Source organism: Sphingorhabdus sp. Alg239-R122, assembly GCF_900537065.1.
Taxonomy (GTDB): domain Bacteria; phylum Pseudomonadota; class Alphaproteobacteria; order Sphingomonadales; family Sphingomonadaceae; genus Alg239-R122.
Genome location: NZ_UNRC01000012.1, coordinates 1 through 56703 on the forward strand (window position 1 = coordinate 1; position 56703 = coordinate 56703).

Below are 56703 nucleotides of genomic sequence, written 5' to 3' on the forward strand. Positions count from 1 at the left end.
CCCCGTATTGGACATGATGATGCTGGCAACCCGGTCCTGATTGTCAGCAATTGCGCGCAATCCAATGATGCCGCCCCAGTCGTGCAGGATAAAATGTGCGTTCTTTAGACCGAGTTTTTCAAATAGCGCTTCCTTCACCCATTCTTCATGACGAACGACTGTGTAATCGCTCATTTGGGTGGGTTTGTCTGAACGCCCCATCCCGATGAGATCTATGGCGATCGCGCGATAGCCCGCTTGGGCCAGAACCGGGATTAACTTGCGCCACATGAAGCCCCAAGTCGGATTGCCATGGACCATCACAACAGGCTGTCCGTCGCTGGGGCCCTCATCGACATAGTGCATCCTTAGACTTCCACCCTCGGTATCAGACACATCGACATAGTTGGGCCGAAACGGATAATCCGCAAGATTATCAAAGCATTTGTCAGGTGTGCGTAAGAATTCCATCAGATTCAGCTAACCTTGAGCAGCAGCTTGCCGTGGTTTTTGCCTTCAAAGATCATATCGAAAGCATCTGGGAAGTTCTCTACTCCCTCCAATATATGTTCGCGAAACTTGATCCGCCCGTCTTTCCATGCCGGAACAAGCCAACCCAGCGCTTCCGGGACGCGGTGCATGTAATCACGCATTGTAAAGCCGCGCATAGTCAAGCTGTGCGTCACAACAGTCATAAAATTGGCCGGGCCGGTGGCTCCAGCGAAGTCGTCATATTGGGAAATACCGCCGCATACGACAATGCGTCCTTGATAATTCATCTGGTTCAATACGGCGCTCAGTATGTCACCGCCGACATTGTCAAAATAAAGGTCAATGCCATTCGTGCAATTTGCGTGGAGCGCGGCTTCCACATCATCGCGCTTATAATCAATGGCACCATCCAGACCGAGTTCATCGGTCAGATAGCTGCATTTGTCGGGACCACCGGCAATGCCGATAACATGTGCACCCGCCAGTTTAGCCGCTTGTGCTGCGATGCTACCGACAGCGCCCGATGCCGCCGAAACAACAACTGTCTCACCGTCTTTGGGTTGGCCGATATCGGTCATGCCAAAATAGCCGGTGTAGCCAGTCATGCCGAGCCCTGAGAGAAACAAATGCGGAGGAACGCCGGGCAGGCCGATTTTGCGCAGGTTCTCCTCTTTAAAAACGCCATGTGTCTGCACTCCGGTAAATCCAGTAACCTGATCGCCGACAGCAAGTCCTTCTGCCCGAGACTCTATGACTTCACCGACGCCAAAGGCGCGCATCACACCGGCTGGTTTCACTGGCGGCATATAGCTGCGCTTATTGGTAATCCAGCCGCGCATACCAGGATCAACGGAAATATGATCAAGCCGAACCAACGCCTCGCCATCTTCAACAGGACGAATGGGGTCATGGGTGGTTCGCCAAATATCGCGAACTGACCCGGCACCGGGATAGTCTGACATTCGAATTTGCGTTGCTTTCATATGCCTATCATTCCGCTTTCCAGCGACCCGTCCCTATATTGACACTATGTGTGCTATAATACTTCAAATCCCACATTTGGCAATTGCTTTTTGGCATTAATAGTGCCAATTAGTCTGTCGCAAAAAGGGGGCATTCTGTGAAGAAGATTGGATTGGTTCTGTTAGGGCTTATTGCGTTGGTATTTGCGATCCTGTTCGGATTTCAAAAAACCATTGGCGGCTTGCTCTTTGAGCGTGGCATCGAGCAGAATGTCGGACGTGATGCAATTGCCGAACTCGAAGATGGCCTGCATGTCGGCCTGTGTGGAACCGGTTCTCCAATGCCCAATCCTGATCGCGCTGGGCCTTGCAATGTGATCATTGCTGGCGACCAGATCTACCTGGTTGATATCGGAGAAGGCGGGAATGAAGTTCTCAATCTGATGGGGATCAATTCGGCCAAACTCGACGGCCTGTTGCTTACGCATTTCCATTCTGATCATATTGACGGCCTGGGCCCTCTGATGCTGTTTCATTGGACCAGAGGTGCGAACAGGACTCCTTTGCCGGTTCATGGCCCAAAAGGCGTAGAAGCCATCATTGACGGGTTCAATGCAGCCTATGCGATCGACGACACATATCGGATCGCCCATCATGGCGAGGAAGTGGTCCCACCATCAGGCGGTGGCGCAATAGCTCTTCCCTTTGAAATGACCGGTTCGCAGCAAATCATACTGAAGAAGGGTGGCTTAACGATTACGGCCTTTCAAGTTGATCATGCGCCAATCGAACCCGCGCTGGGCTACCGCTTTGACTATAAAGGCCGTGCCGTCTGCATCAGCGGCGATACGTCCAAGTCCGCCAATCTTGAAAAGGTCTGCGCCGGCGCAGACATCATTGTCCACGATGCCCTGCAACCGGCAATGGTCGAGGAAATGCGCGAGGCGTTGGAAGCGCGGGGCAACCCACTTGCGGCCAAGATCATGCACGACATTCAGGATTATCATGCATCGCCAGAAGAAGCTGCAGAAAGCGCGCAAACTGCTGGTGCGAAGATGTTGGTGCTATCGCATCTTGTCCCACCGCTTCCTCTGGAATATCTTTATCCAAAATTCCTCGGTGATGCGCCTAAGCGGTTCGATGGTGACCTGATTGTAGCCAAAGATGGAATGCTCTTTAGTTTGCCGCCCGAGAGTAAAGCAATCGAACAATTCAGACTCATGTAGGAGGCCTATTATGTACACCATCCATGGAGCACTTGGCTCTCCCTATTCGATGAAAATGCGCGCGCTGATGCGCTATCGTCGAATAACCCATATCTGGCAGCATGGCGCCCATGCCCAACAGCTGGCAGCTGAGAAGGTGAAAGCACCTGTCATTCCAGTGATAGAATATCCCGATGGCAGCTTTCACAATGACTCTACACCAGTCCTTTATGACCTGGAGGAGAGACATAGAGAACGCAGCGTTGTGCCGCCCGATCCGGCGCAGGCTTTCATCGCGCATCTACTCGAAGACTTTGCCGATGAATGGCTGACCAAGGCCATGTTTGGCTATCGCTGGCTGGAAGAAGTGGATCAGATACAGATGAGCCGCTGGCTCTCCTTTGATGCCATGAAAGGTGGCAGACTGGAACAGAACCAGGGCATGGCCGAGCATTTTCGCGGGCGGCAAGTCGGACGGATGGGAATGGTCGGCTGCACAAGAGAGAATTTTCCACTGATTGAAGCCTCAACGCGGCGGGTGCTGCAAGCACTGGAAAACCATGTGGCGAACGAGCACTGGCTGTTTGGTTCACGTCCGTCGCTGGCTGAGTTCGGCATTTATGGTCAGATCTCGCAACTGGGCGTTGATCCGACCGCACAGGAAATGATGCGTAAGGATTTTCCTTATGCGTTTCGGTGGCTGCTTCACATTGATGATGCATCTGGAACCGAAGGTGAATGGGGTGAAGCCGATGCGCCGTTCAAACCGATAGTCAAGAATTTACTGGCCGAAGTTGGACGCGTCTATGGACCATTCCTGCTCGCGAATGCCAAAGCTGCGGAATTGGGCGAGAAGACCTTCCGCATCGAAGTCGATGGCATGTCCTATGAACAGGGCACCTTCAAATATCAGGTCAAATGCCTCACTGATTTGCGCAGTCGCTATACCGCGCTTGATACAAATGCGCGCGCCAGGGTTGATCAGATACTCGAGGAAAATAACTGTCTGGAGTTTTTGCAATGAAGCAGATCATGAGCCGCCTCTTTCCCGCACAATTTGACAATGCCTTTCCCGGAAACCCGATTGCGCTTTGGGTGTTTTACCTGTTCACCGTGGTAACCCTATGGCGCAGCCAGCATCATACATTTGCAGCGGATGGCGGCGCGCAAAGCATCGCTACTATTCCCCTCGACAGCTATTCTGATGGAGCAGCTGCAACCATTATTGCGATCTTTGCCCAATGGGGCTTGGTGCAATTGTTGCTGGGCCTGCTGATGCTGCTGGCGGCGGTCCGTTATAAATCCATGATACCATTTTTGTGGTTGATTGTGCTGATGGAATGGGTCGGACGCGGATTGATCGGCCAGTTCAAACCTGTTGAGACAATTGGCACCGCGCCTGGACAAATCGGCAATTTGGTGTTTCCGATTATCACGCTGGTGATGCTGATCCTTTCGCTCATCCCGCGAAAAGATGTGGCAGATGGTTAAAACGAGCCCGGCTTTGTTTTGATATTGAGCTGACCCGCGAGTCCAGCTGTGCGATGGACTGTGATCTCTTGATATTCCGGCGACGTAATCATCGTCCTCATCGCTTCAAGCGAGGGATATTCAGCCAGAGCAATCATATCCCAATTTTCCTCTACTTCGCCGAGCATCAGGCCAGTCACGGGACCGGCATAATGTGGTTTCCCGCCGACTTCGGCGAGGCATTTTGTCACCGCAGCACTATATAGAGCATAGGCCTCTGCCCCGCTAAGACTGGTTTCGCGACCGTCGGGATATTCCGCCTTGTCCTTGAACTTGAGCAGGTTGACCATGACGAAGGGGCCATCTTCCTTGCCACCGAAAAATTCCTGCATGCGTTCAGCTGAGGGGATGACTTGATTGACCACTTTCATGCGCGCGCTCCCAAAATTATATTGGCATTCTGTATGCCATTATAATTTTGCAGTCAATCTTCCCGGGATTTGGGCGCAGGCCGATTGTTATCGACAAGCCGGAACCCAATATGATTTGTGCCAAGCCCGCGTTCCTGAAACTGCCGAGCGGCGGGACGGTAACGCGCGCAATAGTTGGCAGCACAGAGAAATGACCCGCCTTTGATCACTTTCACGCCTTCACCGGCATCGGCGCGCGCGCCGTCCGCCGTGGTCCACTCCCAGACATTACCAAGCATGTCGTAAAGGCCGTGGCCATTTGGTTTGAAACAACCTGCAGGCGCCCGCGTATCAAATCCATCCTCGGCCAAATCTTTGGCAGGAAAGGCGCCCTGATAGTAGTTCGCCGACGGCTTGCCATTTTCATCTCTGGGTTCTGCCAGCACTGCCTGTCCGCCACGAGCAGCATATTCCCACTGTTCTTCGCTAGGCAGTTCTTTACCCGCCCACTTGGCGTAGGCCAGGGCATCATCAAAAGCGATCTGGACTACCGGTACCTGGTCTTTACCCTGAATATCTTCATCAGGTCCCGATGGATGACGCCACTCGGCCCCGACAACCCATCGCCACCAGCGCGGATCATCACGGCTGGGCACATTGAAAACGGCTGAACCGGGCGCCATCATTTCTGGCGGCGCGCCTGGAACCTTTGGCGGATTACGTTCGGCTAACGTTTTATATCCAGTGGCGTCTACAAACGCTTCGAATTGCGCGTTGGTCACCTCATGCGCATCCATCCAGAAGCCATCTACATCAACGGTCTTGGGAGGACCTTCTTCGCGATAGCGCGGGTTTTCACCCATGACGAAGCTGCCGCCCGGAATCCAGACCATCCCGGATTTGGCTGCTCCTACACATTTGGCATCTGTGGTGGCGGGAATGGTATGCTCCTGTTGCTGGGAACAGCCAGCGAGCAGCATCGCGCAAAGCATCAAGGCACGCACGAAATCAGTCTTCAATCTGATTGAGTATATCACGCAACAGTTGTTGCATCACTTCGACGGTTTTCTTGTTCGATAGCCCCTCATCCTGCCGAAACAGTCGCCAGGTGTCGAAGCTGGTCGCGAGCAGGATCGCCCGCACACGGTTACTGTCGTTCTTAACGTGATCGGGCAATATCCTGTCACGCGCTTTCCTCTCTGAATTGAGCAACTGCCGGTAATTCTCCATCAGTGTGGGCGACTGAAATCGCTGGATACTGGTCGATATTCTGAAAGGGGCTGTTTTCTCCCAAACTTTAACGCGGCGTTCGATCATTTCAAAAAGCTGCTCGCGCCAGTCCTCTGAATCATAGGGGTAGTAAAGTTTGGGGCTGTAGGCATCCCATAGAATCGTATTCATCTCCCTATAGATCGACTCTTTGTCGTCGAAATGCCGGAATACAGAGCGAAGGCCAACGCCGGCTTTTTTAGCGACCCGCGCCGCACTGGGGTCAGTATCGCCCTCTACGATCAAATCCATCATTGCCTTGATGATTTTTCCGCGGCTCGACCGACTGCGTTCGCGGCGGCCATCGGGATGGGGACCATCACCCTCGATCGCCTTACTTACTGCCGCATTCTTTTTTGCCATGTGTTTCACCCGAATTTTTCAAATACTATGACATTGATCATGCTGAATCTCTAGCCCTTATCCGCGCGTTTGCGAATCTCTGCTGCGATCAGCCACAGCCGGTCCTGTCCCCAAACGGCCAAATCCGGTTCGCCATCCGGGCCGGATAGGCGATAGCTGGGGACTCCCCACAAGCCCATACCTTCGATCATCTCGTGCTGATTTTGTTCAACCATCGCTTTCCATCCTTCGCCGCCCAGATGCCGTGACGCTTCGTTCCAATCAAGCCCTGCCGCCTCGACAGCCCGCCTCATGCCTTTTTTGCTGTGTAGCGCGACGCCCTTTCTGAAAGCATGGTCCAACAAGGATGACATCAGCGTTTCATCCTTACCCTGCCCCATCGCCCAAGGAAGCAGCGAATAGGCCTGCCGCGTCGGCTCGCCAATCGGCGTCATTACCGGTCCGAAATTCACGCCCAGAAATTGCCCTTCACGCCACGTGTCAAACATGATGTACATGCCCTTGGCCCGCGTTGCCGGAACCCCGCGCATGATCATCGGTAGCACCGGCTTGTGATGGAACCGGATACCACATTCATTTTTCATGGCGATGGTGCGGTCATAAATAATCGATGTGTAAGGCGAGTTGAGGGAGGGATAGAAATCGAGCGTCAGTCCGCTGGCGTCAACGCCGCTGACGTCAATCTCGGGACGCGGGCAGATGAAAGGCAGTTCGGGCGCTTTGCAAGCACCCAGATCGCGCAAACGTTGCTCCAGATGGAACAGTCGGTCCACGCCCCAATACCATTCGCCAGCATAATAGAATGTGGCACCGGAATAGTGGCCGAGTTCGGCAAGACGCGCGCTGCCTTTATCGAGCGCCGCAATGCTGCTCCCGTCAGTACTCCGACTGCCAGCCGCTCCCTCCCACAATTGGGCGCTTGCATCTGCAAGGGCAGCTACAAATTTATCGTCTGCCAGCTCGGATAATGCTTGCGCCGTCACGCTCTGGTCTTCGGGATCGGGGCAAATCGGCGCATCTTTCGGAAACTCCAACCCATAATGCGGTGCAATCAATTCCGCATCGCGGCGCGCCCATTGGGCAAGCTTTTCCGCTTCCGGCTGGTTCTTGCCACCCGACGCGCGGATTAAATGCGGCTTTATCACGACGTTGTAACGCTCGGCAAAAGTCGCCAGCACCTGCGCCGTTAAATGCGAATAGGGGTCATCCAGCTGGTGAAAATATTCCACGATATGTGGATCGCCGCCACGCTGCCGCTTCTTTTCTGCTTTTACGCGGCGTTTGTTGATCTGCCTGAGGTCAGTAACCTTATCAAACTGCCGCCGCATCAAATGGCGCAGCCAGCCCGGGGGATCAACCATCAGGCGGGGATTGGGGTTTTTGTCAGGCTCCAGCATTGGCTTCCTGTATGCGATTTTGCCGCCAATCGATCAATTTCCATCTGGCAAATCCCAATATCAGAAAAAGCATCCCCAGCGTAAACCTCACTTGTGCAAAGGTGATTGTGGGCCGCGTGATAAATACTTCGGTATGCGTCAATGATGCGGTCTTATATTTGTTCCCCTCGACCATCCGCTCGTCCCGGAGCATATCGAGCAGGTCTCTCAAGGAACGGTATCGCACCACAGCAACCCGGTCGATCCGCTCGCCATATTTGCCCAGCATCAACCCTGCTCGCTCGCTGAGAAACACAGGATGACCGCCGCGTTCGAGCAATAGGGGTATCACTATCTCTGCATAGCGGGCTTCGGCTTCCGCAGCCTTAGCACCCTTGTTCCGGGTTTCGAGGTTGACCGCGTAAAATTCCCTACCATCGTCATTAGGGAGCATCGCAAGGAGATTGCGGCTCATGCTGCCTTCGGGCGTATCTTCCAGTTTGACACCATGAACCTGCTCGATCTGCGCGAGCATTTTTTTGCCTTCTTCCTCCGAGATTGGATCGCCATTGCCGCCATACCAGATCCAGAACGAACCATAGAGGAGCGCTAGCAATGTCGCCCAGATGAATTTCGGTTTCGACATGGCGCTTTCCCGTTCAGTTCGGCCAATAGACCAATTCATCGCCTTCTTCATATGCCTCGGCGAGTGTCTTGTCGATCATCGCAGGCATCAGCGTCGCGGAAGGATAGAGCAGTTTGCGCCCCTTGTGATGATTTTGAAGCAGTGCGAGCAAACGTTTTGCTTCAGCAGGTTTCTGCTTGACGAGATTGGCCTGCTCTGTCGGATCATCCGCGAGGTTATAGAGCCAGCTCTTACCCTGCGTCTGGTCAATCTGGAATTTCCATTTCCCAGCGCGCACCGCCCAATAGGACCCACTCTGCCAGAAGATCGCCTCATCCTTGCGCTCAAGCGGCCCGGTTCCCGTCGCAACCGGCAACAAATCAACGCCATCAATTTTTCTATCGGGCAATGCCGCACCGGTGGCTGTAGCGATGGTCTTGAATATGTCGATATGGGTAACTGGTTTTCCCACTTTACGTCCGGCTGGTAAGCTGGCCGGCCAACGCATCATGAAGGGCACACGAACCCCACCCTCGAACAAAGACAGCTTCCAGCCGCGATAGGGAGCGTTGACTTTGGGCAGGCCAATATAGCCTGCGCCGCCATTGTCGCTTGAGAAAATCACCATGGTATTATCAGCAAGCCCTTGTTCTTCCAGCTTGTCGAGAACCTGGCCAACACTGCGATCAAGCGCACGAATCATCGCTGCATATACCCGAAGCCGGTGCGGCTTTATGTCGCCAACAGCTTCATAATCTTCCCGCGTCGCCTGCAATGGAGTGTGCGGTGCCCAGTGGCCCATATAAAGAAAAAAGGGCCGGTTGCGGTTCGCCTCAATCGCTTCAAGCGCTTCCTCTGTCCACCAGTCGGTCAGATAGCCTCCAGGTCTGAACAGCGGCGACCGGTTAAAGGACCCGGCAAACCGCTGGGACGCCCACAGGAAGCGATCAATTGGATCAAAATCGAGCTGCGCATTCACGACGTCGGGGCTGTCTTCGGGCAGATATAGCCCCTCGCTCATGGTCAGGCTTTCATCAAAACCCTGTCCAAGCGCATCGATCTCGGGGCTGACGCCCAAATGCCATTTGCCAATATGAATATTGTGATAGCCCTTTTCGGCCAACATCTCTGCAACGGTCACTTCTTCGGCGGGCAGGCCTTGATCTTCATAGGCTGGTCGCTGGTTATCTGCATCTGAATCAAATTTGCCGGGCGGAAGGTCGGGGCGAATATCAGCCGAAACGGAATTGACAACGCGCCCCATCCCGGCCGGGGTTGGCGTGAATTCAAAACCCGTGCTGGTAGGATAACGTCCGGTCATCAGCATCGCGCGCGAAGGCGAACAGGTCGCATTGCCCGCATAGCCTTGTGTGAAATTGACACCCTCTGCCGCGATGCGGTCGATATTGGGAGTTAGCACAAGACCATTCGCTACGCCTCCTCCAAAGGTCGAGATGTCGTTGATGCCGAGGTCATCCGCCAGAATTAGGACGATATTGGGCGGGCGCTCACCGGCGGCAACCTCTACATTTTCGGGTCCCTGCTGCCATTCAATTTCAGGTGTCTGCGCGGCAATGCCGGGTTGGTGGCGGTTTTTCACGCCCCACAGGATGAGGTCGGTGCGGAAGACGTAGGCCACCGCTCCCATCAAGACAGCCAAAGCCAATATGCCGCCAACGATCTTTTGCCACTTTTTCACGTCATCATATCCTTAAAAACGAAAAGGGGCGACGACAATGCCGCCACCCCAGTTATTTTTGATCTCCTGGGAGGAGAGAGGAGGAAGGAAATCAAAATTTACCCCTTAATGTAAGGCCATACATACGCGGCTCTTGCGGGAATGCAGAACGTGAGCCGCTGCGCAGAGCTGTGTTGAATGTGACCCCGCGCGTGACCTCATCGGTCAGGTTGGTGACCCACGCCTCAAGTGCCCATGCGCCATCGACATCTTTGACACCGGCACGCAGATTAATTTTCGTTGTGCCATCCTGAACATCAAAGGGCAGGAGAGACGTCAAACCAAGCTGAGCCGCAGTGGCCGGGACAGCGCTTGCCTGCGTCGACGTTCGGCGGTCACTTTCCATACGTGCCTGCCCATTAAAGAAAATATCGATGCTATCGGTTATCGAAATTTCATAGTTGGCACCAAAAATGGCGACAAACTCCGGAGCGTTAGTCAGGCTGTTACCGCACAGGTTGCGTATCGCCAGCGCGTCCGTCACTGCAGCGCAATCATTGGGATAGCGCGCGTCGGTATAAGCCAATGAGGTTGTGAAGGTCAGGCCGTCAGTGGGCCGGATAGTGCCTTCAAACTCGAAGCCGGAGCTGATGACTTTGGGCACATTGAAGGTCTGGAACCGTGTTCCGGTGAATTCCAAAACCTGGAAATCGGTAAATTCCTCATAGAAAACTGCTATGTTTGCAGTCACCGCGCCATCGATAAAGCGACCCTTTAAGCCCAGCTCATAGGCATCGACCTCTTCGGAAGCGAAGGCAGGAGAAGCGCCGCCTACTGCCGCTGTGACGTCGAGATTGAGACCACCCGACTTATACCCATGAGTAAAGCTGGCATAAGCGTTGACATTGCCGAAATCATAGCCGAGCTTGGCGGTATAGATCAGCTCCTCATCGCTGAAGTCTTCGTTGAATGTACGCGGTAAAGGTAGTCCGGCAGATTGCGGCAAATCAGCAGGGGCCGTCAGCGGGAAGCACCCAAGCCCCAAAATTGGCCCGACAACATTGGGCGGGATAAGCCCCATGCCAGCCCGCGCAGCAATCGAGGAGCATACCGGGTTGGTGTTGGATGCCTGGTTGTAAAAGCCGGTCTTGCTTTCATCCGAATAGCGCAAGCCCAGGGTCAAATCGAAACTATCGGTGATCGAAAACACATTATGGGTGAAGACAGAAAAGCTCTCGCTATCCTGCCCGAGCAAATTGTTGGTTGCCGTTGTCGATGGATCGAAACCGCCAGAGAATACAGTCAGCGGGTTTGCGCCAAACATACCCATGGTGGGGCCAAACAAGGTTGCGCCTACCAATTCTCCATAGTCGGCACCGAGGCTCAGATTGGCGTCCTGACGGATCGTTTCATCGGAGTAGTATACGCCAACCAGCCAATTGAGACTTCCTGCAAACGCATCACCTTGCAAGCGTAGCTCATGCGTCATAGTCTCAATGGTGGTTCGGTTGCTATCTACATTGAAGGCATCCAGCGCCGAGAAGTCGGAATCGAACGCTTCGACAGTGTCATATTCGCGATAGGATCCAATATAGATCAGATCGACAGCGTCGCCGAGGGGGACTTCAACCTCACCTGTCACGCCCCAATTTTCAACGTTGGCAGATGGAACCCGGCTTAATGTTACGATCCGGTTGTCGAGCGCATGTTCTGCAGTGGCAACGTCGAAGGGATTTGTCGCTACATCCGGTGAAGCCATACCACCCCGCAGGCCAAGACCTACCAGCCCAAAAAGGCCAGCGCTTTCAATTGGCGAGCGCAGTAATTCAATCGCGCCGCAGCACGAGGATTGGTCCTTTGCATAATCGACAATCAAGCGACCCTTGATGCCGCCATCACTTTCAAAGCCAAGCTGGCCGCGCAGCAGATATCGGTCGATATCATTGGTCTCGCCAAACTTATTTCCAGTGCCATCGACGACATCCAAATATCCATCACGTTTCCGGTATGCGCCCGTCACACGCAGAGCCAGCGTATCCTGAACAAGCGGGACATTGATCGCACCTTGAACGCTGATCAGATTGTTACTGCCATAAGATGCGTTTGCGAAGCCGCCAAACTCATTAACATCAGGGCGGTTGTTGATGATATTGAGTGCGCCAGCAGAGGTATTGCGTCCGAACAATGTGCCTTGCGGCCCACGAAGAACCTCTACCCTTTCAACATCGACGAATTCGGAAAGCGCAACGCCGGGGCGTGATTGATATGCACCATCAATAAAAACGCCGACTGCGCTTTCGAAACCGATGTTATTCGATGTTGTGCCCACTCCGCGTATACGAAGGACGACACCGTTGGATGCTGCCTGAGCGCTTGATACATTAAAGCTGGGCGCAACGCTGCCAATATCGGTGACGTTGGCTACATTCTGCGCTTCAAGCTGAACTGGGCCAACTGCTGTCACCGCAATCGGAATATCCTGCACATCTTGAGCACGGCGGGTTGCGGTTACGATGATGACGTCATCGTCAACTGTTTTCGCACTATCCTGCTCTTGTGCAACTGCAGGCATAGCCATTGCGCTGCTGCATAGTCCGGCAATCATCAGCTTATTTGCAAATTTCCCTGAAAATCCCATCGCCACCTCTCCCGTTTACATTATTATGACATCTTTAGTGCCATATCAAGTTGGCACGTATAGTGTCAATATAATCAACCTGTCAATATGCTTGAGCAAGCGTGCTTCGCGAACCAAAAACAGTCATCAGGAATTTCAGGGGGCATCGGAATGTCAGGCAAGTTTACTTTTGGCGTCTAATGTCCGCTTCCGGGGTCAAGCAAATACCATCGAAAGGTCCGAAACTGGGGCGCAAAGCGGAAATACTTTTTGGTGTCGAGAGTCTTGTGGAACGCGCAGGATAAATTTTGGGTGACCATGGGCACACGGCCGATTCAATCGAGAGCAAAACATTTAACTTCCAAAAGCACGTTAGCCGGAAAGGAATGTGGTAACGAATGAGGTAACAAAAACCTCTGATTTCTATATAATATAAATATATCAATAGTATAATATTAATAAATGGCGGACACGGAGGGATTCGAACCCTCGAAGCCCCGTAAAGAGCTTGCCTCCTTAGCAGGGAGGTGGTTTCAGCCGCTCACCCACGTGTCCATTCCATGCGTGCGATATGCCTTGGGAAAGGCAGGCCGAAACGCGCTATAGCGGGGGGCATGCGGGCAATCAATGGTTTTGCGCGAAAAATCTCCTGATATGCGCTATCTGCGGGTTTGCGGCCCGTATTCATGTGTACCGCATCCTATATGCGCTGCTGGGCGTAAAATCGACTCGAGTCATCGCCTGTTCATTGAGTGCGCCGGATATATGCAGGATAACATTGCAGTTGTAAAAAGGCGGAGCAGGTCATGAAGAAAAACGTTTTGGGCACAGTGCTGGGTATATTTGCAGGGCTTTCATTGACAATCGGCAGTGCGACAGCGCAGGTGGAAACCGTCGATCCCAATGACGCCATTGACGCTGACCTGGCGACACAGGCCGAAACAGCTGCTCCACCAGCAACCGAAGAAGCAGGCATTCCTTATGAAGAAAATGTAACGGTTGAACCTACAGAGGAAACCACCGCTTCAGAAGATGTCACCACCGACGCCGATAATGGCGTTCCTGCCGACCCATCCGACCCATCACAACAGGCCGAAGATAACGCCACCTATCAGAAAGACGATCTGATTGGTGCAGCCGAAGGCGTCTTCGGCAAAGGTGCCGAGGGACTGGCCATGATGATTGAGGATATCCTCAAGAAACAGGGCGAACCCAACGGCTATATTGTCGGACGTGAGGCCGGCGGCGCATTCATAGTCGGCCTGCGCTATGGATCAGGTACTTTGTTCCACAAGATTGAAGGCGAACGTAAAGTCTACTGGACCGGCCCTTCGTTGGGCCTGGATGCAGGTGCCAATGCGGCAAACAGCTTTACACTGGTCTACAACCTTTATGATAGCGAAGACCTGTATAAGCGATTTGGCGCGGGCGAAGGCGCGGCCTATCTGGTCGGTGGCTTCACGGCCAGCTACCTACGCCGTGGTGATGTGGTTCTGATCCCTGTACGATTGGGTGTTGGTGTGCGGCTGGGCGCTAACGTCGGTTACCGTAAATTCAGCAAGAAACAACGCTGGTTACCTTTTTAAAATATAGGCTCATGTAATTTTATTACGCGCCTACTTTTTAAGGCCCATTCAGTAAATATAAGGCTTGTCCACAGCGGCATATAGCGGCAATAGGCGTGTGAAATTCACGCGTATGATGCAACAATGCTCATGCGATAAGGGGAACAAGCCGAAATCATGCTGGAAAACCTGTCTGAACAGCCCGCCGATGCATTGCTGGCACTTATCAAACTCTATGCGGCAGACACCAACCCGGACAAGATTGACCTGGGCGTCGGTGTGTACCGCGATGCGGATGGCGGCACTCCTGTATTCGCGGCGATAAAAGCTGCAGAAAAAAGGCTGATCGAAACACAGGACAGCAAAAGCTATCTCGGACCTGAAGGAGATATGGGTTTTGTAAACGGACTGGTTCCGTATATTTTCGGCGATATGGCCGTTGCCGACCGGCTGGACGGGGTGCAGACACCCGGCGGCACCGGCGCAGTACGCCTTGCATGCGATCTGTTAATGGCATCGGGTACAAAGAAAATCTGGATGGGTACACCCAGCTGGCCCAACCATGCGCAGATATTCAAGGCGATCAACATGGAAGTCGGCGCGTTCGAACATATTGATATTTCCACACAGACACTGAATTTTGAAGGCGTCATGAATGCCATTGCGCAAGCGGCGGCAGGCGATGCGCTGTTGCTGCATGGATGCTGCCACAACCCTACAGGTGCAGATTATAGCGCCGAGCAGTGGCAACAGATTGCAGATGCCGTTACTGCAAAAGGTGTGTTTCCTCTGCTTGATCTTGCCTATCACGGACTGGGTCATGGTTTTGAGGAAGACAGTGTCGGTGTCCGCACCATTATCAAGACCGTGCCCGAAGCGCTGCTTGCCTATAGCTGTGACAAAAATTTCGGCATGTACCGAGAGCGCGTCGGTGCGCTCTATGTGATTGCGCCGAATAGTTCTAGCCTGCCCAAAATCATGTCAAACGTCTATGCATTGGCCCGTGCCAACTGGTCAATGCCGCCTGACCATGGCGGCGCCGCGGTGCGGGTTATATTGGAAGACGCGGACCTTACGCAAATGTGGCTGGATGAAGTGGCCAGCATGCGCGCGCGCATGCGCCGGGTACGCGACATGCTGGCAAGCCATGGCAAGGTCGGAGCCGTCGATTTTACCGCTATTGCCGGACAAAACGGCCTGTTCGGCATGCTACCGCTCACCAAAGAGCAGATCATGATGCTGCGCAGCGAACACAGCATCTACATGGCGGGGTCAGGCCGGATCAATATTGCAGGGCTGACCCGGCACAATATTGAGAAATTCGCCGAAGCCGTGCGCGTCGTCCAGAAATAGGCCGATGGGCTGGCAGCAAAGCACAAATTTTGTCGTGGTTAGCCGCGCACCTGCTGCATACGCATCAAATATCGGGCGAGTACGTCGATTTCCAGATTGACGGCACGGCCGGTTTCCAGCTCTCCCAAAGTGGTGACATCGGCGGTATGCGGAATGATATTGAGAGTGAAATCCGCACCCTTGTCCGGAATGTCAGTGACCCCATTCACTGTGAGCGACACGCCATCCACCGTAATCGACCCTTTGGCAGCAATATAGGGAGCAAGATCGGAACCGGTCCGGATAGTCACGCAGCGCGAATCACCTTCCGGCTCAACCGAAACCACTTCACCCACGCCATCGACATGACCTGTGACAATATGTCCGCCCAGTTCATCACCGACTTTCAGCGCGCGTTCCAGGTTCAGGCGCCTTCCCCCGGCAAACTGTCCCTGCGCGGTACAGGATACTGTTTCGGCGGAAATATCCACAGCAAACCAGTCACCCCCCTTTGCCACAACGGTCAGGCACACACCCGAACACGCAATCGATGCGCCAATATCAACACCAGCCATGTCATAGCCGCAGCTGATAGTCGCCCGTGTGTCGCCACGTTGCTCGATACTCTTGATCTCGCCGATATCGGTAATAATTCCGGTGAACATAGAATCTGCTTTCTTGTTTTAGTATTTTCTCTTTGGTTCGCTCTCACGCATAAGTCAGTGCCTGCTTATGTTCGAAAGGATATCATTTACGCTCATAGCTTTCCATCACATCATCGCCCAGAGCGCGCATGTCGGTGCGCTGCCATTGGCCATGTGCATCCGCAAGTTCCTCCAAGCCTATATCGCCAAGGCATGGTTTCCCGCCGCCAATCAGAACTGGCGCACGGTAAATGAGCAGTCTGTCAACAAGTCCAGCTTTCAGGAATGAAGCCGCCGCGCCAGCGCCGCCTTCTACCATCAACCACTGCACATCCTGCAAGCCGCCTATGTCATCGGGGCTTTGGATCACCTGCCATCCTTCAGGTGCGGTACCGCGGGTCAGCACCATACGCTGCGGCGACCTGTCCTCCAACCCGGACAACCTAACGCCAAGCCGCGGACTATCGCTGCGCAGCGTGCCACCACCCACCAATATGGCATCATGCCGCACCCTCTCCAGATGCGTGTGCGCCCGCGCCGCATCGCCCGTAATCCACTGGCTGGTTCCGTCCGCCATTGCAATACAGCCATCAAGCGAAGTCGCCAGTTTGAGCGTAACATGGGGACGTCCGCGCTCACGCACGCTGAAAAAACCCGCCAGGCTGCGCCGCGCATCGGTTTCGCAAACACCTGCCTGGACGGCAATGCCAGCATCACAAAGTTTTTCGATCCCCCGTCCATTGGTGCGCGGATCGCTATCCTTTGTGCCCACAATTACGCGCGCTATGCCCGCTGTAATTATCGTATCGCTGCAGCTTGGTCCCCGCTCGCTTTGATGTGCGCAGGGTTCAAGCGTAGTATATAAATCAGCTCCATGCGCCGCATCGCCAGCCTGTGCTAAAGCAGCTGCCTCGGCATGCGGGCGGCCGCCTGCCGCTGTATACCCACGCCCGATTATGCGGCCATCCTTCACAACCAGCGCGCCCACACCTGGATTGGGCCGTGACAGGGGCCGGGCCCGGTTCGCCAGCGCCAGCGCCGCACGCATATATTTGATATCACTTGGCAGCGGGCTGTCCGGTCGGTTCGGATGCAGATGGCCCGGCGGCATCTGTATCGCCTTTCGCACGTTCATAGCGCGTGTCCTCCATATCCATGCCAAACCGCTTGCCCAGTCGGCGATAGGATTCGCGGATTTCCTTTTCGCGCGCCTCGCGCAAGGCCTTGCGCTCTGCAATCTCTTCCATCAAAGCCTTGCGGGCGGCCAAAATCTCTTCATCGCTCCGCCCTTCATTCCAGTTTTCGACATAAATGATCTTGTTCGGTTTAGGTTCGACTTCAAATCCTGATTCAAAAAAGAAGGCCGTGAAAATGAGCAGGCTGGCAAACAGCGCTGCGCCCATGAAATGGATTTTATAACGTTGCTCACCCTGCCATATCTCGACGAGATCGGCCCAGGCAGCACGTGGGGAAATGGTGCGAAAGAAGCTCATGAACGCCTATATAAAGCGCCTTTGCCCAATGCGCCAGTGGGCTTCACAGATAAACATACCCTCCATATGACGCAAAATGGCCCGGCCTACAGGGAGGGAATTACAGGCCGGACCATAAGTTTCCGGGTCTTTTGCCCGCAAATCGTTTGTGCCTTGTTCCTATGGCTCCATCTCGAACTTCAGACTGACAGTGTACCATGCCTCAATCTTCTCACCGCCTTCCGTGGCCGGATTGAAGCGCCATTTGCGTGACTGTCGCTCGGTTGCGCGAAAAAACGCATCGTGTGTTGCCTCCAGCCGCTCCAGTTTTTTTACGCGGCCATCGGTACCGACCAACACGCGTACCCTGACGGTTCCTTCAATCTCCTGCCGCTTCAGGCTGCCGGGATATATGGGCTGCATACTGGCCGCATAGCGCGGGCTGATGGATGGCGGCACAAAGACCGGGTCCGGCTTTGGCGCGATATCCTCAATCGGGAAACCCGTTCCCTTTCCGTCGATAATGCCGTCGTCAGTGCCAATGCCCGTCAGATCAACTCCATCACCAATGCCTATCACATGGCTCGTATCATCATATGGCCGCGGAAGCGGAGTTGGAGGAGCATCGATACGCGTTTTGGGCTGGAAAGCAGGCTTGTCTGGCCTGTCGGGCACAGTTTCGTCAAGAACCGGGTTTGGGGGATCAACCTTGATCCGGATCGTATCCATGCCATCTTCTTCAGGCAGCTCATATACAACGGTCGACGGTATCAGGATCAGCGTTCCGATAACTGCCGCGTGAATCAGGAACGCTGCGCCAAAACTGGCTTTGCTGCCCGGCGGACTATATCCTGCCGATGGTTGGTATTTTGCCTGTGCATATACCATTTCATGCTCCTTTCATTCCCCAGTTACGGCGGATAACTTCCGCTCTATTATTGATGTTATAACATATCATGTATAGAATGCAAAGTTTTCCCTTCTGCCGTTTTCTGATTGCCAGTTTCTGTGCATCGCACCTGCGCAAAGATTGCTGCAGGCAAAGTTTCCGCGAAGTTGCGGCGAAAGGTTTATGCAGCTACTGCAAAGCAGTTAACAGGATGGTATTCACTATGAGGACGCGCCATATATGACCGATTTCCTGCTGCTGGCATTCATTTTCCTTATAGCTGGCGTTATCGCCGTTCCCATTGCATCGCGCCTCGGCCTTGGATCCGTGCTGGGCTATCTGATCGCCGGAATTGTAATCAGCCCAACGCTCAGCCTGCTGGGCGTGGATATCGTTGCGGTGCAGCATTTTGCCGAATTTGGCGTTGTGATGATGCTGTTTCTTGTCGGGCTCGAGCTCGAACCGAAACTGTTATGGGAAATGCGGACCCGGCTGCTGGGGCTGGGCGGTGGACAGGTACTGGGCACAGCGGCACTTATCATGGCCGCGGCCATGCTGCTGGGTCAGCCATGGCAGATGGCATTGGCCATCGGTCTGGTGCTTGCGCTGTCTTCCACAGCCATCGTCCTGCAAACCCTCAATGAAAAGGGACTCATGAAAAGCGACGGCGGACAGGCCAGCTTCTCGGTGCTGCTGTTTCAGGATATCGCCGTTATCCCCATGCTGGCCCTGCTACCGTTGCTCGCCATCCCCGGGCTAATACACGGCGGCGGCGCAGGACACGCGGAAAGCCTCAGCTTCATAGATGGTCTCAATTCATGGCAAACGGCCGTGGTGACTGTAGGCGCTATTGCGTTTGTGGTGCTGGGCGGCAATTATCTGACACGGCCCATATTCCGTTTTATCGCCGCTGCCAGGCTCAGGGAATTATTCACAGCCGCCGCCCTGATGATGATAATCGGCGTTGCGTTGCTCATGACACTGGTCGGCCTGTCACCTGCGCTCGGCACATTTCTCGCAGGTGTGATCCTTGCCAATAGCGAATACCGGCACGAACTGGAATCCGACATTGAGCCGTTCAAGGGATTGCTACTCGGGCTGTTCTTTATCACCGTGGGGGCGGGGATAAACTTCGCGCTCTTACAGGAAAGTTTCCTGCCTATCCTTGCACTGACACTGGGGCTGATACTGCTGAAAGCAGGGGTGCTCCTTATTCTGGGACACATATTCAAAATCCCGTGGGCCAGCCGCTGGCTGTTTGCGCTGGGCCTTGCGCAGGCCGGTGAATTCGGGTTTGTCCTGCTGGCTTTTACCGTTGCCAATGGTATCCTGCCCGAAGCGCTTGCAGACCAGCTCCTGCTGGTGGTGGCGCTGTCAATGCTGCTGACCCCGGCGCTGTTTATCCTCTATGACCGTGTGATCGCACCCTATTTCAATAGGGCACAGGATCGCGAAGCCGACGAGATAGAAGAACAGAGTCATATCATCATTGCCGGACGCGGGCGGGTTGGCGGCATCGTCGACCGCATGCTGGAAGCCGCAGGATTCAATGCTACTGTCATTGATTTCAGTTCGGAACAGCTCGGACGGCTACAGGCATTTGGCATCAACGCCTATTTTGGCGATGCAACGCGTCCTGACCTGCTCCATTCAGCAGGAATTGCGGAAGCAAAAGTCCTGGTCGTCGCAATCGATGGCAAAGAACAGATCAGCAAGCTGGTGGAATATGCGGTGCATCATTATCCGGACCTGCATGTCATTGCCCGCGCCGTGGACCGCGATCATGTCTATCAGCTCTGGGCGCTGGGATGCCGTGACATTATCCGCGAAACTTATGACAGTTCTGTTCGCATGGGTCGTTCGACTTTCGAAGCGCTGGGCATTTCAGGCGAGGCCGCTGGTAAAATGTCCGATGTGTTTTGGGATCTCGACCGGCGATCAATGATCGAGTTTGCCGATGTGTACGACATCAATATCCTACCCCATGAAAATGATGCGCTGATCGCCAAAGTTCGACGCGTTCAAGAGGAATGGCAGCCTGAAGTATTCGAGAAAATGGGCTCTATCATGGACAAAGATAAAAAGGCTAACGATAAACCATAACCCGCCTGCCTTCTTGCCATTTAAAGTCCTGTAATTTGAGCTGGATCAACAATCTGCTTGTTCCAGATCAATGAACTTTTATATCCGAATTCTACTGTCTTTCATGAATAAAGGAAGGACAGATTATGACACATATACAAAAGATTTTTACCGGTGTAGTTTTGGCAGGCGTTGCTTTTTCGGCTGCACCCGCGATGGCAAAACAGGGTGATGTGCTGCTGCGGGTCCGCGCCATAGACGTCATACCAAACGAGGAAAGCGGCGATGTACTGCCTGGTTTTCCCGGCGAGCAGGTCAGCGTCAATAATTCCATCATGCCCGAAGTCGACGTGACCTATATGGCCACGGACAATATCGGGTTCGAACTGATTGCCGCGACTACAAAACATAATGCATCGGGCAAGACTGGCACAACAGGCTCACTGGGCAAGTTGGCATCAACATGGGTGCTGCCACCAACGTTGACAGCGCAATATCATTTCATTCCCGAAGGGAAAGTGCGACCTTATGTAGGCGCAGGCATTAACTACACTCTGTTCTACTCGGAAGATGCGAGCAGCGCGTTGGAAAATGCTGTGGGAACAACGCGGGTGAGCATGAATGACAGCTTTGGCTGGGCCGCGCAGGCAGGTGTGGATTTCGAACTGAATGAACGCATGTTCCTGAATGTCGATGTCAAATATATCGATATCGACACCACGGCACGCCTTGATACCACCGCCGCAGGCACGCAGCGTGTCCGTATTTCGCTTGACCCGGTGGTCATCGGCGTTGGTCTGGGCATCAAGCTCTAGGCATTATACGAAACCAACCCTTGTAAAGCCGGGCCAGTCATGCTGGTCCGGCTTTATGCTTTTTGGGCAGGCTTTTTGCGTGAGCACATGGCATGGCACGCCTTGGCACAGTCTTCCGGCGCTTCATCGCCCTCACGCTCAATGGGAATAGCAACGGTACGTACCACGCCACTGGGGTCACATATGCCCATAAGCAGCATTTCCCCTGATCCCGCCATGGCTGGAACCGGGATCGCCATGGCCGTGACCGCCAGTACGGCAAGCAATTTCGGCAGAGCAAGCAGCTTAAGTTTCTGCATCACTATTCTCACTGCTTTCGCCCGCATCTTCATCATCAATCAGAACGCGGTGCGACGCGCCTTCCAGGTCCTCAAACTGACCGTTGCGCATCGCCCAGAAGAAAAAACCGAGCCCGCACAGCCCCATGAACAGGGCAATGGGAATGAGGATAGCCAATCCGCTCATGATTCCAGGCCGCTCACTTTGCAGCTCCGCGCAGACGCAGCGCATTGCCAACCACAATCAGCGAAGATAGCGACATGGCAATCGCAGCGATCAGCGGCGTCACCATGCCCGCAAGCGCAAGCGGTACCGCAAAAATATTATAACCGATGGCTAGCGCAAAATTCTGCCGTACGATACGCCCTGTCTGGCGTGCTGCCTTTACCGCAAGAACCACGGGCATCAGCGAATCAGAGGTAAATACGGAATCGGCCGCCTGTTGTCCGACATCACTTGCAGACCCCGGCGCCATGGATACATAGGCCGCGGCCAATGCTGGACCATCGTTCAGGCCATCCCCCACCATCAGCAACTTGTGCCCTGCATCGCCCAGCCGCTTTATGGTCTCAACCTTGTCTTCAGGTTTCGCCCCCGCCTGCGCAGTAATGCCAAGTTCGTTCGCCACGACCGAAACCGCCTCTATACGGTCCCCCGAAATAATGGATGCAGAAAGCCCCAATTGCGTCAATTCGGCAATTGCGGCTTTGCTGCCTGGCCGCAGCATATCTGTCATTTCAATAAGCTGCGATTCTTCGCCAATGGTGAGGGCCGTGGATATATGCGCACCCGCTTTTTCGGCGCGGCCCAAATAAACAGCGATGCCTTCCCAAAGCGCCGAAACACCATCCCCTGCCATTTCCTGCACACTGCTAAGTTCCGCTGGCGTGACGCCTTCACGCACCAATGCTCGCACCAGGCCCTGGCTCACCGGGTGGCGGCTTGATTGCGCCAACGCGAGCGCCACCATTTTTTCGGTCAATGAAAGCCCGTCTGTGTCAATGGGCCGGGGTTGACCCATGGTAAGCGTGCCCGTCTTGTCAAACAGCACCCGGTCCGCATCGGCCAACCGTTCAAGCGCACTGCCATCCTTGACCAGCACACCTTTGCGCATCAGCGCACCTGATGCCACAACCTGTGCCGCCGGAACCGCAAGACCCAAGGCGCACGGACAAGTGATAATCAGCACCGCGACCGCGATCAGCAGCGACTGGTGCCAACCTGCCCCTGCGATCATCCAGCCCACAAAAGCCAGCAGCGCGAGACTGTGTACGGCGGGCGCGTAATAACGCGCCGCGCGGTCGGCGACGCGGACATAAAAAGAACGGTGCTGCCCTGCTTCGTCCATTAACCGCGCTATATCGGCAATACTTGTGTCGCGGCCCGTGGCGGTCACGCGCACATGCACCGGTGCATCCATATTCATCGTGCCAGCCAGTACAGCGTCGTCCTTACCCAGCATCTGCGGATCGCTTTCTCCCGTCAGCATCGACATGTTAAAACCGCTTTGTCCCTGTTCGATCACACCATCAGCCGCCAGGCTTTCCCCCGCCGCCACCAGCATTGTCATACCAGGCTGGATATCCACCGCTTTTGTCCAGACGGTGGTGCCATCCCCCTGCACCACCATCGCCCCCGGCGCTGTCTTGCCGAGCAGCGCCGAAATACCCTCACGCGCACGGTCGCGCATCATGCCATCAAGCACGCGCCCCGCCAGCAGAAAGAAAAGCAGCATCACCGCGCCATCAAAATAGGCATGCGGGCCGCTGGTAATGGTTTCATAAAGGCTAAGCGCCGTCGCCAGAATGATGCCAATCGAGATCGGCACATCCATATTGGTGCGACCATAGCGCAGCGCCATCGCCGCCGAAGCGAAAAAAGGCCGCCCGGAATAAGCAATCACCGGAATGGCAATTAACGCGGACAGCATATGAAACAGATCACGCGTCACCCCGACCGCGCCTGACCAGACGCTGACCGACAGCAGCATGATATTCATCATGCCAAAACCCGCCACCGCAAGCGCACGCAGCAACCGCGCCGTATCCCCGCGATCTTCAGCCAATGGATTTTCGGCGAGTATCTGCGCTTCAAAACCCAGTTTTTCTATCGCTCGCAATATCCTGTCTTCGGTGAGCTCTGGTGCATGCGACACGGCCACTTGCTTGGCCGAAAAGTTGACCCGCGCAGCGGCCACGCCCGGCATTTCGGAAAGGCCGCGCTCTATTTTGGAAATACACCCTGCACAGCGCATAGTCGGCACGGCAAAGCGGCTGTCTTCGCATGCGGCATTTTCCGCCGCATCATGCAAAGGCAGCGCCGCGTTCATTTTACTTCACCCAGCGTGACATGGTCACGCCCGTCTTTCTGCACATGGATTTTCAGTTTCCACCGGCCAGCGGGCAGGTCTTCGCGGCTCTGATACGTGCCCGCCGTACCTTCTTGCATAGTCAGCGTAAACGGATCAGTGCGCCCCACCGGATGATCGGCTAGCACTTTGATCTGCGCATCGGTAAGCGCAGCACCGTTTTTATCCGACAGGTCAATCTGTAACCTGCCACCCTGACGTGCGGGCTTGCCCACATTCCAGCCATATGCATCCTGTACCTCGGCTTTTGCCAGCCAGTCATTATATTTCTGGCTGGCGACATAGCTGTTATCAACCACCGTCCCGCCAAAGCTGGAAATCGCGAAGCGCGCCATAGTGAAATTGACAGCAGCGATCACACCGAAAAAAGCCACGAACATCCATGTCGCGTGATAGCCGGTGAATTTCTTGCGCCCTCGCCGTTCCGTATCGCCGCGATCACTCACATCATTCTCCCGGCCGTTCAAAGAACAGCTCTTCGATATCAGTCACGGCATCTTCATCCGTACCGCGCACACTCATCTTATAGGCCTGCTTACCGCCTTCACGTGGGCCCGCAACGAACAACCGCACCTTGGCGACACTGTCAGCGGCAACTTTTGTGGTCAATTTCGTCTGCGTATCCGGACGGGCAGTTCCGCCCGCCCATAGTGTCGCGCCTTCAAGTCCGGAAATGGCAATTTCCACTTCGCGCGGACGGCTTTCCATGTTGCGTATCTTCGCGGTGTAGCTGTTGCGGATCTCCCCGCCCGCAAGCTGCACATAGACAGGGTTGCGGTCATGCTGGACTGCGATGTCCAATCGTGTGCGATTGCCAAGCGTAAACAGCATGGCAAGACCAATTGCGGCCCACACCCCGAAATAGACAAGCGTGCGCGGGCGCAGCAGCGTCTTCCAGGTCGGCGGCGTTTCCGCGCCCTTGGCCTCCGCCTCCGCATCATCGGCGGTGATATAGTCGATCAGGCCGCGAGGCCGGCCGACCTGCCCCATCACCTTGTCACATGCGTCAATACACAGCGCACAGGTGATGCACCCGATCTGTGGGCCTTCACGAATGTCAATGCCAGTCGGACACACTGCCACACACTGGTTGCAGTCAACACAGTCGCCATAAATATCGGGATTGGCTTTCGCTTTCTTGACGCTCCCACGCTCTTCACCACGCCAGTCCTTATATGTAACCAGCAGCGATTTTTCGTCCATCATCGCAGTCTGGATGCGCGGCCACGGGCACATATAGACGCACACCTGTTCACGCATAAAACCGCCGAAAATAAAGGTAATCGCGGTCAATATACCAACCGTTGCATAGGCCACCATTGCCGCCTGACCGGTCCAGAAATCCACGGTCAAAGTGGGCGCATCGGCAAAGTACATGATCCACGCGCCGCCTGTCCAGAAAGCGATAAACAGCCAGATGGCCCATTTCGACAGGCGTTTGAAAATCTTCTGCGGTCCCCATGGCGCATCTTTCAGCCGGAATTGCGCATTGCGATCACCATCGACAAAGCGTTCGACATGCTGGAACAGGTCGGTCCATACCGTCTGCGGACAGGCATAGCCACACCAGGCCCGGCCCACCGCAGATGTGACCAGGAAAAGGCCGATGCCCGCCATTACCAGCAGCCCGGCCACATAATAGAATTCATGCGGCCAGATTTCGATGTTGAACATGTAGAAACGCCGGTTCGCCAGATCCACCAACACCGCCTGATCGGGTGCATGGGGTCCGCGGTCCCACCGGATCCATGGCGTGATGTAATAGATGGCGAGCGTGATCGCCATGATACCCCATTTCAGGCGGCGGTAAAACCCGTCCACGGCTTTTGGAAAAACCTCTTTACGGCTTTCATAAAGCTGGATTTCGGGGCCGCCTGCGGGCTTAAGACTGGACATCTTTCCCGCCTTCGCCAACCGCCTGGTCGCCGGCCGCTTCTTCTGCCACTGCCTCATCAGCATTCGTGGCTGCAGGCAGCGCCTCCCCGCCGCCCAGCGAGTGGACATAGGCCGCCAGCATACGGACCGTAGCCGGGTCAAGCCGGTGACCCCAGCGCGGCATCACGCCATATCGGCTGTTCGTGATCGTATTGGTCAGTGACGTGCGGCCAATTCCGTACAGGCTGATGGCATCAGTCAGGTTCGGCGCGCCCTGCGTGCGGTCACCCGTGCCGTCCGCACCGTGGCAGACTGCACAGTTGCTCTCATACAAAGCCGCACCGCGCGTAGCCGAAGCGCTCTGCTCCTCTTCACCGGAAATAACACGGATATGAGACACAAGGTCGCTGATTTCCGCGCTGCTCAATATGCCATCACGGCCAAAAGCGGGCATTTGCGAAAAGCGGGTTTCGGAATGATCCGGGTTACGGATACCGTGGACCAGCGTATATTCAATCGCCTCCAGGTCGCCGCCCCATAGCCATTCGTCATCGTTCAGGTTCGGGTAGCCACTGCCCGGACGGATGCCGTCCGCACCCGTGCCGTGGCATTGCACACAGTGCACCTTGAACGCGCTGCGTCCGCCTTCAATCGCGGCCTGCATCAGCTCGGGCTTTTCATATAATGTGTTGATATCACCTGCCACCAATGCCTGCCGGATAGGCTCCAGCTCTTTATCACGCGCATCAAGTTCCTGCTGCAGGTCGCCGCGGCTCGACCAGCCGAGCACGCCTTCGGTCGCGCTGTTGACCATTGGCCATGCCGGATAAAGGATCACATAGACAATGCCCCAGATGATGGTGGCATAGAGCGTCCACAGCCACCAGCGCGGCATCGGCGTATCAAGCTCCTCAATACCGTCCCATTCATGGCCAACGGTTTGCGTCCCGGTGGGTTCATCAATACGTTGATTGTCAGCCATTATTCTGCTCCCCGTTTATATCGGTACGGCCTTTTTCATTTTCCCGGAAAATCATCTGCGCAGCATCATCATGGTGCCGCCGCGCGCCCGGACGGAATGTCCAGAGCGCAAAACCGATCCATAGCAGCGCCATGAACAGCAATCCCCAGCTATCGGCAAAATGGCGCAATGCTTCATAGTTCATCGCGGCTGCTCCTGCGCTTCGCCCTTCTCAAAATCAACCAGCGTGCCAATCATCTGCAGATAGGCGACCAGCGCATCCATTTCGGTCAGGCGATCAGGATTGCCGTCAAAATCACGCGCCTGTGCCTTGGGATAGCGCGCCAGAAGATCTGTCGTGCTCGCTTCGGCATCCGCCTGTGCAGCCAGATCTTCGTTCGCAGCCTCAATCGCTTCCTTGGTATAAGGTACGCCAACACGTGACATTGCTTTCAAATGGGCGCTCATGTCACCGGCCTTAAGGTCTTTTTCGGCCAGAAATGCATAAGGCGGCATGATCGATTCCGGCACAACAGAGCGCGGATCTTTCAGATGCTGCACATGCCATTCGTCCGAATAGCGGCCACCCACACGGGCGAGATCAGGCCCTGTGCGTTTTGAACCCCATTGGAATGGATGGTCATACATGGATTCCGCCGCAAGGCTGTAATGGCCATAACGCTCCACTTCATCGCGAAACGGACGCACCATCTGGCTGTGACAGGTATAACAGCCTTCACGGATATAGATGTTGCGACCCGCCAGCTCGAGCGGTGTATAAGGCCGCACGCCTTCCACTTTCTCAACCGTATTGTCGATCCAGAAAAGCGGCGCAATTTCAACGATACCGCCAATCACCACGGCGATAAGCGAGAAAACCGACAGCAGCGTGATATTGCGTTCCAGCTTTTTATGCTTCTGAGTGAATGTAGACATTATCTTTTTCTCCTCACTCGGCCGGCTGCGCGACAATCGGTTTGTCGGCGGCTTCATTATGCGGCGTTTCGGTCATGGCTTTTTCTTCGCGTAGCTTGCCAAGCACGGTCATCCATACATTGTAGACCATGATGGCAGCACCGGCGAGGTACATCAGCCCGCCCAGCGCGCGGATCAGGTACATAGGAAGCATGGCTGATACGACTTCGGAGAAGGAATAGACGAGATAGCCATCCGCGCCATATTCGCGCCACATCAGGCCCTGCATGATGCCCGCTACCCACATGGACGCAGCGTAGAGCACGATGCCAAACGTCGCGAGCCAGAAGTGCCAGTTGACCATGCGCAGGCTGTACAGGCGCTGGCGTCCCCACAGGCGCGGTACCAGATAGTATAGCGCGGCAAAGGTGATCATGCCGTTCCACCCCAGTGCGCCGGAGTGCACATGGCCGATGGTCCAGTCGGTATAATGTGACAGGCTGTTCACCGCCTTGATCGACATCATCGGGCCTTCAAACGTGCTCATGCCATAGAAAGCGAGCGCGATGACCATCATGCGGATGATCGGATCGGTGCGGATTTTCTCCCATGCGCCATTCAGCGTCATCAGGCCGTTGATCATGCCGCCCCAGCTTGGCATCCACAGGATAACCGAAAATACCATGCCAAGCGTCTGCGCCCAGTCGGGTAGCGCGGTATAATGCAAATGGTGCGGCCCCGCCCAGATATAGAGGAAAATCAGCGACCAGAAATGGATGATCGACAGGCGGTAACTATAGACCGGACGTTCGGCCTGTTTCGGCACGAAGTAATACATCATGCCCAGGAAACCCGCCGTCAGGAAAAAGCCCACGGCATTATGGCCGTACCACCACTGTGTCAGTGCATCCTGTACGCCGGCAAAAGCGCTATAGCTTTTCGCGCCAAGCAGGCTGACCGGCATGGCAAGGCCATTGACCAGATGCAGCATGGCGACAGTGAGGATGAACGCCAGAAAAAACCAGTTCGCAACATAGATATGCGGTTCGCTACGCTTCACAATCGTGCCGATAAACACCACGGCATAGCTGACCCATACAATCGTCAGCCACAGGTCAACATACCATTCAGGCTCAGCATATTCTTTCGACTGGGTAACGCCCAGCAGGTAACCGGTCGCCGCAAGCACGATAAACAGCTGATACCCCCAGAAAACGAAACGGGCGAGACCAGGGAAAGCCAACCTCGCCCGGCAGGTGCGCTGGACGATATAAAAACTCGTCGCAATAAGCGCATTGCCTCCAAAAGCAAAAATAACGGCAGAAGTGTGCAGCGGGCGCAACCGCCCGAATGTGGTATATTCAAGGCCCAGGTTGAGCACCGGAAAGGCGAGTTGCAGCGCAATATAAAGCCCCACAGCAAAGCCGGCCATGCCCCAGAACAGCGTCGCAATCACACCCCAGCGGATCGGTTCGTCATCATATATGCCGGGATCCGCCGGTGATTTGATGATGCCTCGCGCAATCGCGCCATAGTCCGCCTTGCTGACCGTGACCCAAAGCACAATCAGACACGCAATGGTGATGATGCCCATATGCACCGCAAAACCGCCATCGGCGGCCAGTGCCATCGCCATAAATGCAAGTGCAGCCAGAACCAGCCAGCCGCCGGCCCGAAATACCAGATTATCCATAATGTCTTTCCCTGTATCGACGGTGGATCTTCACCTTCAATAGCAAAAGCCTTGGCGCTTTCCAGCACGCATTCATTGATTTGGGTCAAAAAAACGGATGCCGGCACAGGTTTTTTGCCGGCTTCCAGGGTTTGCGCAGCACCTATGCCTCGACTGCAAGCGCCTCACGGTCGAGAATGACGACTGTGCGGCGATCAGGGAGGTCTATAAGCCCCTGTTTCTTGAGTCGGGTGAACTGGCGGCTCACCGTTTCGATGGTCAGCCCCAATATGTCCGCCACCTGCTGCCGCCCGAAGGGCAGCTCAAAACTGCTTCGGGCCGGAATATCCGTGCACCCTTTCTCGGCCAGCCGTTCCGACATTTCCAGCAGGAAACTGGCTATTTTCTCTGACGCGCTCTTGCGGCCCAAAAGCAGCATCCATTGCCGCGCACGGTCCAGCTCGGACAATGTCTTATCGAGCAGCTTGTGCTCAAGCCGTGGGTGGGATTTGGCAAAGTCATCAAATGCGCTGCGCGGAAAGACACATAATTTCGTGTCGGTAATGGCCGTTACCGTTTGCGCTGATGTGGTGCCGTAAGGGCGGCCGATAAAATCTGACGGATAGACAAGGCCAACAATCTGTTCGCGTCCGTCTTCCAGCGAACTGGTCAGCTTCATGACACCATCTATCACATTGGCAACCAGATGCGCGTCTTCGCCTTCCCACATCAGCGACCGGCCGCGTTCAATCTGCTGCTGATGGCCGATTTTGTTGAGCGCATCGAGTTCACTGGCGTCGAGATCCGCGCAAATCGCACGGTTTCTGATGAGGCAGGCGGAGCATTGATTCATATCAATGACATTAGAGGGATTATTCAACCTGTGCAATTGTAACATGTGCAACTCGCCTGCCATATCTTGCGCATGGCCAGCAATCGGTCTAGCTGGAAACCATGGCTGAAAATCTCCACACGCTGCGCCCGCGCCGATCCTGCCTCTATATGCCGGGGTCAAATGCCCGCGCCATGGAAAAGGCAAAAAACCTTGCCGCCGACTGCATCATTCTCGACCTGGAAGATGCCGTTGCGCCAGAAGCAAAGGTGCAGGCCCGTCAGGCTGTGTGCGACATGGTTGCCAAACGGCCTTTCGGCCACCGTGAGACGGTGATACGCATCAATGCGCATGGCAGCGAATGGGGCAGGGACGACCTGATGGCAGCAGTGCGCGCGAGGCCTGATGCCATATTGGTACCAAAAATCACATCTGCCGATGATATCCCGGCATTGAACGTAGCGCTGGCTGCTGCGGGCGCGGATGACACGCTTGCCCTGTGGGTGATGATCGAAATGCCGCTCGCCATCCTTAATATTGCCAGCATCGCCGCCACAGCGCGTTCAACCCGGCTGGCCGCTTTCGTGATGGGGACCAATGACCTCGCCAAGGAAATGCTGGCCATTCCCACACCGGATCGTGCAGCCTTTCACACCGCGCTGTCGCTTAGCGTGACAGCAGCCCGCGCACATGGGCTGGCTGCGATTGATGGCGTATATAATGATATTTCCGACAATGATGGCCTGCGCGCCGAGTGCGAACAGGGGCGTATCATGGGTTTTGAAGGCAAAACGCTGATCCACCCGGCCCAGCTGGAAACATGCAACACGGTCTTTTCGCCCGATGACAGGGAAATTGCCGAAGCCCATGCCATTATCACCGCATTCGAAGAGCCCGCGAACAAGGGCAAGGGCGTGCTGAAAGTAAACGGCAAAATGGCCGAGCTGCTGCACCTCGAACAGGCGCGCCGCACCGCCGCGATTGCCGAAGCAATAGCAGCGATCACATAGCCGCAATTTCAGCGCAAAAACATCTTCTGTCTTGACCCGGGCGGCGGTTGCGTTAACTCCATGGGCCCATGAAATTCTTCTCTGACAATGCCGCGCCTACGCACCCGAAAGTCATGCAGGCCATGATCGATGCGGACCGTGCCGACACCGCCTATGACGGCGATGCCCTCAGCCAGAAACTGGACAGTGCATTTTCGGACGTTTTTGAAACGGAAGTAAGCGCGTTGTGGGTACCTACCGGCACTGCCGCCAATTGCCTCGCGCTCGCGGCACTCTGCCCGGCGCATGGGGGCATCATATGCCATGAAATGGCACATATCGAGCAGGATGAGGCAGGCGCACCGGGATTTTATACCGGCGGAGCCAAGCTGATGCTGCTTCCCGGCGAAGGCGCGAAAGTCGACGCTGCTACCGCGCGCAACCATCTTGCGGGTATCCGCGATGACGTACATCAGGTGCAGGCTGCTGCGGTCTCCATCACCAACGCCACCGAATATGGCCTGACCTATACGCCCAGGGAAATCACTGAGCTGTCAGCAATTTGCAAGGAGCGCGGCATGGGCCTGCATATGGATGGCGCGCGGTTTGCGAACGCAGTCGCATCCAGCGGCATGTCACCCGCTGATCTCACCTGGAAGGTTGGCGTTGATGTGCTGAGTTTCGGCTTTGTCAAAAATGGCGGAATGAGCAGCGAGGCGCTGGTCTTTTTTGACCGGGATCTTGCCGCCGAGACCCATTACCGCCGCAAGCGCGCCGGACATCTATTGTCAAAAGGCCGCTATATGGCAGCACAGCTGCTCGCCATGCTGAAAGATGATTTATGGCTGGATAATGCCCGCGCCGCCAATGCGGGTGCGCAGCTTATTGCAGAAGCGGCGGGCGACCGCCTGGTCTATCCGGTGCAGGCCAATGAAGTGTTCCTGCGTATGACGGCGGACGAAGCCGGGGCGCTGCGCGCACAGGGATTTGACTTTTATGACTGGGCCCCTGCTGATGATGGCCACGGCCAGGTCCGCCTCGTCACCAGCTGGAATCAGGATGCCGATGCGGTGGCACCGCTCGCCAACGCCATTGGTGCGCTTTGAACCGCGCCGACCCTGAACTGCCTCCCGCCTCCTCCCCTGATGCCCCGCCGGAGGAACCGGGCTTTTTTGCGCCGCACATATTGGTGCCCTTCCTGCTCTGCTCACTGATCTGGGGTTCGACCTGGCTGGTGATAAAGGACCAGATCGCAAATGATATCCCGCCCGTCTGGTCGGTGACTTACCGTTTTATCATTGCCGCCAGCGCCATGTTCTTCCTGACCGCTTTTCGCCGCCTGCCCTTCCGTATAGATGCCCGCGGACAGGTTGTTGCCGCGATACTCGGCGTGCTGCAATTCACGCTCAATTTCAACTTTGTCTATAATGCCGAATATTATGTGACATCAGGACTGGTCGCCGTGCTGTTTGCACTGCTGATCATTCCCAATGCCGTGCTGGGCCGGATATTCCTGGGTCAGAAAATCACCGGTAGCTTTGTCGCAGGATCCATAGTCGCAATTGCAGGCGTGGCTCTGCTGTTTGTCCATGAATATCGTGCCGCGCCGGGCACTGCAGATATGGTGGCATGGGGCGTCGGCTTCACTTTGCTGGGCATTTTATCGGCCTCTATCGCCAATGTGATGCAGGCGGCAAAGACGCTCAAGGCCTATCCAATTATCCCGCTGCTTGCATGGGCGATGCTGTGGGGTGCGGCGCTGAACGGCCTATATGCGTTCATAACAAGCGGCCCACCTGTCTGGGAAAATGACTGGTCCTATTTTGGCGGTATATTATGGCTGGGCATCGCCGCCTCCGCTGTCACTTTCCCGCTTTACTTCGGCCTGATCCGGCAGATTGGCGCTGCCAAAGCCGCTTATTCCAGCGTGCTGGTGCCTGTCACCGCAATGACATTGTCGACCATATTTGAAGGCTATGTCTGGTCCACGCTCGCAATTGGCGGCGCGGTGCTGGCTATGGCGGGGCTGCTCATTGCGATGCAGGCGCGGAAAAAATCTGTTTGAGGTTCTTTTGATTTCACGGCCAGAGCGCTTACGCGCTCGCCTCCGGTGGGGCGGCGCAATAAGCGCCGGCGGCCGGTCGGCCTTGCCGGACTGCTGGTCGCAGTCCGGTTAAGCGCGAAACGCCAGCTTTCATGTTACCGCAATTTCGCGAAAGCGTTCCGTATGGCAAAAGCCCGAACGGCCAATATGCCGTTTGCAAGCGCGACTGCGCGCCCGGGCTTATTGCCCGGAACCCATTTGGAGGCTGGCGCGTAGCGCCTGGCCGTGAAATCAAATAAGACTCTTCAACCCTGCATGATAGTCAGGATATTGCAGCTTCCATCCCAGCACCCGCTTGGCTTTGCCATTCGCCACCCGGCGGTTTTCGGCGTAAAAACCCCGCGCCATGGGCGACAGCTCCGCCTCTTCCAGCGATTGCAACGGCGGTGGATCCACACCAAGCAACTGGCAGGCTTTCACGATCACATCGTTTTGCGGTGCGGGCAGGTCATCGGACAGGTTATATATGCCCGGCAGGCCATCAAATGATGCAATTACGCCAGAGACAATATCATCGACATGCACGCGGCTGAATACCTGACCCGGCAGGTCAATGCACTTCGCCCTGCCATCGCGCACGCGGTCCAGCACGCTGCGGCCCGGACCATAAATGCCCGGCAGCCGGAATATACAGACTCTTTTGTCCAAAGCCTGCCAGTCCGCATCCGCTGCGGTCCGTGCCGTACGCCGCCCACCGCCAGTCGGCGTGCTTTCATCGACCCAAGCGCCGTGCGCATCACCGTAAACACCTGTAGAAGACAGATAGCCGATCCAACTGGCAGGAGCAGCGGCAATGTCATCTTTATAGTGGGTCAGGACATCGTCATGCCCGCTCTTGCGATCCGGCGGAACCGACGACAATATATGCGTTGCTTTTCCCAGCGCCGCGCGCACGGCAGCGCCATCTGCAAAATCCACATTGCCCCCGCTGCCGGTGCCATCCACCTGCCAGCCCTCTGTGCGCAACCGGTCCGCCAGCCTCCCTGCGGTATACCCCATGCCGAAAATGAAAATCCGTACCATGCCCCTGCTTATACCGCGTGCGATGCAATGCAAACGTCCAATCAGGCAAATCGCCAGTAGAATTTTGCCGTAACTGGTTTAGAGATAGGCTGGAACACATAAGAAAGCGCCGTCCATGCCCCTTGCTCCCGAAATTCTCCGCTCCGACATGCTTGGTGATGTGCCGCATGGCTTTCTGGGCCGCAGCGGCGGTGTTTCGGAAGGTATCTATGCGGGCCTGAATGTGGGCCTGGGGTCGGATGACGGACGCGATGCCATTATGGAGAACCGCCGGATTGCGCGTGACGCCGTTTTGCCCGGTGCCGAGCTGGTGATGATGCATCAGGTGCATTCACCCGATGCTGTCACGGTGACAGAAGCGATTCCGGTTGATGCCCGCCCGCATGCCGATGCGATGGTGACGAACCGTCCGGGCCTGTTGCTCGGCATACTGACCGCCGACTGCGTGCCCGTGCTGTTTCATGATACCAAGGCCGGGGTGGCAGGCGCGGCGCATGCCGGATGGAAAGGCGCGCTGGGCGGTGTCACCGACAGCACTCTTGATGCAATGGAGAAACTTGGCGCAAACCGTGCCAATATCGCCTGCGCCATTGGCCCCTGCATTGCCCAGAAAAGCTATGAAGTGGATGAAGGATTCATGCGGCGTTTCATCGAGGCAGATGTCATTAATGAGCGTTTCTTTGGCGCGGGCAAGCCGGGACATTATCAGTTCGATATCGAAGGCTATGTTGCCGCCCGCCTCGCCGCGGCAGGTGTAACCCGGGTCGACCTGCTCGGACAGGATACCTATTCACAGCCGGACAGGTTTTACAGCTACCGCCGGTCCTGTCATAAGAACGAGCCTGGTTATGGGCGGCAGGTGTCACTGATCGGGATCAGGGGATAGAAACATGCAAAATCCAATCGGGCTGATTGTCGGCATTGCCGGTTTCGTCCTGACATTCCTGATTCCAGCACCCGAAGCCATGCCGGTGGCCGCATGGCACACAGCGGGCCTGGTGTTCTGGATGGCGACATGGTGGATGACGCAGGCGGTACCGCTCACGGTCACGGCGCTCTTGCCCTTCATCATCCTGCCGCTCACCGGCGTGCTGACGGCGAAGGAAACCGCCTCGGCCTATTATTCACCGATCCTGTTCCTGATCCTGGGCGGCGCGTTTATTGCGCTGGCGATAGAACGTGTGGGGCTGCACCGGCGACTCGCGCTCGCGATCATATCGCGCAGCGGGGACGGGGTTTGGCGCCTATTGCTCGCGTTTATGATCGCCACTGCTATCCTCAGCATGATAATTTCCAATACATCCACCACGCTCATCATGGTGCCGATTGCGCTTGCCGTGTTGGCGGCGGGCGGTGTCAAGGATGGCGATACAGGCGGCATCGCTGGCGCGCTGATCATGGGTATCGCCTTTGCCGCTTCGATTGGCGGTATCGGCACATTGGTTGGTTCCCCCACCAACGCAATTGCGGCGGGGCTTATCAATGAGACGCTCGGCACCGATATCGATTTCCTGACATGGGCGATGTACGGCATTCCCGCCGTGCTGCTCGGCATTCCCATATGCGCGCTGATACTGGGCCGCATCCAGAATCTCTCCGCTGACACGTTCGATGTCGCGGTGGCACGGCAAGCCATTTCGGGGCAAAGCGCATGGTCCACGGCGGAAAAGCGCCTCGTACCGCTGGTGGCGCTCGTTGTGCTGGCATGGATGACGCTGCCGCTGTTGAAAAGCATAACCGTGCCCGGCGCGCTGACTGATGGCAGCATAGCCATTATCGGCGGCATATTGCTGTTCCTCATTCCCGATGGCACGGGCCGGCCGCTGCTCGAATGGAAAGAGGCGGACCGCGCGCCATGGGGCGTCATCATGATGTTCGGCGGCGGCCTTGCGCTGGCGGCTGGCATTGGTGCATCAGGCCTCGACACATGGCTGGGCAGTGCCCTCGAACCGCTGTCCGCCGTGCCGCTCATTGTCATAGCCATCGCGCTGGTGGCGCTGGTCATCCTCGTCACCGAATTTGCGTCCAATGTCGCCACAGCCAGCGGGATTATCCCCGTGGTCGCCGCACTGATCCTTGCACTCGGTGTCGATCCGATACTGCTCGCCATGCCCGCAGCGATGGCAGCCAGCTGGGGTTTTATGCTGCCATCAGGTACCGGACCAAACGCGATCGCCTGGGCCAGTGGCCATATCGCGTTGCCGAAAATGCTGAAGTCGGGGCTGTTGCTTGATATTGCGGGCGTACCGATCATGATCGGCGCGGTATGGGCAGTGGCTTCTGTTTTTTGATTTCTCCCCCTTCCCATAATCACCATTTCATTTTATCAATCCTGCACAGGTTTCAGGTGATATGATTCTGCGGAGGTTAGAATCTCGGACCCTGATGCTGCCTTGTCTGGCTCCTGCCTTCCTGGGAGCGATTCACACGCCGCAGCAAAACAGCCATGCGGCATATAGTTTAGGAGGGTAATCATGACCGACACCGTTAAGCCTGTGGGCGAACCCACACCGCGCCGCAACCCGAAACCCGAAGTGGAAAAACTGGGCGGCCGCAAGCTCAAACCCGCCACCTTGATGATGGGGCACGGCTTTGACCCGACATTGTCCGAAGGTTCATTGAAACCACCTATTTTCCTTACCTCCACATTCGCTTTTGAAAGCGCGGCGGCGGGCAAGCGCCATTTTGAAGGCCTGACCGGCAAGCGCCCCGGCGGCGCGGAAGGCCTGGTCTATTCACGCTTTAACGGTCCGAACCAGGAAATCCTCGAAGACCGCCTCAGCGTCTGGGAAGACGCCGAAGATGCGCTTGTTTTCTCCAGCGGCATGTCGGCCATTGCAACGCTGTTTCTCGCCTATGCCAGCCAGAATGACGTGATCGTGCATTCCGGCCCGCTTTATGCGGCGACCGAATCCATGGTGTCGAAAATCCTGTCACGCTTTGGCATTACCTATATCGATTTCCCCGCAGGCGCGAGCCGTGCAGAGCTGGACAATATTCTGGACCAGGCCAAGGCGAAAGCGGCTGAAACAGGCGGCAAGGTGGCGATGATCTATCTTGAAAGCCCCGCCAACCCGACCAATGCGCTGGTTGATATCGAAGCCGTGTCGGCGAGCCGTGACGCGCTGTATGGCGATGCGGATTACAAACCGCCCATCGCCATCGACAATACGTTCCTGGGTCCATTGTGGCAGACGCCGCTCAAACATGGCGCGGACATTACCGTCTATAGCCTGACCAAGTATGTCGGCGGGCACAGCGATCTTGTCGCGGGCGGCCTGATCGGTGCGAAAAAATTCATGGACCCGGTCCGTGCACTGCGCAACACCATTGGCACGATATGCGATCCAAACACCGCGTGGATGCTGCTGCGTTCACTGGAAACCGTTGAACTGCGCATGACGCGTGCGGGCGAAAACGCCGCGAAAGTATGCGCATTCCTGAAAGACCATCCCAAAGTCGATGGCCTTGGCTATCTCGGCTTTATCGATGATGCCTCACAGCAGGATATTTACGATCGCCACTGCACCGGTGCCGGTTCCACCTTCTCACTGTTCATCAAGGGCGGCGAAGCGGAAAGCTTTGCCTTTCTCGATGCCATGCGGATCGCCAAATTGGCCGTCAGCCTGGGCGGCACGGAAACACTCGCCAGCCATCCGGCGGCGATGACGCACCTGTCAGTATCCGAAGAACGCCGCGCGCAGCTTGGCATTACGGATAACCTGGTGCGCATTTCGATCGGTGTTGAGGATCCGGAAGATCTGATCGCTGATTTCGATAATGCACTGAAGGCGGTGTAATCTATTTCCCTCCCCCCATTGGGGGGAGGGCTATCACATCTTCCCGCTCAGCAGCATCCAGGCTGCTGCGGCGTTGAACAACGTATACACCCCGTACACGAACAGCGCGATCACCGACCCTGCGCCCGCAAAACCCATGGCAGCAAGCAGCACGGCGAATTCGAGCACATAGCCCGCCCAGCCGCCAAAGCCTCTGCCCATGGAGCGCCGCATCTGTTCGACCATCGGATGCCGGCTTTCCATGGTCGCCTTATGCATCGCGAAGTTCGCCACACCGCACAGGAAAATCAGGATGATGGATACGTTCATGAGCTATATTTAGGTATCCGCCGGATGCGCGTCCAGTTCACGGGCGAGAAAGGCCAGAATATGCGCAGGATCTTCACGGCCAGCCCTGATGCCGATCCAGGCAAACATGGCCCCGAACAGGGCCATGCCCGCGCTGATAAGCAAAAGCGTGATATCCAGCGTAAACCCGGCGGGAATGAAAATCATGGCCAGCATCGCAAACCAGAAAATCAGGAAACTTATCCCGCCAATTGGTATGCCTAGCGTACCGGTGATGCGCGTGCCGCCGTCATGTGGCTCCATCTTTGCTTTCAGCACCGGTGCAAAGCTGTTCTTCTTTCGCCGCCGCACATAACGCAGCTCCATGTCATATTGCGTGCCATTGCCAATCACGCGCGCCTTCTTCTTTGGCATTTCCCGCTTCATGATTTTCTTGAGCGTGCGCGCAATATCCTCCGGGCTGTGCGGAGAGACAAGGTCAATATCCCGGCGGCCAAACATTATGCTTCTTCCAACAAGCCTTCCCTGGCAATTTTCTCACGCCATACCAGCGGTGCCAGATGGTGAACACTGTCGCCCGCGCTGTCGACCGCGACGGTCACCGGCATGTCCTGCACCTCAAACTCGTATATCGCTTCCATGCCCAGGTCCTCAAAACCAACAATCTTGCTGCCCTTGATGGCCCGGCTGACGAGATAAGCGCTGCCCCCCACGGCCATAAGGTAGGCCGATTTATGCTTTTTGATTGCCTCAATCGCCATGGGGCCGCGTTCCGCCTTGCCGACCATGGCCAGCAGGCCTTCTTCCAGCATCATGTCGGTAAACTTGTCCATCCGCGTGGCGGTAGTAGGACCAGCAGGGCCGACCACTTCCTCACCCACCGGATCAACCGGACCGACATAATAGATGACGCGCCCGCGGAATTCGACAGGCAGCTGTTCGCCGCGCGCCAGCATATCCTTGATCCGTTTGTGCGCGGCATCCCGCCCGGTCAGCATCTTGCCATTGAGCAAGAGCCGGTCACCATGTTTCCAGCTCTGCACTTCTTCGCTCGTCAAAGCATCCAGCTGCACCCGTTTTGCCTCCGACGACGGGGTCCAATTCACATCAGGCCATTCGTCCAGCTTGGGCGCCTCCAGATAGGCAGGCCCGCTGCCGTCCAGCGTAAAGTGCGCGTGGCGGGTCGCGGCGCAGTTGGGAATCATCGCCACCGGTTTCGATGCAGCATGGGTCGGGAAGTCCATAATCTTCACATCCAATATGGTCGAAAGACCGCCCAATCCCTGTGCCCCAATGCCCAGCGCATTGACTTTGTCGAACAATTCGATGCGCAGCTCCTCAATATCATTGCGCGGGCCGCGTTCTTTCAACTGCGCCATGTCGATGCTGCCCATCAGGCTTTCCTTGGCCAGCAGCACTGCTTTTTCGGCCGTGCCGCCAATGCCGATGCCCAGCATGCCAGGCGGACACCAGCCCGCACCCATTTGCGGGATCATGTCGAGCACCCAGTCCACGATATTGTCGGACGGGTTCATCATCTTGAACTTCGACTTATTCTCCGATCCACCACCCTTGGCCGCGACATCAATACTGACGCTGCTCCCCGGCACCATTTCGACATGCATGACAGACGGCGTATTGTCTTTCGTGTTGCGCCGCGTGAAAGCCGGGTCGGCCAGGATCGACGCGCGCAGCTTGTTTTCCGGATGCAGGTACGCGCGGCGCACGCCTTCATCGACAACCTGTTGCAGCGATTTGTTCGATTCGAGCCGGCAATCCTGTCCCCATTTCACGAACACAGTCACAATGCCCGTATCCTGGCAGATCGGCCGGTGTCCTTCGGCGCACATTTTGGAATTAGTCAGGATCTGTGCAATCGCATCCTTGGCCGCGGGCGATTTCTCTGCCCTGTACGCCTCGCCCAGCGCACGGATATAATCCATCGGATGGTAATAGCTGATAAATTGCAGCGCATCGGCCACGCTTTCAATCAGGTCGGCTTCTTTGATGATGGTCGTCATATCGGCTCCGCCACATTGGAAATTGATCTATGCCTTTTGGCGAAAATGGCCGGAGCAAGCAAGGTTTGTATCCAGTGCGGCGTCCTTGCTGTTAAACCTGCAAAAACAATCTAAGCGAGGGCCATTGATCGGTCACTGCCTGCCGCCCGGCTTCGATCGCAGCCCGGATTCTGGACGGTTTGAAATCCAGTGCATCGGAAAAGGCAACCTCGGGTGCAGGTTCAATAATCTGCACGGGTGCGAAGTTATAACGGGCAAGCTGTGTATCAAGCGGCGCCAGAACCTGTGCAATCTGTTCCCCGCTCAGGCCCGTATCCATAAGCTTGCGCAATTGCATGCCCCGCGCGGCGAGCAGATCATTGATCAGCATCGCATTGCCCACATCGCTGCGGGCAATTTCACCGGTCAGTATCTCTACCGAGCGCAGGCCGATCTCGACCAGGTCATCATAGGTCTTGCCCGGCACAATGGGCGCTTCACGCGGCGAGGCCAATATCACCAGCAGCGCGCGTGGTTTTAATTTCATCGCGCTGCTGAGCGGGGCAATATCACGCACCCCGCCATCGACCCACTTGGCCCCATCGCTCGTTTTAAGCGGCTGGAAGAAAGGCGGCTGCGCGCTCGACGCATAGACCCAATCGCCAATATTCGGGTTCTTCTCATCAATATCAACATAGTCACCGGTGGTGAGGTTGACGACTCCGACGCGCAGCTTGCGCCGTGATCTGCGCAGTTTTTCCGGGTCGGCGAAATCCTTGATCTTTTTCTTGATCGCCTTGGCATTATAAAGCGAGTCGGACCCGAACAACGCACTCGCCGCTCCCAAGGGACGCTTGCGGTAAATGTCACTGTTGCGCTTTATCGACAACCATTGATCGAGCAATGCCGGCATGTCATTCATCGCCCCGCCCAGCGCCTGTATCGCGCCGGTCGACACGCCTGCGAATATATCAAAACGGACACCGCGATTCGTTATGAGCTCATCCAGTACGCCGACCTGGAACGCGCCGCGCGCACCCCCGCCGGACAGGACAGCGGCCAATCCTCCTGCCATAAGGCACCTCCTTTGCGCATGATGCACGGTTATTTGCCTACGCTAATCACTTAGCATGAATTGATATTTTTTGCTGAATAATCTATTCGCGCCGGGCACAGACAATGCTGGCATGCCTCCACATGACTGTCCTATGATTGCACGCGTCAATATGCCCGCTTTTTTTGCGGCGGTGCAATTTTTACACAGCCAATCATAAAATATAAAAATTTTGATCCCTGCCCTTGCATTTCGGCAAGGCCAGCTTTGTCCGTGCGTCGCTGCGCTGCACCATTTTACTGCTGCGATAAAGTGAATCATATATGCGGTGAATGGAGTCGTTAAATTGTCATTTACCCTCTTGCGTCTGAAAATGATTCAGGCACTATAGGTAGTGTTGGGTCGTTGGGGGCACATCTACTACTAGTAGCTGAGGCGAAAGTCGCGATTGAATTGGCATGTCGTGGCAGGCGCTTTTTGCGCCGAAAAATAGCGGCGCTCCCATGCTGTTTTAAGCCGGCCTTTTGGGGACAAGTTGGGGATAAGTTTTTCGCCAGCGCAGATATAAAAATGCTATTCGACAGGTCTGGCCTGCCGAATCGAACACATAAAGAACATTTGGGGATATTCGAGGGCATCATGGATTTTAGAGATACGGGCAAGACAGCGGGCATGGATAGCGATACACTGGACACGGCTGGGGACACGGCGGGCGATGACGCGCCGGCAAAAGAAAATGTGTCAAAAACAGCTGCGCAGAAATCCGCGGCAGCAGAGTCCGAAGGCAAACAAGCCGAAAGCAAACAGGATGACATTGGCGTGAGCAACGAAGATAGACTGATCGAAAAAGGCGGAAACGAAGCGGCGGCGGAAACGGCGCCCGCGAAAAGCAAGAAGGATGACAGCCACAAGGTCAATCCGCGCCGGTTCACCATCGTCACTGACGAGAGCCGGGACGCGAACCTGACCGAATTCGGCAAGGAAACGCTGATTGACCGCTACCTGCTGCCGGGCGAGAAATTCCAGGACCTGTTCGCGCGCGTGGCCGATGCCTATGCCGACGATCAGGATCATGCCCAGCGGCTATACGACTATATCTCGAAACTGTGGTTCATGCCCGCTACCCCCGTGCTGTCAAACGGCGGTACCGGACGCGGCCTGCCCATTTCATGCTATCTGAACTCGGTCGATGACTCATTGGGCGGGATCGTCAACACCTGGAACGAGAACGTCTGGCTCGCTTCGCGCGGCGGCGGCATCGGCACCTATTGGGGCAGCGTGCGCGGTATTGGCGAACCTGTTGGCCTGAACGGCAAGACATCGGGCATTATTCCGTTCGTGCGTGTGATGGACAGCCTGACGCTCGCCATTTCGCAAGGGTCACTGCGGCGCGGCAGCGCTGCTTGCTATCTCGACGTCAACCATCCCGAAATCGAGGAATTCCTCGAAATCCGCAAGCCGTCGGGCGATTTCAACCGCAAGGCGCTCAACCTGCATCACGGTGTATTGATCACCGACGAGTTTATGGAAGCCGTGCGCGACGGCGCCGAATTTGATCTGAAATCACCCAAGGATGGTAGTGTGCGCGGCACGGTTGATGCTCGTTCGTTGTTCCAGAAGCTGGTGGAAACCCGCCTTGCCACGGGCGAGCCCTATATCGTGTTCGCTGACACAGTGAACAAAATGATGCCGAAACATCACCGCGATGTCGGCCTGAAAGTTTCCACATCCAACCTTTGTAGTGAAATCACTTTGCCCACGGGTCGCGACCAGCATGGTGAAGATCGCACTGCGGTCTGCTGTCTCTCCTCCCTCAACCTCGACAAATGGGATGAGTGGAGCGGGGACGGCCTGTTTATCGAAGACGTGATGCGCATGCTCGACAATGTGCTTCAGGACTATATCGACCGCGCACCCGAAGAAATGGCGCGCGCCAAATATAGTGCGATGCGCGAACGCAGCGTCGGCCTGGGCGTGATGGGTTATCACAGCTTCCTGCAGGCACGCGGGCTTGGCTTTGAAAGCGCGATGGCCAAATCGTGGAACATGAAAATCTTCAAGCATATTTCGGGCAAGGCATCCGAAGCCTCAATGATGCTGGCAAAAGAACGCGGCCCCTGCCCCGATGCGGCGGACCAGGGCGCGATGGAACGTTTCAGTTGCAAGATGGCGATCGCACCGACTGCGTCCATCTCTATCATCTGCGGCGGAGCCAGCGCGTGTATCGAACCGATCCCGGCCAATATCTACACGCACAAAACCCTGTCGGGCAGCTTTATCGTGAAGAACCCGCACCTGGAAAAAGTGTTGCAGAAAAAGTCGAAAGATTCGACCAACGTGTGGAACTCGATCCTCGAAAAAGGCGGCAGCGTCCAGCATCTCGACTTCCTTACCCAAGAAGAAAAGGACACGTTCAAGACCAGCTTTGAGATTGACCAGCGCTGGCTGCTTGAACTCGCCGCAGACCGCACGCCCTTTATCGATCAGGCACAGTCGCTCAACCTCTTCATCCCTGCTGATGTCGACAAATGGGACCTGTTGATGCTACATTACAAGGCGTGGGAACTGGGCATCAAGTCGCTCTATTACCTGCGCTCCAAATCGATCCAGCGCGCCGGTTTTGCGGGCAGCACCGATGCCCCGGCGGAAGTCACGGCAGGCGGTGTGGAAACGGACAATACGCTCGACCCCAAAAAGGTCGAGCTGATGACCGCGCAAGGCACCGATTATGACGAGTGCCTGGCGTGCCAGTGATATGGCCAGTGACGCCGCCCGTAACACCAGGAACGTGAGGTAAGCGCAGCCCATGGCTATAACCCCGTCAACACTGGTCTGGATCGTGATCGCATTTGCCGCGATCTGTCTGTGGCAGATGCTGGCCGGGCTTTCCAAGATGCGCCGTGCCAGGGCCGAACCCGGTCATCCGCACGCGCCGTTATGGGCGAAAATGGGCAAGATACAGGCGATTGCCGGCGGCGCGATGCTGGCGGGCAATATCCTGTTCAACCTGCCCATGCTGCGGGCTTTGCTAAGCGCCAATTAGGGCAGAGCAGCTAAAACAAGAATTGAAACCGAAGGAAACAGAAGAAGATGTCATTACTCGAAGCCCGCACCCAGTATAAACCGTTTGAATATCCATGGGCCTATGACTTCTGGAAACGCCAGCAGCAGATCCACTGGATGCCCGAAGAAGTACCGCTGGGCGAGGATTGCCGCGACTGGGCGCAAAAGCTTTCCGATCACGAACGCAACCTGCTGACGCAAATCTTCCGCTTCTTTACGCAAGCCGATGTCGAGGTGCAGAACTGCTATCACGACAAGTACGGCCGCGTGTTCAAACCGACCGAAATCAAGATGATGCTGACCGCCTTTTCCAACATGGAAACAGTGCATATCGCCGCTTACTCGCACCTGCTCGACACAATCGGCATGCCCGAAAGCGAATATGGCATGTTCCTGGAATATGAGGAAATGTCGGCGAAGCACGATTACCTGAATGAATTCGGCGTCGATAATGATGAGGATATTGCCAAGACGCTGGCGATGTTCGGCGGGTTCACAGAGGGCCTGCAGCTATTCGCATCGTTCGCGATGCTGATGAACTTCCCGCGCTTTAACAAGATGAAGGGCATGGGGCAGATTGTGAGCTGGTCGGTGCGCGATGAGAGCCTGCACTGCGAAGGCATCACCAAACTCTTCCACGCATTCTGCGCAGAGCGCGACTGCCTGACCAAATCGGTCAAGGAAGACATTATCGACTGCTGCCAAAAGACAGTGCGCCTTGAGGATGCGTTTATTGACCTTGCGTTTGAAGACGGCCCCGTGCCCGGCATGACCGCGAAGGAAATCAAGAAATATATCCGCTATATCGCCGACTGGCGCCTGGGGCAGCTTGGCTTCCAGCCGATCTATATGATCGAGGACCACCCGCTGCCATGGCTCGCGCCGCTGCTCAACGGTGTCGAGCACGCCAACTTCTTCGAAACCCGCGCCACCGAATATTCCAAGGCCGCCACCACCGGCAACTGGAACGACGTGTGGGACAGCTTCGACAAACGCAAAGGCAAGCCCGCGAATGAAGATGTGGCCGCGGATGAGGGCCCGGATATGTTTGAGGATGCGGGAGTCGCGGCGGAGTAGGGGATTAACTGATATATCAACTCTGCACGACAAAATATAGAGTAGCTAAATGTGGGACAACATAGACGACCCAATTAATAGTTTGCCAGATGATCCTCTGGAACGCGTACTTGCATTTAGAAATGGTCTGATGGCGCGAGCTACTGGAGGTGTCATGGACAGTCAAGTCTACCGACTTCTCCGTAAAGAGCTGATGGACAATCCAGAAACAGCGGGCAAAATACCAATATTTGTTAAAACGTGTATGGATGCAGATGATTTTTGGGAATTCATAAAATATGAGTTTGAGACTTATGCAGAGAGACGAAAATATTTACGAGGTGAATTTCAACCACTTTGTGAGTTCTTAGAACAAAAGCCAAGCCCTTCAGTAGAACACATATCTAAATCATTGGAAAACCTTAATGCAGAAAGTGTAAATGCAGCTTGGAGTAAAGCACTTCAACGAAGCATTGATGATCCTGAAGGAGCAATTACAGCTGCAAGAACTTTATTAGAAGCGGTTTGTATGCATATTTTAGATGGAGACATGGAACCCAACGCCCATTATGACCTGCCTAAACTATACAGCCTTGTTTCAAAAAAATTAAGCATTGCTCCTTCACAACATACAGAAAATGTATTCAAACAAATTTTGGGGGGCTGTTCCGGCGTAGTTGAAGGACTTGGAGCACTTAGAAATCGTGTAGGAGATGCACATGGTCAAGGCCGAAGGCCGGTAAAAGTGCAAACTCGCCATGCCACTCTCGCCGTAAACTTGTCTGGAGCAATGGCTTCATTTCTTGTAGATACATCATCTAAGAATAAGTAAGAATTACGGTGAAATTACGAAATTACGAAATTACGGTGACAGTTTACTTAACCCCTAAACTATCCACCCCCTAACACCAGTTCCGTTTATAGCCCTGCCATCTTTCGGCCAGGCCTTCCGCGACCAGCGTGTTGCCCAGGCTCTCGCCTTCCCGCGTCACCACGCGGAGCTGGCGGCCGTAGCGGTCGGTGGCGCGGTCTATGCTCTCCAGATCAAACGCGCCTGTGTTGAGCAGTTCGCGCAGCCTGTATGTGGCGCGCCGGCCCAGCGCCGCCTCGGCATCGCAGGCCGGATCGCTGACCTCTGGCGTGTTGATGTCCGCAATGCGGATCTTGCGGCCCCGGTGCCAGATCGTATCGCCATCGACCACGCAATTGATACGCGGGCCATAACCGCAGACCGAAAAATCCGTCCGATATGGATCAGTCGTCGCCGCGCGCACCGGCAGCGGCCCGTCATAAAACCAAATCGCGGCAAACACCGCAGCACACAGCGCCGCAAAAGCGCCCCAGCCCATGCCCCGCTCCCGCCGCATCTCAGGCGGGAGGAAACGCAGCTTTGCTGCCTTGCGCCGGGGATAGGGATGACGCGGAAACGGGATGATACTATGCTTGCCCATGCGCGCATTTTACCACGCGGCAGGTTATCAGGCGGTTAAACCGGCTTCACAATGGACTGTGTTTTCCCACTGTTGCGCAATTACAGTGAAACAGAATTACGAATGACGGCGGCAGTATACTCAATGCTTGAATTCCCACTCCGTCATATCGAAAGGTTGCGTGGCCGGTACGCGCCGCTTGCCGTTATCACAAGCGGCAGTGACGCGTACCGGATACGGTTTTCAAATTACATCAATCCCACAGGCTGCCGGACAGTTCGCCCGGAGCGCGGAAGTCCTTTGCGGTCCCGGCGTAAACGAGCGCGGGTGCGCCGCCATCACCGGCCTGCATTTTCGCACCGGTCAGCCGGTCATAAAGCTTCTCCGCATAATCGATATATTCGATCTGTTGCTGCGGCGTAAACTGCATCTCCTGCAACTGCCGTTCATAGGCAAGCAGGAACGTGTTGAGCGATACCTTGGTGACATCGACACTCGACTTGTAGGCCGCCACGGCGAGGGCATGTTCGATTTGCGAGGTTATGCCGCTCGCTTCAATATACCGGCTCCAGATCTTGACATCATAGCGTGCAATCGCAAGCCCCTGTACTACAATGTAATAGCTCGACATTTCCTGCTGTATGCCCTTGCCCGCACCAATGATCGCTTCAAGCCCGGTGGTCAGCAGGCTGGCAATGCCGTCAATGATTTCATCGGAGCCACCCGCCACGAATTTCTTGATAGCGCCGCCAACCTCGGTCGCGATCTTGCCAGCATCGGCGCTGACATAGGCGCGGTATTCGGTGTGTTTGGCAAGGATTTCGCTCACCGGAATCGACCGGTTTTCAGCCGTTCCCGCTGTACGGATATCCTCTTCAATAGCGTTGGTGAATTCGGTGACTTTCTGCTCGCACAGTTCAGAAAGCAAGCTCAGCAATAACGTAAGTTCTTTTTTTCTGTCTGGTGCGGGGTCGAGTGCATTAATTGCATTTTTCAAAATCGCCATTTTATTACTCCATTGGGCGACAAGGAATCAGTTATTAATATTTATTATATGAAACAAGTCGCAATTGTTCAGGTAAAAGCCGACTATTACATAATTGCATTGCAATTACATTTATACCGACTCGGATATTGCGACTTGATTTATTGTTTACGCTTATTTACATAAGCAATCAAATTAAATCATTTAAATTTATGCACTGGTTTAATAATGGTGTAGATAGAGGGTATAATGCAATCCCAGCAGTTAATGACTATATTACGCACTACTGTCGCAAGTGATTTTGATTCTGCAAATTCGATAATTCGCTACTTTCTGGGACAGAATATGCGTGGCGGCTGGGAGGTGTGGTTGCAAACAATCTTTGCCCGCGCGGTTTTCGATGCACCGGTCGGCGCACCGGTTAATTTCAACCGCGAAGTCCACTTTCCAAACGGCCAGATATGCGACCTCTGGTTCCAGAGCGGGACAGAAATCTGGATTGAGCTTAAAGCGCAACGCAGCATGGATTATGTCGGTGCAGTGGCCGATTTTGTGAGCGATATAGACAAGCTTCTGGCATTGAACAGGGATTTCAAGGCAGCCAATGTCCTTGTCGCCGGATCAGTGCTGCGCCTTGGTATACATGGGGTTAACCCACAGCATGATGATCGTGAGTTGTTGAACAATATCCGCACCAGGGGACCAAACGGCACCCTGCATTACTGGCAATATGTGCAAAATGCCTGGCAGGATGTGACGGACACCATATTGAATGTGCCGTTAAATACCCTGATATGCGCAAGCTTTACACCAAATTAGTGCGATTGCCGCACAATGCGGCGCTGGACCGGAACGGCATTCCGCCTGACGCGCAGTTACAGCTCATGTTCATGGCACGGCTGAAACTGGCGCTGGCGAGTGAAACAACTCACGGTGTGGTGGGTTTATTTGCGCCGTTTTTTCTTTTTCATCACTTTTTTCTCGACATATTCGGTGAAGTCCTTCGAGTAAGCATCGCGCAGCTCAAGCTTGGCCGCATCCACCATGTCTTCTGATTTGGGCGGAAACTCCTCAAGCGGGTTTTTCACCTGCCCCTTGCCCACGAACCCCTGTTTGTCACCCTTAAACTCGCGGTAAAGAAAGCCAGTAAACAAGTTGCTGCCATACATCATCGCCTTGTGGTAGAATATATGCGTAGTGACCAGTTCGGCATAGCAGTCCGCGTCTGAATCAGTCAGCCGCTTCTTGTCCTTGACGCGCTTATTAATCGCCTTCAGCTGTGCCTTGATTTCAGGATCTTCCTTTGCCTCATCAGCAGAGGGGAAAGGGTCCTGGACAATCACATTATAGCCTTCCAGATTCAGTGTTTCGGTAATGCCGACCTTGTTCAGCTCGGCCATCTGGATGTCAGGGCCCAGATAATCGGCCATCAGGTCCTTAACCGTGGCCACTTTGCCCTTGTGTGCCTCCATGTCCGCCAGCGCACCTATGGGGCCGAAGCCGGAGAGCAGACCCGAATTAAAGCCGAGATAATTGTAACTGGGCCATACATGCAGCTCACATTGTGCAGCCTCCTCTCCAACCGTATCCGCCGCTTGTGCCACATCCTGCGCTGCAGACGGCACTTCCTGCGCAGCGGCTGGCGTGCTCATCATGGCTATCGCGGCCATGGCCACGGGCAATTTGTGAATAATCTTATGCATATCCCTATTCTCCCCTTCATGCATTCAACAGGTAATTCAGCATATGGGCGTGCGGCTTTCAAGTCTTTGGAAAGAAAGCGTCAAATACATGTCTCTGCATATAGTCATATAAGGAACGCTCCATGGGTGAAGTCAAGCCAGCCCCACCGCAGGACAACCAAAATCATCATCCGGTGATGGGCTTCCGTCAATACCGCGATGGATACGCGACTTGAACCGATGCAGACATAATTATCAATTGCCCACCTTAGCTCGTCAAGCGCTAGTCGACACTCGCATCCTGCCGGTCGAAACATCGTGGATATGCACGATTCCATATGCCACCATAAAGCCATTGATGAGGGGAAATACAATGATGAGATATATGATGGCGGCTCTGATGGGCCTGATGCTATTGTCCGGCGCGGCCACTGCGCAGGCACAGGCGGCGGCGCAAGCAGCACCTGATCCCATAGCGGTCGAACAGTTGCGCCATGCGATTGGAACATGGGAGGTGGAAACCGATTTTATCGACACCGATGGGAAAATATTGGGAAGCGCGAAGGGAACTTATGTCTTCAAATGGGTGCTGCCCGACCGCATCGTGTCCGGCACCAGTACTATTCCGGCTTGGCGGCAAACATCGGCCATCCTGTTTTTCGTTCGGCCCAAAACAAGTGAAGTCGAAATGGCATCGGTCGGCAGCGACGGCGTATTGTGGCAGATGATCGGACCCGATAGCAGCGAGACACGCACCACACCCAATGTGGCCATGGATGATGGCTCCACCATGATGCTGCGCTTTACACGGCACAGCGTTACGCCGGACAGTTTCGGTTCGACCATGGAAATGTCTGTCGATGGCGGTGAAAGCTGGCACATTGCCAACCAACAGCGCTTTGTTCGGAAAAAAGAAGAAGGCGCAGCGGAAAAATAATCTTCGGGAATCTGGGCTGAATCAATCCCAATATTTGCGTAACCATATCCGCTTACCTGTCCTTAACCAGCCATGGCGAGACTTTGTTCACTGAGACCGGCACCGAAAATCATATAATGGTCAAAATAAGGGAATAGCTCATCATGGATATCAACAGCGCTTTCATCACTTTCTCGTGCATCTCCATCGCATCCATCGGTCTGGCCCTGATTATCGGGACGGGTAGTGTAAACCGGGAGAAACTGGTCGCAGGGCTGAATATTTTCGGGTTTGAAGCCCCTGCCCAAAAACGCGAACGCGAAGCAAAACTGAAAGAAATGACACGCACTGCCGACCAGGCCATGGCGGCACGTGAGCGCGGTGAGCGCCCCACAGCCATGCATTATGGCTGATTAGGACTGAAACACCAGTTTAGCCGGGTCCATGAACCTGGCTATGGCAGGCGGAAATCTGGTCCCGCAGCATGCCAGTAATCCGGCGGGTGGCGCACCCCATCATGGCCGCCCGCCGGATTTCTTGAATTCGGTAGATACGCTTGCGCCATTCGTTCAACCGCCGCGCCTAAGACACTACCTGTCGAATCCCGTGACCCCGGCTACAGGATTTCATCTTTGGTAAATATTGTCTGTGTGAGGGCCGTTTTCCTTAAGGAAAGGAGAAGTTCCCCATGCAGAAACAGGTAAAACTATCTCTCATAGCAGCGACAATCATCGCTGCAGCAGCCATGCCAACCGCGCTCAGCGCACATCCCGGCCCGGAAAGACATGGCCGCCATCATGGCGATATCGTGGTGCGCAGCGGCGGCTATTTGCCAGCGGCACCCAATAATGACAGCAATAGCTACTGGCTTGATTACAAGACCGATATCAGCGAAGCGGAACGTGAACTGGCAAGCGACCTGCGCCGCGCCACCGACGCGGAAGACCGGCGCGATGCATATGAAGAATATCATAATGAAATTCGCGACGCGAAAAAGGATTATGCCAAGGAAATGCGAGAGCGCGGATACCGCATCACCAGTTTCCGCGAAGACCGCACACGGCGCTACTCACGCCGCAGATAAGTGTGATTTAATGAGGATGGAGCCAAATACCCGCCCTTATAACCCGCCAGTTTTCTGGTTGGTGTCTTTATGCGCACGCCCATTTTCAACATAATGGGCCACCCCGGCCCGCATTTCGGCAATGGCGGGTTCGGGAAGGTCGCGCAGATATTTGGCAGGGCGGCCTGTCCATAGCTGGCCACATTCGATACGCTTGTTCGGCGTCAGCATTGCCCCCGCAGCGAGCATGCCATCGCCCTCTATCACGCAGCCATCCATAACAATCGTGCCCAGACCGACAAAGGCGCGGTCCTCCAATATACAGCCATGCACCATCGCCATATGACCGATCAGTACATCTTCACCAATGATGGTGGGAAAGCCCTCTTCCCGGCCCGGCTTGGGGCTGTCACAGTGAATGACGGTCCCGTCCTGCACATTGGTGCGTGCACCGATCACAATGCGGTTCACGTCAGCGCGGATGACGCAATTATACCAGATGCTGGCATCGGGTCCGATTTCGACATCACCGATAATCCGGCATCCAGGAGCGATAAAAGCGCTGTCATGGATTTGGGGTGCCTTGCCGTGCAGCGGCAATATGGTCATATCATTTTGCATCACCGGTCTCCTCCAGGAATTTCAGCAGTGGCAATACGGAACCATAATCATCGGTCCATCCGGCAAAGCCCTCTCGCTGTTTGACAGGCTGCCACATGGCTCCGTTTCCGTCTACACCATCAGTGCTGGCAACAGTACCGGTCAATTCTTTCAGGCGGTCTTCATCCCTGGCAAAGGCAATCCAGGACGAGGAAGACTCCCCTGTCGTATTGCTTTCTACATCAATATCGTTGAACCGTTCCGCAAGTGTCCAGCCGCGCCTCTGCGCTTCGGCTGCAAGTACGGGGCGCAGGTTTACGTAGCGGTTGGAGATATGGATCACCAATAGCCCGTCCTCAGCCATTGCCGCCTCATACACACCAAAAGCTTCATGTGTCAGCAGATGCATTGGAATAGCATCGGATGAGAAGGCGTCGATAACGAGCAGGTCAAAACTGGCCGGCTCCCGCTCAGCCAGTGTCAGCCGGGCGTCACCAATATGTATTGGCGCATCGGGTGTGCATTTGGAAAGATAAGTGAATTTCGTGGGGTCCTTGGCAATATCCACCATCGCCGGATCGATTTCAAAGAAATGCCATGCCTGACCCGCTGTGCGATAACACCCAAGCGTACCTGTGCCGAGGCCGACTATGCCTATTTTCGCCGTGTCGCCAAAAAGCCGCGGTACAGCGGCCAATGCAAGACCCACGCCCGATTGTGGGCCATAATATGTGGTCGGTGATTTTTCACGCGCTGCGTCGGTGAACTGCATCCCGTGCAGCGTGGTGCCATGCGACAGGCGGCGTATGTTTTCTTCGGGATAATCCGCAACCGTATAAACACCGAAATAGCTGCGCGTACGCGTATCATCGAGTGACCGGTTTATATTCATCCACCCGCCATAGCCCAGCATGACAGCAGCAACGCATAAGGCAAATGCAACCGGTCTGCCCATGCATAGCAGCCCGAGGCAGAATATAGCCGTCAACGCGAAATAGCCGGGTGCATCGTGGGGAGTCCCCCAGGTCTTGAAAATAAGAAAGGATATGAGCAGTGCGATAGCAGCGAGTATATAATATGCCCTGCTACGCGCGCCGGAACCCATTTCCGTAAAAGCGGAAGGATTAAGCAAAGCCTTTTGCGGCACGAGCAACGCCGAAAGCACAACGAGTATAGGGTGCTCATATATCCAGTCGAAGATAAGCGGCGCCACCAGTGCGCAGAATATGCCGCCCAATACTCCGCCCACAGACATCATCAGGTAAAACAGTGTAAGGTGATCGGGCGACGGCCGCATCCGGTACATTTGTGTGTGTAGCGCAATGGCGACAACAAACATCAGTACCAGGCTGATCGCAGCAGCAATCATCGAACTACCGCCACTGACCATGAAAGCGCCTCCGCCACCTGCCAATATGATGAACGGTGCAGCCGATGTCACGATATCTGCCAACATGCGCTTTGTTGCAAAAGCCACAGTAAAGCTCAGCAGGTACAGGCCAAGCGGGATAACCCAAAGCAGCGGCATGGCGATAAGGTCAGTGGTCAGGTGCGTCGTCGTGGATAGCATCAGGCCCGATGGCACAAAGGCAAGAATGATCCAGTACAGGCACTGCCGCAGCGCAGGGCGCGGACTGGATGCCGCCGCAACATCATGTGCAGTTCCTTTTTCACTTGCATACCCGTGACGCATGGTGACCAGTGCACAGGCCGCCACCAGGAGCATCAAACAAACGTAAAGTGCGCTCCACAGCATCTGCTGCATGGCAATTGGCATATAGGGTTCCACCAACAGCGGATAAGCGAGCAATCCTGTAAAGCTGCCGAAATTTGACGCCGCATAAAGCGCGTAAGGTTCCTCGTCACTTTCAACAAACGCATACCATCTCTGCATCAGGGGCGCCTGCGCGGAAATAGCGAAAAACAGCGGCCCGATAGACGCCATCAACAGCCATAAAATCCAAAGGAACACGGCTTCGCCCTGTGGCGGCTGTATCATCATCAGGCCAACGGGAAGCCAGAATGCAGCAAACAGCAGCAATACGACATGCACGCTGCTTTGTGTTTTGGGACGCAGTGCCGAAATACGGTGGGCATAAGCGTAGCCGCCAAGCAACAGTGCCTGATAGACCAGCATCGCACTGTTCCACACATTGGGCGCACCGCCCAGACGGGGCAACGCCATGCGTGCAATCATGGGCTGGACCAGAAACAGCAGGAAAGAACCTGTCAGGATCGTCGCCACAAAAAGCGGCTTGGCATAGCGCGCCATATCACGCGGCGCATAAACAGGATGAGCGAGTTTTTCAGTCATTCAGTAACCGTGCGGCATAGGCCGCATGGTAAGTGAGCACACCGCTGCACCCCGCACGCTTGAAGGCCATCAGCGTTTCAAGAATAAGCGCATCACGGTCTCCCGCACCTGCCGCGGCTGCAGCTTCGATCATCGCATATTCGCCGGACACCTGATAGGCGAAGAGCGGTATATTGAAACCATCCGCCGCACTGCGCACGATATCCAGATAAGGCAGGCCCGGTTTGACCATCACACTGTCCGCACCCTCGGCAATATCCATTGCGATTTCGCGCATCGCTTCATCCGCATTGGCAGGATCCATCTGATAACTTTTCTTGTCGCCCTTGAGCAGCCCGCCAGACCCCACCGCGTCACGGAAAGGACCATAAAAGGCGCTCGCATATTTGGCGGAATAGGCCATAATCTGCGTATTGTGATGTCCGCCACCTTCCAGCGCATTGCGGATCCGGCCAATACGCCCATCCATCATGTCACTCGGTGCAATAATATCCGCTCCGGCCTCAGTCTGGTTCAGCGCCTGCGCGGTCAGCACTTCGCTGGTGGCATCGTTCAGCACATAGCCTTTTTCATCAATAAGGCCGTCCTGACCATGGCTGGTATAAGGGTCGAGCGCCACATCGGTCAGCACGCCAATTTCATCACCCAGCGCATCCTTGACCGCCCGGATCGCAGTGCACATCAGATTATCAGGATTCAACGCTTCAGCACCGTCGTCGCTGCGCTTGTCCGGCGGTGTGTTCGGAAAAAGCGCCACACATGGGATACCCAGCGTCACCGCTTCGCGGGCACGATCGACAATATTGTCAACGGACCAGCGCGACACGCCCGGCAGGCTGGCCACCGGTTCTTCAACGCCGTTGCCGGATGTAATGAATAATGGCCAGATCAGGTCATGCGGCGACAGCCGGGTCTCACGTACCAGGTTGCGGCTCCACGAAGTGGAGCGCGTGCGGCGCAGGCGGGTGGATGGGAATGAGGGCATATCAGGCATTGGACTTTCCTAGCGCTGCGGGACACTCCCGCCAAGAGCGTTTCAGGAGCTGCTGGCCTCGATGCGTTCAATCTCGCGGACCGGTTCTTTCACCTCTTCCGCCTTGGTAATAGAACGCAGCGCAGCGCCCGGCTCAACACGTTTCAGCCGCGCCAGCTTGGCCTTGAAATTACGCAAATCGCTACCCGAAAGCTGCGCGCGCGTAGTAAAACGCACCGATTGCGGGTTGATTGTGCGACCGCCGCGATAAAGCTCATAGTGCAGGTGCGGTCCGGTCGACAGGCCAGTAGAACCGACATAACCGATAATCTGACCCCGGCGCACGCGGCGCCCTGATGATACAGCAATGCGGCTCATATGCGCATATCCGCTCGCGAGACCGCCACCATGGCGGATTTTCACGTATTTGCCGAAACCGCCTTTGCGCCCGGCATATTGAACCACACCATCGGTAGCGGCATAAATCGGCTCGCCATGCCGCGCCTTGAAATCAAGGCCGCTGTGCATCCGGCGGTATTTCAGGATTGGATGGCGGCGCATGCCATAGCGTGAGCTGACCCGTCCGCGCACCGGCCGCGCCAGTTCGCCGCGGCTTTCGCCAACACCGGAAGCTTCAAACCACTGTGTCTTGCCGCCGCTTTTCCACCGCAGCAGCTGTGCCTTGGATTTACCGCCGCGGTCTAACCCGGCATACATCAGGTCGCCTACTTCAATCTCGCCCGTTTCCGCGCGTTTATACCCCAGCACAATATCGAATTCATCAGTCGAACGCACATCGCGGCTGACCGACATTTTGGTACCAAGGGCACGCAGATAGGCCTGTATCGCCTTTGCGGGCGCACCCGCAGCACGCGCCGAACGGTAAAGGCTGGAACCCACTTTGCCGCGAATGCGCAGCGGCGTCTCATCGACAATGATAGGCTTTTGCTTCAGTGCAAGCCCCTCACCCTGACGAGCAATTTCGACATTCAGGTCAAATTTCGCACGGAAAGCAATATTCTCTACCGGGCGCGGTTCATCACGCGATGTGCGGCGGCCCAGTGTGATATCCAGCTGCGTTCCGGGTTTCAGGTCGGACAGCGACATCACCCCTGCCAGCATATTTTCAATATTGGATGCTTCATCACCGCCAACGCCTGCGCGCTGCAACACACGGGCGAAACTGTCCCCGCGCCCGAATGTCGCCGCCAAGTCG

56 protein-coding genes and 1 tRNA gene (1 of these 57 only partly in view) are annotated in these 56703 nt (G+C 55.3%); 21 read left to right on the forward strand and 36 right to left on the reverse strand.

The window, feature by feature from the left end; genetic code table 11:
• A partial coding sequence (locus G6Q15_RS10605; RefSeq protein ID WP_164118580.1) for an alpha/beta fold hydrolase occupies positions 1-450 on the reverse strand: 450 nt, incomplete at its 3' end.
• 5 nt (positions 451-455) lie between these two features.
• The gene (locus tag G6Q15_RS10610) at positions 456-1433 is read right to left on the reverse strand and encodes an NADP-dependent oxidoreductase (RefSeq protein WP_164118582.1); all 978 of its coding nucleotides are present in this window, start codon (positions 1431-1433) and stop codon (positions 456-458) included.
• A 158-nt stretch (positions 1434-1591) separates the two neighbouring features.
• Here G6Q15_RS10610 and G6Q15_RS10615 point away from each other — a divergent pair, with 158 nt between their 5' ends.
• Genes G6Q15_RS10615 through G6Q15_RS10625 form a run of 3 tightly spaced genes read left to right on the forward strand, consistent with a single transcriptional unit; the run spans position 1592 to position 4129 of the window.
• Complete coding sequence (locus tag G6Q15_RS10615; protein ID WP_240330851.1) at positions 1592-2659, forward strand: MBL fold metallo-hydrolase; 1068 nt, start codon at positions 1592-1594, stop codon at positions 2657-2659.
• A gap of 10 nt (positions 2660-2669) precedes the next feature.
• The gene (locus G6Q15_RS10620) at positions 2670-3662 is read left to right on the forward strand and encodes a glutathione S-transferase N-terminal domain-containing protein (protein WP_164118584.1); all 993 of its coding nucleotides are present in this window, start codon (positions 2670-2672) and stop codon (positions 3660-3662) included.
• Positions 3659-4129: a hypothetical protein gene (locus G6Q15_RS10625; protein WP_164118586.1), complete on the forward strand. Its 471-nt coding sequence runs from the start codon at positions 3659-3661 to the stop codon at positions 4127-4129. The genes G6Q15_RS10620 and G6Q15_RS10625 overlap by 4 nt, the downstream gene beginning before the upstream one ends.
• On the opposite strand, the gene G6Q15_RS10630 is transcribed toward G6Q15_RS10625, so the two are convergent.
• The 8 genes from G6Q15_RS10630 to G6Q15_RS10665 form a co-directional block, all read right to left on the reverse strand.
• A complete protein-coding gene (locus tag G6Q15_RS10630) occupies positions 4126-4539 on the reverse strand; it encodes a DUF1330 domain-containing protein (RefSeq protein ID WP_164118588.1) in 414 nt (137 codons plus the stop codon). The two genes, G6Q15_RS10625 and G6Q15_RS10630, sit on opposite strands and share 4 nt — an antisense overlap.
• 53 nt (positions 4540-4592) lie before the next feature.
• Positions 4593-5537 (reverse strand): formylglycine-generating enzyme family protein, encoded by a 945-nt coding sequence (locus G6Q15_RS10635; RefSeq protein WP_240330852.1) that lies wholly within the window; start codon positions 5535-5537, stop codon positions 4593-4595.
• Positions 5527-6150 carry a TetR/AcrR family transcriptional regulator gene (locus G6Q15_RS10640; protein ID WP_164118590.1) on the reverse strand — a complete coding sequence of 208 codons (624 nt, stop codon included), beginning with the start codon at positions 6148-6150 and terminating at the stop codon, positions 5527-5529. The genes G6Q15_RS10635 and G6Q15_RS10640 overlap by 11 nt, the downstream gene beginning before the upstream one ends.
• Positions 6151-6200: 50 nt before the next feature.
• Positions 6201-7547, reverse strand: a complete 1347-nt coding sequence (locus G6Q15_RS10645) for a DsbA family protein (RefSeq protein ID WP_164118592.1) — start codon at positions 7545-7547, stop codon at positions 6201-6203.
• Entirely contained in the window at positions 7534-8172 is a 639-nt protein-coding gene (locus G6Q15_RS10650) for a hypothetical protein (protein WP_164118594.1), read from the reverse strand. The genes G6Q15_RS10645 and G6Q15_RS10650 overlap by 14 nt, the downstream gene beginning before the upstream one ends.
• A gap of 13 nt (positions 8173-8185) precedes the next feature.
• Positions 8186-9850 carry a sulfatase-like hydrolase/transferase gene (locus G6Q15_RS10655; RefSeq protein WP_240330853.1) on the reverse strand — a complete coding sequence of 555 codons (1665 nt, stop codon included), beginning with the start codon at positions 9848-9850 and terminating at the stop codon, positions 8186-8188.
• Between the two features lie 91 nt (positions 9851-9941).
• The gene (locus G6Q15_RS10660; RefSeq protein ID WP_240330854.1) at positions 9942-12407 is read right to left on the reverse strand and encodes a TonB-dependent receptor; all 2466 of its coding nucleotides are present in this window, start codon (positions 12405-12407) and stop codon (positions 9942-9944) included.
• A gap of 502 nt (positions 12408-12909) precedes the next feature.
• Positions 12910-13001, reverse strand: a tRNA-Ser gene (locus tag G6Q15_RS10665).
• Between the two features lie 251 nt (positions 13002-13252).
• Here G6Q15_RS10665 and G6Q15_RS10670 point away from each other — a divergent pair.
• Together G6Q15_RS10670 and G6Q15_RS10675 are read left to right on the forward strand one after the other, a co-directional pair.
• Positions 13253-14032, forward strand: a complete 780-nt coding sequence (locus G6Q15_RS10670; RefSeq protein ID WP_164118596.1) for a DUF1134 domain-containing protein — start codon at positions 13253-13255, stop codon at positions 14030-14032.
• Positions 14033-14188: 156 nt separating this feature from the next.
• Complete coding sequence (locus tag G6Q15_RS10675) at positions 14189-15364, forward strand: amino acid aminotransferase (RefSeq protein ID WP_164118599.1); 1176 nt, start codon at positions 14189-14191, stop codon at positions 15362-15364.
• A 38-nt stretch (positions 15365-15402) separates the two neighbouring features.
• Here the strand turns inward: G6Q15_RS10675 and G6Q15_RS10680 are convergent, their stop codons facing one another.
• The 4 genes from G6Q15_RS10680 to G6Q15_RS10695 all read right to left on the reverse strand — a co-directional run bounded on the left by G6Q15_RS10680 (position 15403) and on the right by G6Q15_RS10695 (position 18347).
• Positions 15403-16008 carry a riboflavin synthase gene (locus tag G6Q15_RS10680; RefSeq protein WP_164118600.1) on the reverse strand — a complete coding sequence of 202 codons (606 nt, stop codon included), beginning with the start codon at positions 16006-16008 and terminating at the stop codon, positions 15403-15405.
• Positions 16009-16090: 82 nt separating this feature from the next.
• A complete protein-coding gene (ribD, locus tag G6Q15_RS10685; protein WP_205518156.1) occupies positions 16091-17098 on the reverse strand; it encodes a bifunctional diaminohydroxyphosphoribosylaminopyrimidine deaminase/5-amino-6-(5-phosphoribosylamino)uracil reductase RibD in 1008 nt (335 codons plus the stop codon).
• Complete coding sequence (locus G6Q15_RS10690) at positions 17046-17480, reverse strand: hypothetical protein (RefSeq protein ID WP_164118602.1); 435 nt, start codon at positions 17478-17480, stop codon at positions 17046-17048. Before G6Q15_RS10690 ends, ribD begins: the two co-directional genes overlap by 53 nt.
• 159 nt (positions 17481-17639) lie before the next feature.
• Positions 17640-18347 carry an energy transducer TonB gene (locus tag G6Q15_RS10695; protein WP_164118605.1) on the reverse strand — a complete coding sequence of 236 codons (708 nt, stop codon included), beginning with the start codon at positions 18345-18347 and terminating at the stop codon, positions 17640-17642.
• Positions 18348-18588: 241 nt separating this feature from the next.
• Here G6Q15_RS10695 and G6Q15_RS10700 point away from each other — a divergent pair, with 241 nt between their 5' ends.
• Positions 18589-20451 (forward strand): monovalent cation:proton antiporter-2 (CPA2) family protein, encoded by a 1863-nt coding sequence (locus tag G6Q15_RS10700; RefSeq protein WP_164118608.1) that lies wholly within the window; start codon positions 18589-18591, stop codon positions 20449-20451.
• Positions 20452-20576: 125 nt separating this feature from the next.
• A complete protein-coding gene (locus G6Q15_RS10705; RefSeq protein WP_164118609.1) occupies positions 20577-21245 on the forward strand; it encodes an OmpW family protein in 669 nt (222 codons plus the stop codon).
• A 53-nt stretch (positions 21246-21298) separates the two neighbouring features.
• Here G6Q15_RS10705 and G6Q15_RS10710 read toward each other — a convergent pair whose 3' ends face one another.
• From G6Q15_RS10710 to G6Q15_RS10755, 10 genes are all read right to left on the reverse strand, one after another.
• Positions 21299-21547: a hypothetical protein gene (locus G6Q15_RS10710; protein WP_205518155.1), complete on the reverse strand. Its 249-nt coding sequence runs from the start codon at positions 21545-21547 to the stop codon at positions 21299-21301.
• The gene (ccoS, locus tag G6Q15_RS10715) at positions 21531-21710 is read right to left on the reverse strand and encodes a cbb3-type cytochrome oxidase assembly protein CcoS (protein WP_164118613.1); all 180 of its coding nucleotides are present in this window, start codon (positions 21708-21710) and stop codon (positions 21531-21533) included. Before ccoS ends, G6Q15_RS10710 begins: the two co-directional genes overlap by 17 nt.
• 13 nt (positions 21711-21723) lie before the next feature.
• Positions 21724-23853 (reverse strand): heavy metal translocating P-type ATPase, encoded by a 2130-nt coding sequence (locus tag G6Q15_RS10720; RefSeq protein WP_164118615.1) that lies wholly within the window; start codon positions 23851-23853, stop codon positions 21724-21726.
• Complete coding sequence (locus tag G6Q15_RS10725) at positions 23850-24338, reverse strand: FixH family protein (protein WP_164118617.1); 489 nt, start codon at positions 24336-24338, stop codon at positions 23850-23852. The genes G6Q15_RS10720 and G6Q15_RS10725 overlap by 4 nt, the downstream gene beginning before the upstream one ends.
• A 1-nt stretch (position 24339) precedes the next feature.
• Positions 24340-25788: a cytochrome c oxidase accessory protein CcoG gene (gene ccoG / locus G6Q15_RS10730; protein ID WP_164118619.1), complete on the reverse strand. Its 1449-nt coding sequence runs from the start codon at positions 25786-25788 to the stop codon at positions 24340-24342.
• Positions 25775-26749 carry a cytochrome-c oxidase, cbb3-type subunit III gene (ccoP, locus tag G6Q15_RS10735; protein ID WP_164118621.1) on the reverse strand — a complete coding sequence of 325 codons (975 nt, stop codon included), beginning with the start codon at positions 26747-26749 and terminating at the stop codon, positions 25775-25777. The genes ccoG and ccoP overlap by 14 nt, the downstream gene beginning before the upstream one ends.
• Positions 26742-26933, reverse strand: coding sequence for a cbb3-type cytochrome c oxidase subunit 3 (locus G6Q15_RS10740; protein WP_164118623.1), 192 nt, complete (start codon positions 26931-26933; stop codon positions 26742-26744). Before G6Q15_RS10740 ends, ccoP begins: the two co-directional genes overlap by 8 nt.
• Complete coding sequence (gene ccoO, locus G6Q15_RS10745; protein WP_164118625.1) at positions 26930-27664, reverse strand: cytochrome-c oxidase, cbb3-type subunit II; 735 nt, start codon at positions 27662-27664, stop codon at positions 26930-26932. Before ccoO ends, G6Q15_RS10740 begins: the two co-directional genes overlap by 4 nt.
• Positions 27665-27677: 13 nt before the next feature.
• Complete coding sequence (gene ccoN, locus G6Q15_RS10750) at positions 27678-29336, reverse strand: cytochrome-c oxidase, cbb3-type subunit I (RefSeq protein ID WP_164118627.1); 1659 nt, start codon at positions 29334-29336, stop codon at positions 27678-27680.
• A 142-nt stretch (positions 29337-29478) separates the two neighbouring features.
• Positions 29479-30168 carry a helix-turn-helix domain-containing protein gene (locus G6Q15_RS10755; RefSeq protein WP_164118629.1) on the reverse strand — a complete coding sequence of 230 codons (690 nt, stop codon included), beginning with the start codon at positions 30166-30168 and terminating at the stop codon, positions 29479-29481.
• 101 nt (positions 30169-30269) lie between these two features.
• Between G6Q15_RS10755 and G6Q15_RS10760 the strand changes: the two genes are divergently transcribed.
• From G6Q15_RS10760 to G6Q15_RS10770, 3 genes are all read left to right on the forward strand, one after another.
• Positions 30270-31157: a CoA ester lyase gene (locus G6Q15_RS10760; RefSeq protein ID WP_164118631.1), complete on the forward strand. Its 888-nt coding sequence runs from the start codon at positions 30270-30272 to the stop codon at positions 31155-31157.
• 68 nt (positions 31158-31225) lie between these two features.
• Positions 31226-32242, forward strand: a complete 1017-nt coding sequence (locus tag G6Q15_RS10765) for a beta-eliminating lyase-related protein (protein WP_164118633.1) — start codon at positions 31226-31228, stop codon at positions 32240-32242.
• A 77-nt stretch (positions 32243-32319) separates the two neighbouring features.
• On the forward strand, positions 32320-33201 hold the full coding sequence (locus G6Q15_RS10770) for a DMT family transporter (RefSeq protein WP_164118687.1): 882 nt from the start codon (positions 32320-32322) through the stop codon (positions 33199-33201).
• 270 nt (positions 33202-33471) lie between these two features.
• On the opposite strand, the gene G6Q15_RS10775 is transcribed toward G6Q15_RS10770, so the two are convergent.
• Positions 33472-34263 carry an SDR family NAD(P)-dependent oxidoreductase gene (locus G6Q15_RS10775; RefSeq protein ID WP_164118636.1) on the reverse strand — a complete coding sequence of 264 codons (792 nt, stop codon included), beginning with the start codon at positions 34261-34263 and terminating at the stop codon, positions 33472-33474.
• 115 nt (positions 34264-34378) lie between these two features.
• On the opposite strand from G6Q15_RS10775, the gene pgeF reads away from it, so the two are divergent.
• From pgeF to G6Q15_RS10790, 3 genes are all read left to right on the forward strand, one after another.
• Positions 34379-35149, forward strand: a complete 771-nt coding sequence (gene pgeF / locus G6Q15_RS10780; protein WP_164118638.1) for a peptidoglycan editing factor PgeF — start codon at positions 34379-34381, stop codon at positions 35147-35149.
• 4 nt (positions 35150-35153) lie between these two features.
• Positions 35154-36554 (forward strand): DASS family sodium-coupled anion symporter, encoded by a 1401-nt coding sequence (locus G6Q15_RS10785; protein WP_164118640.1) that lies wholly within the window; start codon positions 35154-35156, stop codon positions 36552-36554.
• A gap of 183 nt (positions 36555-36737) precedes the next feature.
• Positions 36738-38063 carry a cystathionine gamma-synthase family protein gene (locus tag G6Q15_RS10790; RefSeq protein ID WP_164118642.1) on the forward strand — a complete coding sequence of 442 codons (1326 nt, stop codon included), beginning with the start codon at positions 36738-36740 and terminating at the stop codon, positions 38061-38063.
• 33 nt (positions 38064-38096) lie between these two features.
• Here the strand turns inward: G6Q15_RS10790 and G6Q15_RS10795 are convergent, their stop codons facing one another.
• From G6Q15_RS10795 to G6Q15_RS10810, 4 genes are all read right to left on the reverse strand, one after another.
• On the reverse strand, positions 38097-38372 hold the full coding sequence (locus G6Q15_RS10795; protein ID WP_164118644.1) for a hypothetical protein: 276 nt from the start codon (positions 38370-38372) through the stop codon (positions 38097-38099).
• A gap of 9 nt (positions 38373-38381) precedes the next feature.
• The gene (locus G6Q15_RS10800; RefSeq protein ID WP_164118646.1) at positions 38382-38852 is read right to left on the reverse strand and encodes a hypothetical protein; all 471 of its coding nucleotides are present in this window, start codon (positions 38850-38852) and stop codon (positions 38382-38384) included.
• On the reverse strand, positions 38852-40372 hold the full coding sequence (locus G6Q15_RS10805; protein WP_164118648.1) for a fumarate hydratase: 1521 nt from the start codon (positions 40370-40372) through the stop codon (positions 38852-38854). The genes G6Q15_RS10800 and G6Q15_RS10805 overlap by 1 nt, the downstream gene beginning before the upstream one ends.
• Positions 40373-40463: 91 nt before the next feature.
• Positions 40464-41426, reverse strand: a complete 963-nt coding sequence (locus G6Q15_RS10810) for a patatin-like phospholipase family protein (RefSeq protein WP_164118650.1) — start codon at positions 41424-41426, stop codon at positions 40464-40466.
• 618 nt (positions 41427-42044) lie between these two features.
• Between G6Q15_RS10810 and G6Q15_RS10815 the strand changes: the two genes are divergently transcribed.
• From G6Q15_RS10815 to G6Q15_RS10830, 4 genes are read left to right on the forward strand one after another with little or no spacing between them, the layout of a single operon-like run.
• On the forward strand, positions 42045-44159 hold the full coding sequence (locus G6Q15_RS10815; RefSeq protein ID WP_240330855.1) for a ribonucleoside-diphosphate reductase subunit alpha: 2115 nt from the start codon (positions 42045-42047) through the stop codon (positions 44157-44159).
• Between the two features lie 52 nt (positions 44160-44211).
• Complete coding sequence (locus G6Q15_RS10820) at positions 44212-44448, forward strand: hypothetical protein (RefSeq protein WP_164118652.1); 237 nt, start codon at positions 44212-44214, stop codon at positions 44446-44448.
• A 47-nt stretch (positions 44449-44495) separates the two neighbouring features.
• On the forward strand, positions 44496-45545 hold the full coding sequence (locus G6Q15_RS10825) for a ribonucleotide-diphosphate reductase subunit beta (RefSeq protein ID WP_164118654.1): 1050 nt from the start codon (positions 44496-44498) through the stop codon (positions 45543-45545).
• Between the two features lie 49 nt (positions 45546-45594).
• Positions 45595-46356: an abortive infection family protein gene (locus tag G6Q15_RS10830; protein ID WP_164118656.1), complete on the forward strand. Its 762-nt coding sequence runs from the start codon at positions 45595-45597 to the stop codon at positions 46354-46356.
• A gap of 70 nt (positions 46357-46426) precedes the next feature.
• Here the strand turns inward: G6Q15_RS10830 and G6Q15_RS10835 are convergent, their stop codons facing one another.
• Together G6Q15_RS10835 and G6Q15_RS10840 are read right to left on the reverse strand one after the other, a co-directional pair.
• Positions 46427-46975: a thermonuclease family protein gene (locus G6Q15_RS10835; RefSeq protein ID WP_164118658.1), complete on the reverse strand. Its 549-nt coding sequence runs from the start codon at positions 46973-46975 to the stop codon at positions 46427-46429.
• 232 nt (positions 46976-47207) lie between these two features.
• Positions 47208-47960 carry a hypothetical protein gene (locus G6Q15_RS10840; RefSeq protein WP_164118660.1) on the reverse strand — a complete coding sequence of 251 codons (753 nt, stop codon included), beginning with the start codon at positions 47958-47960 and terminating at the stop codon, positions 47208-47210.
• Positions 47961-48206: 246 nt separating this feature from the next.
• On the opposite strand from G6Q15_RS10840, the gene G6Q15_RS10845 reads away from it, so the two are divergent.
• Complete coding sequence (locus G6Q15_RS10845; protein ID WP_164118662.1) at positions 48207-48758, forward strand: hypothetical protein; 552 nt, start codon at positions 48207-48209, stop codon at positions 48756-48758.
• Positions 48759-48883: 125 nt separating this feature from the next.
• On the opposite strand, the gene G6Q15_RS10850 is transcribed toward G6Q15_RS10845, so the two are convergent.
• Entirely contained in the window at positions 48884-49642 is a 759-nt protein-coding gene (locus G6Q15_RS10850) for a hypothetical protein (RefSeq protein WP_164118664.1), read from the reverse strand.
• A gap of 352 nt (positions 49643-49994) precedes the next feature.
• On the opposite strand from G6Q15_RS10850, the gene G6Q15_RS10855 reads away from it, so the two are divergent.
• The 3 genes from G6Q15_RS10855 (at position 49995) to G6Q15_RS10865 (ending at position 51621) form a co-directional block, all read left to right on the forward strand.
• The gene (locus tag G6Q15_RS10855) at positions 49995-50558 is read left to right on the forward strand and encodes a hypothetical protein (RefSeq protein WP_164118666.1); all 564 of its coding nucleotides are present in this window, start codon (positions 49995-49997) and stop codon (positions 50556-50558) included.
• A gap of 143 nt (positions 50559-50701) precedes the next feature.
• Positions 50702-50950 (forward strand): hypothetical protein, encoded by a 249-nt coding sequence (locus tag G6Q15_RS10860; RefSeq protein WP_164118668.1) that lies wholly within the window; start codon positions 50702-50704, stop codon positions 50948-50950.
• Between the two features lie 275 nt (positions 50951-51225).
• Complete coding sequence (locus tag G6Q15_RS10865) at positions 51226-51621, forward strand: hypothetical protein (protein WP_164118670.1); 396 nt, start codon at positions 51226-51228, stop codon at positions 51619-51621.
• Positions 51622-51657: 36 nt separating this feature from the next.
• Here G6Q15_RS10865 and G6Q15_RS10870 read toward each other — a convergent pair whose 3' ends face one another.
• The 4 genes in view from G6Q15_RS10870 to G6Q15_RS10885 are tightly spaced (at most 51 nt apart) and all read right to left on the reverse strand, a layout consistent with a single transcriptional unit that may run on beyond the window.
• Positions 51658-52221: a gamma carbonic anhydrase family protein gene (locus G6Q15_RS10870; RefSeq protein WP_164118672.1), complete on the reverse strand. Its 564-nt coding sequence runs from the start codon at positions 52219-52221 to the stop codon at positions 51658-51660.
• Positions 52211-54514: a fused MFS/spermidine synthase gene (locus G6Q15_RS10875; RefSeq protein WP_240330856.1), complete on the reverse strand. Its 2304-nt coding sequence runs from the start codon at positions 54512-54514 to the stop codon at positions 52211-52213. Before G6Q15_RS10875 ends, G6Q15_RS10870 begins: the two co-directional genes overlap by 11 nt.
• Positions 54507-55499: a porphobilinogen synthase gene (hemB, locus tag G6Q15_RS10880; RefSeq protein WP_164118693.1), complete on the reverse strand. Its 993-nt coding sequence runs from the start codon at positions 55497-55499 to the stop codon at positions 54507-54509. The genes G6Q15_RS10875 and hemB overlap by 8 nt, the downstream gene beginning before the upstream one ends.
• A gap of 51 nt (positions 55500-55550) precedes the next feature.
• Positions 55551-56703: the 3' portion of a M23 family metallopeptidase gene (locus tag G6Q15_RS10885; protein WP_240330857.1), read on the reverse strand. The gene runs 371 nt beyond the window's last position; only the last 1153 of its 1524 coding nucleotides appear in the window; its start codon lies off the right edge, out of view — the gene reads right to left on this strand; the stop codon is at positions 55551-55553.

Excerpts from the sequence above, each read along its gene's own strand:
- G6Q15_RS10630 (WP_164118588.1), bottom strand. The coding sequence starts at position 4,539 with ATGAAAGTGGTCAATCAAGTCATCCCCTCAGCTGAACGCATGCAGGAA.
- G6Q15_RS10790 (WP_164118642.1), top strand. The coding sequence starts at position 36,738 with ATGACCGACACCGTTAAGCCTGTGGGCGAACCCACACCGCGCCGCAAC.
- G6Q15_RS10805 (WP_164118648.1), bottom strand. The coding sequence starts at position 40,372 with ATGACGACCATCATCAAAGAAGCCGACCTGATTGAAAGCGTGGCCGAT.
- G6Q15_RS10830 (WP_164118656.1), top strand. The coding sequence starts at position 45,595 with ATGTGGGACAACATAGACGACCCAATTAATAGTTTGCCAGATGATCCT.
- G6Q15_RS10705 (WP_164118609.1), top strand. The coding sequence starts at position 20,577 with ATGACACATATACAAAAGATTTTTACCGGTGTAGTTTTGGCAGGCGTT.
- G6Q15_RS10610 (WP_164118582.1), bottom strand. The coding sequence starts at position 1,433 with ATGTCAGACTATCCCGGTGCCGGGTCAGTTCGCGATATTTGGCGAACC.
- G6Q15_RS10855 (WP_164118666.1), top strand. The coding sequence starts at position 49,995 with ATGATGAGATATATGATGGCGGCTCTGATGGGCCTGATGCTATTGTCC.
- G6Q15_RS10765 (WP_164118633.1), top strand. The coding sequence starts at position 31,226 with ATGAAATTCTTCTCTGACAATGCCGCGCCTACGCACCCGAAAGTCATG.
- G6Q15_RS10650 (WP_164118594.1), bottom strand. The coding sequence starts at position 8,172 with ATGTCGAAACCGAAATTCATCTGGGCGACATTGCTAGCGCTCCTCTAT.
- G6Q15_RS10640 (WP_164118590.1), bottom strand. The coding sequence starts at position 6,150 with ATGGCAAAAAAGAATGCGGCAGTAAGTAAGGCGATCGAGGGTGATGGT.
- ccoP (WP_164118621.1), bottom strand. The coding sequence starts at position 26,749 with ATGGCTGACAATCAACGTATTGATGAACCCACCGGGACGCAAACCGTT.
- ccoS (WP_164118613.1), bottom strand. The coding sequence starts at position 21,710 with ATGAGCGGATTGGCTATCCTCATTCCCATTGCCCTGTTCATGGGGCTG.
- G6Q15_RS10775 (WP_164118636.1), bottom strand. The coding sequence starts at position 34,263 with ATGGTACGGATTTTCATTTTCGGCATGGGGTATACCGCAGGGAGGCTG.
- G6Q15_RS10815 (WP_240330855.1), top strand. The coding sequence starts at position 42,045 with ATGGATTTTAGAGATACGGGCAAGACAGCGGGCATGGATAGCGATACA.
- G6Q15_RS10865 (WP_164118670.1), top strand. The coding sequence starts at position 51,226 with ATGCAGAAACAGGTAAAACTATCTCTCATAGCAGCGACAATCATCGCT.
- G6Q15_RS10825 (WP_164118654.1), top strand. The coding sequence starts at position 44,496 with ATGTCATTACTCGAAGCCCGCACCCAGTATAAACCGTTTGAATATCCA.
- G6Q15_RS10860 (WP_164118668.1), top strand. The coding sequence starts at position 50,702 with ATGGATATCAACAGCGCTTTCATCACTTTCTCGTGCATCTCCATCGCA.
- G6Q15_RS10660 (WP_240330854.1), bottom strand. The coding sequence starts at position 12,407 with ATGGCTATGCCTGCAGTTGCACAAGAGCAGGATAGTGCGAAAACAGTT.
- G6Q15_RS10645 (WP_164118592.1), bottom strand. The coding sequence starts at position 7,547 with ATGCTGGAGCCTGACAAAAACCCCAATCCCCGCCTGATGGTTGATCCC.
- G6Q15_RS10850 (WP_164118664.1), bottom strand. The coding sequence starts at position 49,642 with ATGCATAAGATTATTCACAAATTGCCCGTGGCCATGGCCGCGATAGCC.
- G6Q15_RS10675 (WP_164118599.1), top strand. The coding sequence starts at position 14,189 with ATGCTGGAAAACCTGTCTGAACAGCCCGCCGATGCATTGCTGGCACTT.
- G6Q15_RS10620 (WP_164118584.1), top strand. The coding sequence starts at position 2,670 with ATGTACACCATCCATGGAGCACTTGGCTCTCCCTATTCGATGAAAATG.
- G6Q15_RS10700 (WP_164118608.1), top strand. The coding sequence starts at position 18,589 with ATGACCGATTTCCTGCTGCTGGCATTCATTTTCCTTATAGCTGGCGTT.
- ccoO (WP_164118625.1), bottom strand. The coding sequence starts at position 27,664 with ATGTCTACATTCACTCAGAAGCATAAAAAGCTGGAACGCAATATCACG.
- G6Q15_RS10740 (WP_164118623.1), bottom strand. The coding sequence starts at position 26,933 with ATGAACTATGAAGCATTGCGCCATTTTGCCGATAGCTGGGGATTGCTG.
- pgeF (WP_164118638.1), top strand. The coding sequence starts at position 34,379 with ATGCCCCTTGCTCCCGAAATTCTCCGCTCCGACATGCTTGGTGATGTG.
- G6Q15_RS10670 (WP_164118596.1), top strand. The coding sequence starts at position 13,253 with ATGAAGAAAAACGTTTTGGGCACAGTGCTGGGTATATTTGCAGGGCTT.
- hemB (WP_164118693.1), bottom strand. The coding sequence starts at position 55,499 with ATGCCCTCATTCCCATCCACCCGCCTGCGCCGCACGCGCTCCACTTCG.
- ribD (WP_205518156.1), bottom strand. The coding sequence starts at position 17,098 with ATGCCGCCGGGCCATCTGCATCCGAACCGACCGGACAGCCCGCTGCCA.
- G6Q15_RS10870 (WP_164118672.1), bottom strand. The coding sequence starts at position 52,221 with ATGCAAAATGATATGACCATATTGCCGCTGCACGGCAAGGCACCCCAA.
- G6Q15_RS10785 (WP_164118640.1), top strand. The coding sequence starts at position 35,154 with ATGCAAAATCCAATCGGGCTGATTGTCGGCATTGCCGGTTTCGTCCTG.
- G6Q15_RS10795 (WP_164118644.1), bottom strand. The coding sequence starts at position 38,372 with ATGAACGTATCCATCATCCTGATTTTCCTGTGCGGTGTGGCGAACTTC.
- G6Q15_RS10875 (WP_240330856.1), bottom strand. The coding sequence starts at position 54,514 with ATGACTGAAAAACTCGCTCATCCTGTTTATGCGCCGCGTGATATGGCG.
- G6Q15_RS10835 (WP_164118658.1), bottom strand. The coding sequence starts at position 46,975 with ATGGGCAAGCATAGTATCATCCCGTTTCCGCGTCATCCCTATCCCCGG.
- G6Q15_RS10845 (WP_164118662.1), top strand. The coding sequence starts at position 48,207 with ATGACTATATTACGCACTACTGTCGCAAGTGATTTTGATTCTGCAAAT.
- G6Q15_RS10810 (WP_164118650.1), bottom strand. The coding sequence starts at position 41,426 with ATGGCAGGAGGATTGGCCGCTGTCCTGTCCGGCGGGGGTGCGCGCGGC.
- G6Q15_RS10755 (WP_164118629.1), bottom strand. The coding sequence starts at position 30,168 with ATGAATCAATGCTCCGCCTGCCTCATCAGAAACCGTGCGATTTGCGCG.
- G6Q15_RS10840 (WP_164118660.1), bottom strand. The coding sequence starts at position 47,960 with ATGGCGATTTTGAAAAATGCAATTAATGCACTCGACCCCGCACCAGAC.
- G6Q15_RS10625 (WP_164118586.1), top strand. The coding sequence starts at position 3,659 with ATGAAGCAGATCATGAGCCGCCTCTTTCCCGCACAATTTGACAATGCC.
- ccoN (WP_164118627.1), bottom strand. The coding sequence starts at position 29,336 with ATGGATAATCTGGTATTTCGGGCCGGCGGCTGGCTGGTTCTGGCTGCA.
- G6Q15_RS10760 (WP_164118631.1), top strand. The coding sequence starts at position 30,270 with ATGGCTGAAAATCTCCACACGCTGCGCCCGCGCCGATCCTGCCTCTAT.
- G6Q15_RS10720 (WP_164118615.1), bottom strand. The coding sequence starts at position 23,853 with ATGAACGCGGCGCTGCCTTTGCATGATGCGGCGGAAAATGCCGCATGC.
- G6Q15_RS10820 (WP_164118652.1), top strand. The coding sequence starts at position 44,212 with ATGGCTATAACCCCGTCAACACTGGTCTGGATCGTGATCGCATTTGCC.
- G6Q15_RS10800 (WP_164118646.1), bottom strand. The coding sequence starts at position 38,852 with ATGTTTGGCCGCCGGGATATTGACCTTGTCTCTCCGCACAGCCCGGAG.
- G6Q15_RS10680 (WP_164118600.1), bottom strand. The coding sequence starts at position 16,008 with ATGTTCACCGGAATTATTACCGATATCGGCGAGATCAAGAGTATCGAG.
- ccoG (WP_164118619.1), bottom strand. The coding sequence starts at position 25,788 with ATGTCCAGTCTTAAGCCCGCAGGCGGCCCCGAAATCCAGCTTTATGAA.
- G6Q15_RS10690 (WP_164118602.1), bottom strand. The coding sequence starts at position 17,480 with ATGAGCTTCTTTCGCACCATTTCCCCACGTGCTGCCTGGGCCGATCTC.
- G6Q15_RS10695 (WP_164118605.1), bottom strand. The coding sequence starts at position 18,347 with ATGGTATATGCACAGGCAAAATACCAACCATCGGCAGGATATAGTCCG.